The organism is Billgrantia hypersalina (genome assembly GCF_052584175.1).
In genome coordinates this window covers 392,046-447,133 of sequence record NZ_JBMIQI010000011.1, presented here as the reverse complement: position 1 = coordinate 447,133, position 55,088 = coordinate 392,046, and the positions used below count along the sequence as shown (strand labels likewise).

Genomic DNA, 55,088 nt, shown 5'->3' with positions numbered 1-55,088 from the left:
CGCAGCCCGCCGCGGCCGTAGTGGGCCTGGCCGGCGCACTTGCCGCGCAGGTCGCACCAGACATTGGGCCGCGGCAGCGCGGGGTGGTAGCGGCGGCACAGCAGCCAGGCAGCTTCCACCCGTTCCAGCAGAGCCCGATGAAGCGCTGCTTCGTCCAGGCTCGCCAGCCCTTCGGGACAGAGGTCGGGGAGTGCGGGTTGTCTCATGGGACTTTCAGACCGGCGTTGGCTTCGACAGGCTGCTAAAATGACGCCTCGCCACGGTGGCGTCCAGCCCCCGTTGGCCGCTTTCCGCCCAGACGTCATGCGAGAGACCCGATGTCAGACACCCCCTTGCCCCAGCCCCTGCTCGAGGATGACGAGCTCGAACGCCTCGACGACTTCCTCGACTCCGAGCACGTCGACCCCGATGCCCTGGACCTCATCTCGGCTCATGGCTTCCTGGTAGCGTTGGCCGTGGCCCCGCGCGAGGTCGAGAGCGCCACCTGGGTAGCCGAACTGTTTCACGGCGAGCCGGAATTCGCCGACGCCGACGAACGCAGCGAGATTCTCGGTCTGCTGGAGAAGCTGCGCCGCAACGCCATCGAGACCCTGGAGCAGGGAGGGCTGCCCGAGCTGCCTTTCGAGCCGACCCTGGACGGCCTGCCGCCGGAAGAGACCCCCATCGGCGACTGGTGCGCGGGTTTCATGGAGGGCGTGTTCCTCGACGAGGCGGCCTGGTTCGAGCAGGACGAGGAGAGCGTGGCTACCCTGCTGCTTCCCTTCATGGCGCTATCCGGACTATTCGACGACGAGCCGGACATGGCCGAGATGGTCAAGGATACCTCCCGCCTGGAGTCGCTGGTGGGCCAGCTGCCGGACCTGGTGCTGGACCTCTACCTGCACTACCGCGTGCCGCCGGAAACCCCCAAGCCCGTACCGCGCAAGAAGAAGCCCGCCGGACGCGGCCCTGGCCAGGGCAAGCACGGCGGCAAGCGTTAGATGGCCTTCCCTGACGCGATTAAACTCATGCGGCTCCCCGGGGCCGCTCGCCATCGCCGTATCGTGGCGTGACCAAGACACGTCATACCTAGACGTTTTTAGCGCAGCCGCGTCAGCCAGGCATCGAAACTGCCGAAGATCCACTCCTTGAAACGCTGCCAGCGCGGACGCTGTAGCCACCCCTGATAGGTGATCTCTCGGCTGGCGGTGAAGTTGCGCTCGAACAGCGCCGCCACCTCACCCGCAAAGCGGGCGTCATCCACTTCCTGATTGGCCTCCAGGTTCCAGTGCAGGCTCCAGTGATCGAAATTGCACGAGCCCAGGCTCGACCACTGGTCGACCAGCGAGAACTTGGCATGAATGAAGGTGGGCTGAAACTCGAAGATGCGGACACCGGCGCGCAAAAGGCGTCGGTAGAACCGCTGGCCGGCATAGCGTACCCAGGGGTGGTCGTGATCGCGGCCGGGCAGCAGAAGGCGCACGTCGACGCCGCGGCGAGCGGCACGTGCCAGGCGCCTGCGCAGGCTGCGAGTCGGCACGAAGTAGGGGGTGCACAGCCAGATGCGGCGCTGGGCCGTCGACACTCGCCCATACAGTGAGTGGCGAATGGCTTGGTAGCGATAGCCCTGACCCCACACCACACGACCACGCATGCCATGATAGTCCTCGTGGGGTTTGACCTCGAGTTGCAGATGTCGCACCAGGGCCGTCTCGCCTTTTCCACGCGTCAGCGGCGAATCCCACAACCGCGAGAACAGCCGCACCCAATCGGCGACGACCGGCCCCTCGATGCGTACCGCCACTTCGTACCAGGCCTCGAGGAACTCGTCGACCGCGCCGAAGCCGCCAGTGAAGGCGACGCGCCCGTCGATTACCACTAGCTTGCGGTGATCGCGGGTCAGGTTGCGCGTCAGCGAACGCAGCCCCAGCGGGTTGAACAGGCGCAACGCCACGCCGGCCTGCTCCAGGCGGCGCCGATCCTCGCCGCCAAGCCCCATGGCGCCGTAGGCATCGAGCATCAGCGCAACCGCCACACCGCGCTCAGCGGCCCGGCACAGCGCATCGATCAGCGCTGTGGCCAAGCGACCCGACTCCATCAGGTAGAGCTCGATGAGGATCGAGCGGCGGGCCTCCTCGATGGCCGTGAACATCGCCGGCAGGAAGCACGACGACTCCGCCAATAGCTCGAACCGATTGCCATCCCGCCACACGCCATGCATGAAACGCCTCCCGTCGCCTTCCTTGAATGATTGACGCACGTTTACACAATAAGGGAAAGCACCTGACCGTCGCCGGGCGCATGGCTATACTGGCCCCTTGGTTCGACGTCGAGACAACCGGATGGCACTAGCCCACACACTGCTCGCTACGCTTCGCTCTCCTCTGAAGGGATTCATCAAGGCCTGGGTCGAGCCCCGCCTCATCGAGCCCGACCCCAGCGACCTGGCCATCGATACGAAACGACCGACGCTCTACGTGCTGCCTCATCCGGCGCTCTCCGACGCCCTGCTGCTCGAGGTGCTTTGCCAACGACATGGGCTGCCCCCGGCCCGGGGAAGAATCCAGCTGGATGGCCTTGCACTGCCCGCCAGCGTCGCGCTTCCCGTCAGGCAACGCCGCCTGTGGCGGCGCAACCGCGCGCTCGAGGCTCCCTTTCGCCAGGCCCTGGAGCAGCTGGCCACCCATCCCGAGGCCGATATCCAGCTGGTGCCCGTGAGTGTGTTCTGGGGACGCGCGCCGGGCAAGCGCTTCGGCTTCTGGCGCCTGCTGGCGGCCGACAGCTGGCAGCTAACCGGACGGCTGCGCCGGGCGCTGTCGATCGTGATCAACGGCAAGAGCGTTGAAGTGCACTTCGGTGCACCGCTGCTGTTGCGCGACCTGCTCGACGAGCGCGGCCCGGCCGTTGCCAACCGCAAGAGTGCGCGCCTGCTCCGGATCCACTTCCGGCGCATGCGCACACGCGTGCTCGGCCCCGACCTCTCTCACCGCCGTACCCTGATCGAAGGCGTGGCCACCAGCCCCGAAGTGCGTCGCGTCATCGGCGAGCTGGCACCGGCAGAAAGACGCTCACCCAACAGACTCCAGCGACGTGCCCTGCGCTACGGACGCGAGATCGCCTCGAACATGACCTACCCGGTGCTGCGCTTCATGGACGGCCTGCTGCGCCGACTGTGGAACCGGCTGTACGATGGCGTCGAGGTCCGCGGCCTCGACCGGGTCAAGGCGCTGGCCGGCGACCATACGCTGGTCTACGTCCCCTGCCACCGCAGTCACATCGATTACCTGCTGCTCTCGTACGTGCTCTATCGCGACGGCCTGATGCCGCCGCATATCGCCGCCGGGCGCAACCTGAACATGCCGCTGATCGGACCGCTGCTGCGTCGCGGCGGCGCTTTCTTCATGCGCCGCAGCTTTCGCGACAAGCCGCTCTACGCGGCGGTCTTCAACGAGTATCTGCACCGACTGCTCGAGCGTGGCCACCCCCTGGAGTATTTCATCGAAGGCGGTCGCTCACGCAGCGGACGCATGCTCCCCCCACGACCCGGCATGCTGTCGATGACGCTGCGCTCCTTTCGTCGCAGTGCGCAGGGAACCAGCCCCCCGCGGCTCGCGTTCATTCCCGTCTATGTGGGCTACGAGCGCATCATCGAGAACGCCAGTTACCAGCGTGAGATGCGCGGCGGCAAGAAGCGCAAGGAGTCGCCATTGGCGCTACTGCGCGTTCTCGGCAAGCTGCGCCAGCCGTTCGGCAAGGTGACGGTCAACGTCGGCGAGCCGCTGCCCCTCGGCGCCTGGCTCGACAACACCGCACCGGGCTGGCGTGACGACGCCGACCAGGCGAAGCCGACCTGGCTCAACCGGGTCGTGCCTGCCCTCGCCGACGAGCTGGTTCGGCGCATCAATGCCGCCGCGGCGCTCAATCCGGTCAACCTGGTGGCGCTGGTGCTGCTGGCAACGCCTCACCATGCCCTCGAGGCAAGCTTGATGTCGCGCCAGCTTGCCCTGCTGGCTGCCCTGCAGCGCCGTTGCCCCGGTGGCCGCCACGTCAGCCTGCCCCAGGGTGAGCCCGACGACTGGATCGCCGAGGTCGTCTCCCTGGGAATGATCGAACGACGCCCGCATGCGCTGGGCGATATTCTGGTGGCAACGGCGGAGCAGTCCAGCCTGCTGGTCTGGTATCGCAACAACGTCTTGCATCTCTTCGCCCAGGCGGGTCTGATCGCCTTTGCCTTTCGCCATGCCCCACACCATGACCTCGCGAGCCTGGAGGCGAAACTCGGCCCCCCCTGGCCGATACTGGCGCGAGAACTTTTCCTCGATCCTGGTGCCTTGCCAAACACCCTGCCCACGATGCTGGAAGCGCTGAGCGAGGAAGGCTTGCTGGCGCCCAAGGCGGATGGCTGGGAACGTTCCGCGACGCTGGAAGCGGGTGAGCAGCTCCATCTGCTGGGCCGTCTGATGCAGCCCTCGCTGGAGCGCGGCTACCTGCTGCTGGCGATTCTGCTCGATCAGGCTCCCGGCAGTCTGGGGCGCGACGCCCTGGCGGAACGCAGCCAGCAGTTGGCCGAGCGCCTCGCACTCCTGTCGGGACGCGATGCGCCCGAATTCTTCGACCGCAAGCTGTTTGCCAGCCTGATCGAGAGCCTGGAGGCCGAAGGGTGGATCCGGGAGGAGCAGGAGCGACTGTGGTACGACGACCGGCTGCGCCGCGCCGCACAGCGGACCGGCGAGCTGTACGATCCGGCGTTGCGGCACCGTCTCCAGCTCGTCAGCCACGGGTAGGAAAACACTGAATCAATGCCTGCGCGAGCGAATCGCTGCGTTGCGCGGTGCTGGTGCGCCAGCCCGGTCGGAATCCTCACATATACCCCATATGCTCCGGTTCCTGTGCTCCGTGCGCCTAGCGCTTCATCTCGCTCGGCGATTGCTCAGCGCTTCCCAGTAACGCTGAAAACACTTTCCTGATTGGGAATAGTTTTAAGCCTTGAGCGAGCGGTGGACGTAGAGGTCGTAGCGGCTGGTCTTGCCCTCAATGACGTGCTGCGGCATCGGCCCCTCGATGGGTGGCGCCTTGCGCGGCCGCTTGACCACCACGCGATGCGTGGCCACGTCCAACGCTGCCTCAAGCAACCGCGGGGCATCGATGTCGTCGCCGGCAAGCTCGCGAAACAGCCGCATCTCCTTCTTTACCAGCGCCGACTTCTCGCGGTGGGGAAACATGGGGTCGAGGTGAACTACCTGGTGAGGTACGCCCGCCGACGCCACCAGTGCGCCGAGTTCATGTATGGCGTCCCCCTGGGCCAGGTGCATGCGAGCGACGATGGGGGCAAGCTCAGGGTCCCCGGCGGCACGCGCCAGGCCGTCATCCAGCAGCGCATGGATCGCCGCCACGCGCTCGATCAAAAGTACCTCGGCACCGAGGCTCGCCAACACGAAGGCGTCGCGCCCCAGTCCGGCGGTGGCATCGATCACACCGGGCGTAACGCCGGCGGCAAGACCGCAGGCGCGCGCGACGAGCTGACCGCGGCCGCCGCCGAAGCGGCGCCGATGCGCAGCGCGCCCTTCGGCGAAGTCCACCCGCAGCGGCTTGCCGTAACGGGCCGGGTCGCCGGCCAGCACCAGAGCACCGTCCTCGCGCCGTAGCGTCAGCTCATCGCCGCCACTCTCCCGTGGCGAGGTGCCATGACTCATGGGCTCTTCTGCCATGCCACCTGGTCGCGCAGGTAGATCGGCTGGCTCTCATGGGCGTCGGGACGTCGTCCCGCCGCGTAGTCGCGCGCCGCCAGCAGCACCATGTCTTCGGCAGCCGGCTCGGTCTCGACGTCTCGCTGCGCAACGGCCGCCTTTACCTCCGCCGGCATCGCTTCCCACAATGCCCAGCCGGAACCGATGCCGTACCAGCCGTCTTCGCCTGCCCATCGCGGCAGCTTCAGGGCCGGCGGCGGCACCACCGCTTCCTCGAGCAGCGCCTCGGTTGCCCCGTCTCGGCAGTGCCAGGCGGCCACATAGATTTCACCCATGCGCGCATCCATGGCCGTGACGACATATTCGACGCCATGTCGTCGATGCGCTCCCAAGGCCAGCGCTTCCAGGGTCGATACACCCAACAACGGCCGGTCCAGGCCGTAGGCCAGCCCCTGGGCCGCGCCGGCGGCGATGCGTAACCCGGTGAAGGAGCCCGGGCCACGGCCGTAGGCCACGGCATCCAGTTCGGCAGGCGCGACCCCTGCCTCGGCCAGTACCTCGTCGACCATAGGCAGCAGGCGCCGGGTATGTTCCCGGGGCGTCAGGGCGAAGCGGGACAGGAGCCGGGGCTCATCGTCGCCACGCTGAATCAGCAAGGCGGCGGAGCAGGCACTGGAGGAGGCATCGAGGGCCAGCAGAATCGGCATAGTAACGTCGCGTGTCGGAGCATGGGCGACCATTATACGCCGCAGCGCAAGGCGGGACGATGGCCCGAAACGACGATGGCCCGCCGAGGCGGGCCATCAACAAGGCGTCGAAAGGAGGTCTCAGCCCTCCAGCGCCTCGATCACCTTCCGCGTAATCTCATCGACGCCGCCGACGCCTTCCACGCGGTGGTAGGCGGGCGCCGCCGCCGGCTCCTCCTGGGCCCACTGCCGGTAGTAGTCGACCAGCGGCGCGGTCTGCTCATGATAGACCGCCAGGCGGTTACGCACGGTGGACTCGCGATCGTCGTCGCGCTGGATCAGCGGTTCGCCGGTCACGTCATCCTTGCCTTCCTGCTTGGGGGGGTTGTACTCGACGTGGTACACGCGACCGGAGCCGGGGTGCACACGACGGCCCGCCAGACGCTTGACGATCTCCTCGTCGGCCACGGCGATTTCCAGCACATGGTCGATCTTGACCCCCGCTTCCTTCATGGCGTCGGCCTGGGGAATGGTGCGCGGAAATCCGTCGAACAAAAAGCCGTTCTCGCAATCGGGCTGGGCGATACGCTCCTTGACCAGCGAAATGATGAGATCGTCGGACACGAGGCCGCCGCTGGTCATGATCTCCTTGACCTTCAGGCCCAGCTCGCTGCCCTCCTTGACCGCCGCACGCAGCATGTCACCGGTGGAGATCTGCGGAATCTTGTAGCGCTCGCAGATGAACTGGGCCTGGGTGCCCTTGCCGGCACCCGGGGCGCCCAACAGGATCAAACGCATCTAGCTGCTCCTAAGAGAGTGGGAATTCTTGTGGTAAACGGAATGACATGAACGATAACCGCGGCGGCGGCGGCAGACAACCGCAAGCTGCCGGAAAGCGCCACATAACGGCCTAAAGGAGTAGTCTTTTCAGCCCATTATGGACAGATTGCACTTTGGTATCCCAACCAAAAGAGGAGTCCAAACAGCGGCGGCGCCCCGCAGGGCGCCGCCGGTACCACGTCAAGCAACGTTTACATCAGCAGGCGCCGGATATCGCTGAGCGCCGCCGCCAGGAAGGCGGTGAAGCGCGCGGCATCGGCGCCGTTCACGGCCCGGTGGTCGTAGGAGAGCGATAGCGGCATCATCAGCCTCGGCTCGAAGTCGGAACCGTTCCACACCGGTTTCATCTGCGCCTTGGAGACCCCGAGGATGGCGACCTCCGGGGCGTTGACGATCGGTGTGAAGGCGGTGCCGCCAATGGAGCCCAGGCTCGAGATGGTGAAGCAACCGCCGGTCATCTCCTCGCGCTTGAGCTTCTTCGACTGCGCCTTGCCCGCCAGTTCCACGCTCTCCTTGGCCAGCTCGATCAGCGACTTCTTGTCGGCGTCGCGGATCACCGGCACCATCAGGCCGTCCGGCGTGTCCACGGCCACACCGATATGGACGTACTTCTTCCATACCAGGGTCTCGCCGTCGCTCTTCAGGCTCACGTTGAACTGCGGGAACTTGCGCAGGGCGAAGGCGCACGCCTTGATCATGAACGGCAGCGGCGTAAGCTTGGCGCCCTGGGCCTCGGCCTCGGCCTTCATCGACTTGCGGAAAGCCTCCAGCTCGGTGATATCGGCCTCGTCGAACTGGGTGACGTGGGGCACATTGAGCCAACTGCGGTGCAGGTTGGTGGCACCCATCTTGAGCAGGCGCCCCATCGGCTTCTCTTCCACTTCACCGAACTGGCTGAAGTCCTGGTCCGGCACCGGCGGGATGCCGGCACCGCCCGCGGCGGCGGGCGCAGCGGCAGGCGCCTGAGCCTTGCCCGCCATCACCTGCTTGACGTAGGCGTGGACATCCTCCTTCAACACGCGATCCTTGGGCCCGCTCGGCTTGACCAGCCCCAGGTCGACGCCCAGCTCGCGCGCCAGCATGCGCACCGCGGGGCCGGCATGAACCAGCTTGCCATCGCGCGGCTTGTGGGCCGCCATCTGCGCCTCGGGGCTCGGCGTGCCGGCCGGTGTCGGCTTGGCCTGGGTGGGCGAGGCCGGCTTCTCGCTCGGCTCGCTCGGCGCCTTGCTGGCCTTCGGCGTCGCCGCCCTGGGCTTGGCCCCGGCGACCTCGATATAGCCGATCAGGTCGCCCTCCGAAACGGTGTCACCCTCCTTGACCGTCAGCTCGACCAGCTTGCCCTTGTAGGGACTCGGCACGTCCATGGAGGCCTTGTCGGACTCGAGCGTGATCAGCGGGTCCTCCTCCTCGACCTCGTCGCCTTCGCTGACGGCAATTTCGATCACCGGCACATCGCTCGAGCCGGAGAGATCGGGCACGCGAACCTCCCTGCGCTCGGGCTCGCCGCTCGTCGCCTCTTCCTCGGCCGGTGCCTCGGCCTGTTCGGCGGGCTCGGCTGTGGTCTCGTCGGCTTCGGGTTCGGTCTCGTCAGGTTCGTCGCCACTCTCCCCGGCAATCTCCATGGTACCGATCACGTCGCCCTCGGAGACGGTGTCGCCCTCCTTGATGGAGAGCTTCACCAGCTTGCCGCTGTAGGGGCTCGGCACATCCATGGAGGCCTTGTCCGACTCCAGGGTGATCAAGGGATCTTCCTCGTTCACCTCGTCGCCTTCGGAAACCGTCACCTCGATGACCTCGACGTCTTCCGAGCCACCCAGGTCGGGCACCTTGACCTCGACGGTGCGCTTGCCGCCGCCGCTGGCCTTCTTGGCGGCCGGCTTCTCTTCGTCAGCCTCTGGCCGTGGCCCGGTCGATGACTCCTCGCGCTTGGGCTCGGATTTGTCTGCCTTCGCCTCTTGGCCCGCGTCGTCGCTGCCGCCGCCCTCCACCTCGAGCTCGACGATGTCGTCGCCCTCGGAGACGGTGTCGCCTTCCTTCACCAGCACCCGGACGACCTTGCCGCCCTTGGGCGACGGCACGTCCATGCTGGCCTTGTCCGACTCCAGCGTGATCAGGGTGTCTTCGGGCTCGATGACGTCCCCTTCGGACACGGCGATTTCGATGATCTCGACGTCTTCGCTGCCGCCGATGTCTGGAACTTTTATGATTTCGCTACTCAAGGTCGCGCTCCTTCCAAATCGTGCCTGGAACAGGCGGGCCGGGGCCCGCCTGGCCACCGGATCAGCTCGTCAGCGGGTTGGGCTTGTTGGGATCGATGCCGTACTTCTTGATCGCCTCGGCGACGACCTTGCGATCCAGCTCACCGCGGTCGGCCAGCGCCTTGAGCGAGGCCACGGTCACGAAGTAGCGATCGACCTCGAAGAAGTGGCGCAGCTTCTCGCGGGTGTCGGAGCGGCCATAGCCGTCGGTCCCCAATACATGGTAGTCGGTCGGCACCCAGGCACGAACCTGGTCGGCGAACAGGCGCATGTAGTCGGTGGATGCGATGGCCGGCCCCTTGCGCCCTTCCAGGCAGCGGGTCACGTGCGGCTTGACCGGCTCGTCGGCAGCGTTGATGAACGCTTCGCGCTCGAGCAGCAGCGCCTCGCGACGCAGCTCGTTGAAGCTGGTCACGCTCCATATGTCGGACCCCACGCCCCACTCGTCGGCCAGTATCTGCGCCGCCGCTTCCACCTCGCGCAGGATGGTACCGGAGCCGAGCAGCTGGACGTGGCCCTTGTCGCCCTGGTGCTCGCGCATCAGGTACATGCCCTTGATGATGTCGTCGACCGGCACGTTCTCGAGCTCGGGATGCTCGTAGTTCTCGTTCATTACCGTCAGGTAGTAGAAGCAGTTCTCCTTGTCGGCGAACATGCGCTTCATACCATCCTGGACGATCACGGCGACCTCATGGGCGTAGGTGGGATCGTAGCTGCGGCAGTTGGGGATGGTCGCCGCCTGCAGGTGGCTGTGGCCGTCCTGGTGCTGCAGGCCCTCGCCGTTGAGCGTGGTGCGCCCGGCGGTGCCGCCCACGAGGAAGCCGCGCGCCTGCAGGTCGCCGGCCGCCCAGGCCAGGTCGCCGATGCGCTGGAAGCCGAACATCGAGTAGTAGATGTAGAACGGCAGCAGCGGCAGGTTGTGGTTGCTGTAGGAAGTCGCCGCGGCGATCCACGCCGACATCGCGCCCGCCTCGGTGATGCCCTCCTCGAGGATCTGGCCTTTCTTGTCCTCGCGGTAGAACATGATCTGGCCCTTGTCGACGGGCTCGTATTTCTGGCCTTCCGAGGTATAGATACCGAGCTGGCGGAACATGCCCTCCATGCCGAAGGTGCGCGCCTCGTCAGGTACGATGGGCACGACCTGCTTGCCGATCTTCTTGTCCTTCACCAGGCCGTTGAGGATGCGCACGAAGGCCATGGTGGTGGATATCTCGCGCCCCTTGGAACCGGCCAGCTGTGTGGCGAAGGTCTTGTCCTCGAGGGTGGGGATGGTCAGCGCCTGGAAGTCGCTGCGGCGCTGAGGCAGGTAGCCGCCCAGGCGCTCGCGCTGCAGGTGCATGTACTTGAGCTCGGGCGAGTCGTCCTCGGGCTTGTAGTACGGCACCTCCTTGAGCTGCTCGTCGGTCAGCGGAATGCCGAAGCGGTCGCGGAACTTGCGCAGTGCCTCGTACTCCATGGTCTTGACCTGGTGGGCTTCCATGGAAGCCTCGCCCTCGCCGCTGCCCATGCCGTACCCCTTGACGGTATGCGCCAGGATCACGGTGGGGCGTCCGTTGGCGTTGTTCACCGCCTCGTGATAGGCCGCGTAGACCTTGAACGGGTCGTGGCCGCCGCGGTTCAGGCGCCAGATGTCCTCGTCGGACATGTCCTTGACCATCTCGGCGGTTTCGGGGTACTTGCCGAAGAAGTGCTCCCGAGTGTAGCCGCCGTCAATGGCCTTGTAGTTCTGGTACTCACCGTCGACCGCCTCGTCCATACGCTTCTGCAGGACACCCTTCTTGTCCTTCTCGAACAGCGGGTCCCACAGCCGCCCCCAGACCACCTTGAGCACGTTCCAGCCGGCACCGCGGAAGACGCCCTCAAGCTCGTCCATGATGCGGCCATTACCGCGCACCGGCCCGTCGAGACGCTGCAGGTTGCAGTTGACGACGAAGATCAGGTTGTCGAGCTTCTCGCGGCTGGCCAGGTGGATGGCGCCCAGCGATTCCGGCTCGTCGCACTCGCCGTCGCCCATGAAGCACCAGATCTTGCGATCGTGCATCGCTCTGAGCTCGCGCGAGTCGAGGTACTTCATCACGTGGGCCTGGTAGATCGCCTGGATCGGACCCAGACCCATGGAAACGGTGGGGAACTGCCAGAAGTCCGGCATCAGCCAGGGGTGCGGGTAGGACGACAGGCCGTCGCCATCGACTTCCTGGCGGTACTTGTCCATCTGCGCTTCGGTGAGACGCCCTTCCAGGTAGGCTCGGGCATAGACGCCCGGTGCCACGTGACCCTGGATGTAGACCAGGTCGCCCTCGAAGTCGCCGTTGGGGGCGCGGAAGAAGTGGTTGAAGCCGACGTCATAGAGCGTGGCGGCGGACATGAAGCTGGCGATATGGCCGCCCAGGCCCGGGTTGGCGCGATTGTTGCGGATGACCTGGGCGATGGCGTTGTAGCGAATCAGCGAGCGGATGCGCCGCTCCATGAACAGGTCACCCGGCATCGGGGCTTCACGATGCACCGGAATGGTGTTGCGGTGCGGCGTCGTTACCGAGAAGGGCGCCTGCATGCCGTCACGGCGCAGCCGGTCAGCCAGGCGTGACAGCAGGAACCGGGCGCGTTCCTCGCCCTCACGATCCAGGACCGACTCCAGGGAATCCAGCCATTCCGTGGTTTCGACCGGATCGAAATCTTCTCTTGCCTCCAGACTCATAGACGTCTCTCCGAGTGACAATGTGATGTCAGATGGCCCCAGGCGGGTTACCGCTGGGGCAAGTAGCACGACTGACGATCAGGGGAATGCCAGGCCGCGACGCGGCTCTTGTAGTGATTTTACCGAAGCGTATACAACGAATGGCGTAGAACATACCGTAAAGCGGCCTCCCTGCCAATCGGAATGGAATGGAATTTTTTTCCACAGTCGCATTATTGCATTGCAACACAAGATGTTACGACAACCGTCTCACTCGCCACGGTGATGGGCGGAAAATGTAATAAAACTACCGTTTGATTAATATTCGTCCCTTGTCCTCGCTTCAGTCTCTCTGTCCAACGCACTGAGGCACTGGCGAAAATAGGCCCAATCGAAGGCCGGCCCCGGGTCGCTCTTGCGCAGCGGCGCCACCCTTGCGTGGCTGGTGATCCGCGCGGCGTTTATCTCAGGATAGCTCGTCATGAGTGTCTGGAAGACCGCGGCCAGCGCACGATACTGCGCGTCACGATAGGCGTGGATCTCATCGCCTTCCAGTTCGATGCCGATGGTGAAGTCATTGAGGGCACGGCGTGGGCGCCCTCCGTCGATCCAGCACGAGCGTCCGGCATGCCAGGCCCGTCGCTCGAACGGCACGAACTGCACGCACTCGCCGTCGCGGCGAATCAACAGGTGCGCCGAGACGCGGAGATGCGCAATGCCCGGAAAGAAGGGGTGTGCCGCCGCGTCGAGCGAGTTGGTGAACAGACGCTCGATATGGGCGCCACCGAACTCGCCGGGCGGCAAGCTGATCGAGTGCAGCACCACCGCTGAGATCTCGCCTGCGGCACGCCTGTCCTGATTGGGTGACGGCACCTGTCGCGCCTCTGCCAGCCAGCCAGCCTCGATTCTCATCTCGCTCCCCTGACGTGGTGGACCTGGATTCCCTATAATGACCATTTTGATGCTCCCTGAACATGAAAAGGCCCGCCATGCACTATCAGGACGCCCTTGTCGAAGCCATTCGCGAAGCCGCCGCTCACCTGCTGGCCGAGGACGTCGGGCCCGGTGACATCACCGCGCAGTTGATCCCCGAGTCGCAGTGGGCCGTCGCTCGGGTCATCACGCGCGAAACCGCCATCCTGTGCGGGGTGGCGTGGGTCGAGGAGATCTTCCGACGCCTCGATCCCAGCGTGCGCCTGACGTGGAGCGCCGCCGACGGCGACTGCCTGGAAGTCGATCAGTGCTTCCTCGAACTCGAGGGGCCCGCCCGCATCCTGCTCACCGGCGAGCGTGCTGCCCTCAACCTGCTGCAGACGCTGTCCGCTACTGCCACCCGCACGCGGCGCTACGTCGACCTGCTCGAGGGCACCGGGGTGCGGCTGCTCGACACTCGCAAGACCCTCCCCGGGCTTCGCCTGGCACAAAAGTACGCCGTCACCTGCGGCGGCGGGCACAATCATCGCATCGGTCTCTTTGATGCTTTCCTGATCAAGGAGAACCACATCGCCGCCTGCGGCAGTATCAAAGCCGCCGTCAAGGAGGCCCGCAGCATCGCCCGCGACCTGCCGGTGGAGGTGGAAGTCGAGAATTTCGACGAACTCGACCAGGCACTCGCCGCCGGGGCCGACATCGTCATGCTGGACAACTTCAGCCTGGACGCGATGCGCGAAGCGGTGAAGCGCAATGCAGGGCGGGCAACACTGGAAGCCTCAGGCAACGTCGACGAGACCACCCTGCGCCAGATCGCTGAGACCGGCGTCGATTGCATCTCCAGTGGCGCCCTGACCAAGGACATCAAGGCGATCGACCTGTCGATGCGCATTACCCAGCGACGCGACGCCTGATACGCGCCGCTGCACTACCAGGGAAGGGGCGCCTGGTTTCTAGGTCTCGACGGCGGAGAGGCGCCTCTCCAGCCGCCGCCTCTCGAGCCTGACGCCGTCACGCCTGAGCCATTCGACGCCCAGGTCGTGCCAGCCACGCTGCAGCAGACTCTCGGCGAGCATGCGGCTGGCATCGAGGGTCACGCGGCCGTGGCCATGCTCCAGCAGCAACCGCTCGGCATGCACCAGCAGCGTCGTCCCGATACCGCGCCGCGCCAGCGAGGGCCAGACGTAAAGCGTATGGACGTGGCCCACGGGGATGTCGAGTTCCAGAAAACCCACGCAGCGCCCGTCGCAGGTGGCCACCAGCGTGGTGTAAAGCGCCTGGCGTGCCGCCCATACGCTACCTTCACGCGGCATTGTCGAGGCCCACGCGTCGCGCTCCTCCACGCTGTAATGGGCGGCGGCTCCCTGCATCACGGCGTGATGAAAAACCTCGGCCTGATCGGCGCCGTCGCGTGGTTTGGCCTGGCGGTAGAGGATCCGCGGCGAGCGGGCCGTCTGACACGGCGAATCGTTCGTCGTCTTCGTTTCCATCTGCTTGCTCGCGTCTCGCGTGACATGTCTCCGCGTGCAGGTTACACAAGCTCGCCGCCCTGGCCAATGGCAGGCATAATCCGCAGCATGACCAGACCCGCGGATACCCCCAGCAGCTACGCGATGCAACCCATCGGCTATATCGCGAGCGATTTTCCCGACAAGTTCGGCATCCCGCGCCAGCCCGGCCTGGCACCCGCGGCTCATGCCACGCTGGACCTCGTTCCGCCCTATGACGATCCGTTGTCGGTACGTGGCCTCGATGCCTTCAGCCACCTGTGGCTGACCTTCGTCTTCCATCACAGCCCCGAGCGCTGGACACCGCTGGTGCGCCCTCCCCGGCTCGGCGGCAACGCCAAGGTCGGCGTGTTCGCCAGCCGCAGTACGCACCGCCCCAATCGGCTGGGGCTGTCGCTGGTGGAGCTCCGCGACATCGACACCCGCCACGGTCTGCGCCTGGTGTTGGCCGGCTGCGATCTGGTCAGCGGTACGCCGGTGCTGGACATCAAGCCCTACCTGCCCTGGGCGGAAGCCCGCCCCGACGCACGGGCCGGGTTCGCCCCCGAGGCGCCATCGCTACTGAGTGTGCGTTTCACGGACAGTGCCGAGGCGACGCTGAATGAACGGCACGACGGCGACTCGCTGCGCGAACTGATTCGTCAGGTGCTGGCCCAGGATCCGCGCCCTGCCTATCACCGGCGCACCCTCGGTGGCAATGACGGCCGGGTCTATGGCGTGCGGCTGCGCGACGTCGACGTGCGCTTTCAAGCCATGGAAGATGCCTCGGGAAATATCGTGCTACGGGTGGTCGACATCGTCTCTGCCCCGCCCGAGGCATGACCGGCTGGCTGCCTTGACCTACGCTGAGCGATACGAGTCCGTTCGCCATGACAAGAGAGGATAGGGACATGCCTTTGTCAGGGGAGGGCTACGTCGGCCTGAGGATCAACGACGGCAGCAGGGAGAATCTTCGCGTGGATGCAGCGGATTTCGTCTAAAAGGAGGGCGGGATGCGAGTTCTCTGGGACCAATGCATCCAGCACGAATTTCTCTATACCTACGAGGACGACCCCCGCTTCGAGTTGGCGCTCACTGCGACGGCACTGAACGGCGAGATCGAGGCCAGCAGCCTCGTCATCGACGCCGGAGGGGACGTCAAGGTCGAAGAGGAGGAGAATTCACTGGTACTCAGGTTCGAGCACGACCCGGACCAGGACGACGAACCGCTGACGCCGGTTTCAAGCAACTGAGACGGGGCTTCGCCGCCGCCCCTCGCCCCGCACGCCCCTGCAGCGCTGTGATGAATGCCGCCCGCGGGAGAGGGCGGCGTCTACCGCCCTTCCCTGGCCTGTCGGACGCCTTGCGGCTATCAGTCGAACCGTACCCCGATGCGGCGACCGACCTCCTCGTAGGCCTCGATGACCCCGCCCAGGCCCTGGCGGAAACGATCCTTGTCCATCTTGTTGCGGGTCTTGGCGTCCCACAGACGGCAGCCGTCCGGCGAGAATTCATCGCCCAGCACGACCTGGCCCTTGAACAGGCCGAACTCCAGCTTGTAGTCCACCAGCAGCAGGTCACCGTCGGCGAACAGCCGCTTGAGCACTTCGTTGACCTTGAAGGTCAGGACCTTCATCTCGGCGAGCTGCTCGGGCGTGGCCCAGCCGAAGGTCTCGGCCAGCGACTCGTTGATCATCGGGTCGTGCAGCGCATCGTTCTTGAGGAAGAGCTCGAAGGTGGGCGGAGTGAGTTCGCGCCCTTCCTCCACGCCGAGGCGCTTGACCAGGCCACCCGCGGCGAGGTTGCGCACCACGCACTCCACCGGAATCATCTCCAGCTTCTTGACCAGGCTCTCGCTGTCGGAAAGGCGCTTCTCGAAGTGGGTGGGAATGCCTGCCCCCGCCAGTTTCTCCATGATGAAGGCATTGAAGCGATTATTGACCATGCCCTTGCGAGCCAGCGACTCCATGCGCTCGCCGTCGAAGGCGCTGGTATCGTCACGAAAATGCAGTACGAGCAGGTCGGGATCGTCGGTGGCGTACACCGATTTCGCCTTGCCGGCATAGAGTTCTTGGCGCTTTTCCATGGAAATCTCCCGAAGGGTGAAGGCATGACCTGAGGATGGCAATTCAGCTGATCGCCTGCCACTGGAGACCGCTGTCCTGGGCGGCGATCATCAAGCGTGAGGCGTCGCCGTCGAGCAGCGGCGTCAGCGCCTCGAGGACCAGCTCGGGGCGGTTGTTGTGTTCCGAAAGGTGCGAACAGACGATGCGCTGCAGCCGGTCGAGCCCCAGCCGCTCGAGAAGCGCCGCCGCCTGCACGTTGGCCAGGTGTCCCCAGTTGCCGCCCACGCGACGCTTGAGCCGCGGCGGATAGGGCCCCACCTGGAGCATGCCGCGATCGTGGTTGCACTCGAGGATGAGCGCGTCACAGCCGCGAAAGGCCTCGATGACATGGTCGGTGGGATGGCCCAGGTCCGTCAGCACGCCCAGATGGCAGCCACGCGACTCGAAGCGAAACTGAACCGGCTCGCGGGCGTCGTGGGGTACCGTGAACGGGTCGATCGATAGGCTCTTTACCATGAAGCGTGACTGCGGCGTGATCCAGTGGCGCTGGGGCACCTCGCCGAGACGCCCGGAGAGCCAGCTGCCCGGCGTGATGTAGACCGGCACCGCGTGTCGCCGTGCCAGCGGCCCCACACCGCGGAGGTGGTCGCCATGCTCATGGGTGACCAGCACGGCGTCGAGCTGGCGCGGATGCAGGCCGACACGCGCCAGCCTGCGCTCGGTCTCGCGCAGGCCGAAACCGCAGTCCACCAGTATCGTGGTTTCGCCATCGCTGACCAGCGTGGCGTTACCCTTGCTGCCGCTGCCGAGCGAAGCAAAGCGAAGCTTGCCTGTATTCGACAGCGGCGCGTTGGCCTGCCCCGGCGGCATCAGCGCAGCAGGCCCGACACCCGCTCGAGCAGCTCGCGGGCATCCTCTTCGGTGAACCGCCGCTCGCTCTCGTTGATGGCCCGTAGCGTGGTGCGCTCGGGGCCTTCGGATTCGAGTGCCAAGCGGATCTGCTGGGGCATCTGACGCACGTCCGGGCTCATGATGATCTGGAGCATGCCACGGCCGCGCTCGGAGACGGTCATGTAGTTGACCAGGAAGTCGTGCTGTTCGGGGTTCTGCTCGAGCAGCTCGCGGCGATTCTCCACGCTGAAGTCGGCTTCCAGCTGATGGCTCAGCTCGGCCCAGACGCGGTCGATGTCGAGCGGTATCCGCACGACCCACTCGCCGCTATCACGCTGCTCGAGCCTCAGGCGATCTTCGCGGGCGATCTGCTGACCGGCCAGAGAAGCGGAGCTGGCGGTGGCGCTGCGTGCGCTGAAGTGCTGCCCCAGTGCATCGAGGCAGGCCGCCACGGGGCGCCCGTTCTGGTCGCATCGAACCTCGCTGTCACCGGCACGCAGCCCCTGGCGCACGCTCAGGCTACCCTGGGACGTTTCCAGCACACCGCGGGAATCGTCGCTGGCGTTCACCTGCAACCCCCGGGCGCGGGCAAAATCCTGCAGCTGTGGCCAGACCGTGCCGGGGTCGGCGCCTACCACCAGCCATTGATCGCTACCGACTTCACGCCGCTCGACGAAATCGCGCTCCACGGCGCCGCCGGATGCCAGGCGTGCCGGGCTGGGGGCGCTGAAGCGTTCGTTGCCGTTACGCAGGCTGCCTTGTGCCTCGGGCACCGGCATGGCATCCCGATAGCGCTGCTCGTTGCGTCCCTCCGGTAACACCAGGGGCGCACTGCGCTGGGCCTTCACATAATCGATGTTGCGGTCGTCATAGAAGCCTTCGCGGGCGCAGCCAGCAGTAGCCAGGGCGGCGAGAGCCACCAGCGGCATCCATTTCAGCGCAGAGTTCATGCATCCACCTTGCAGTCAGGTTATCGGGGCAGCGGGAGTCGTTCCGCAAAGCCCTTAATCTTCAATCACGCCGGCCAGTTGCAGGGCCTCGTCCACCGTCGCATGGTACTTGCTGGACAGCCAGGTGAGCGGCAGGCGAATGCCCTGCTCGATCATGCCCATGCGATGCAATGCCCACTTGACCGGAATCGGGTTGGATTCGATGCCCAGGTTGGTATGCAGCGGCATCAGTCGTGTATTGATCTGGTGGGCCCGGTCGGCGTCGCCGGCGACAGCGGCGGCACACAGCTCGTGCATGGCGGCCGGGGCCACGTTGGCGGTGACCGAAATATCGCCATTGCCACCCATCAGCATGAATTCACAAGCGGTACCGTCGTCGCCGGAATAGAGCATGAAGCCGCTGCCCTTGAGCCGCGCAATCAGGTCCTCGGCCCGCTCCAGGTTGCCGGTGGCATCCTTGAGCCCAATGATGTTGTCGACCTCGGCCAGGCGCATCACGGTCTCGTTGTAAAGGTCCGAACAGGTACGGCCGGGCACGTTGTAGAGGATCACCGGCAGGCGGCTGCCTTCCGCCACCGCCTTGAAGTGGCGATAGAGCCCTTCCTGGGTGGGTTTGTTGTAGTAGGGGCATACCGACAGGCAGTAGTCGGCCCCGACTTCGCTGGCATAGCGCGCCAGTTCCACCGCCTCGGAGGTGGCATTGGCCCCGGTACCGGCAATGACCGGGATGCGGCCATTGACCTCTTCCACCACGGCACGAATCACGTCGAAGTGTTCGGCAAAGGACATGGTGGTGGGTTCACCCGTGGTGCCGGCCGCCACAATACCGTCGGTGCCGTTCTCCAGGTGAAAGTTCACCAAGCGGCGCAACGCCTCCCAGTCGATATCGCCATTGGCCTTCATCGGCGTCGCCAGGGCGACGATACTGCCAGTGATCATCTCTCTTCCTCTACGCAATACTGCACTCGGGTGTCGAACGCCGACGAGGCCTCGAGCAAAGGGTAAATGGTACTCAGGCGACACAAGCCTGTACAGCACGGCCGATGCGCTCTTTGACAGCGCCTGGCGGCGTGCGTGTAATGAAGCGCTTCCCACCCACCAAGGAGCTTCGCATGACGCTTGCCATCGGCCAACCGGTACCCGATTTTTCCGCTACCGCCACCGGCGACACCACCATCTCCCTGTCCGCGCTTCGGGGACGCCAGGTGGTGATCTTCTTCTATCCCAAGGCCAGCACTCCCGGGTGCACGACCGAAGGCGGCGACTTTCGCGACCGCAAGGTCGACTTCGACGCGGTCAATACCGTTATCCTTGGCGTCTCGCGCGACGGGATCCGCGCCCAGGAGAACTTCAAGGCCAAGCAGGGCTTCGACTTCGCGCTGATTTCCGACAAGGAGGAGGACGTCTGTCGGCGGTTCGATGTCATCAAGCTCAAGAAATTGTACGGCAAGGAACATCTCGGCATCGAGCGCAGCACCTTCCTGATCGACGCCGAAGGCAAGCTCGCCCGCGAGTGGCGCGGGGTCAAGGTCAAGGGGCACGCCCAAGAGGTACTTGAAGCCGCCCAGGCGCTTCATGCCGGCAATTGAGGCCTAGTTCAAGCACGCTCCGCCCGGCCTGCCGGGCGGACATCACTCATTTTTCCCCCTGTTGTTCCAGCTCGACGGGCTGCTGCGAAGCCTGATACCGCCTGATGCCTCGCGGCCAGGCATAGACCAGGGCCTTGAGCAGCGTCGCCAAAGGAATGGCAAAGAAGATACCCCAGAAGCCCCAGACCCCACCGAAGAACAGCACTGCCAGGATGATGGAAACCGGGTGCAGGTTGACCGCTTCGGAGAACAGGATCGGCACCAGCACATTGCCGTCCAGCGCCTGGATCACGCCATAGGCGATGAGCACATAGAGAAACTGTTCGCTCATGCCGAAATGAAAACCGGCCACGGCGGCAACCGGCAGGGTCGCCACGGCGGCGCCGATATAGGGAACCAGCACCGAGAAGCCCACCAACACGGCGAGCAGTGCCGAATAGGGCAAGCCGAAGAAGGCAAAGGTGAAGAACGATACGGTGCCGACAATAATGATCTCGATGAACTTGCCGCGTACGTAGTTGGCGATCTGGGCATCCATCTCCTGCCAGACCCGGGTCATCAACGAACGCTGCTGGGGCAGCAGTGAAAGGATGAAGTTCACCAGTTGGTCGCGATCCTTGAGCAGGAAAAATACCAGGATCGGCACCAGCACCAGGTAGATGATCAGCGCCAGCATGTTGCCCAGGGACGCCAGCGAGAGCGTCAGCGCACGCTGACCGAACTGGGTCAGCTCGCGGCCGGCGACGGCGATCCACTCCTGAACCTGGTCCGGCGTGACGAAATTGGGATAGCGCTCCTGCAGTTCGTCCAGCCAGCGCTGACCGCTAGCCACGATGCGAGGCGTTTCCTGGACCAGCCCCACGAGCTGGTTCCAGATCAACGGCATCAGGATGAAGGCCAGCGCCAGCAGCACGCCGATGAACGCGAGGAAAATCAATATCACCGCCAGCAGGTGGGGAACACCCCGCTGCGTCAGGGCATTGACGCCGCCCTGCAGCAGAAAGGCAATGACCAGTGCCGTAAGGAAGGGGGCGAGCATGCGACCGAACAGGATCACCGCGGCGAAGCCCAGCACCAGCAGTACCAGCAGAATGACCGCTTCTTCATCGGAAAAGTAGTGTTCGACCCAGCCCTTGAAGACCTGACGCAGGGTCATGGGGCGGACTCCTCGCCCTTGCGCAGCCAGTAGTGATAGACCTCGCCGCGCTCCTCACGCTCGATCAATTCATGGATGCTGTTCTCGGAGAAGGTTTCGAAATCGCGCCAGGAGCCGGCATCGGTCGCCATGATCTCGAGTACCTGGCCTGACTTCAGCCTGGCCAGGGCCTGCTTCGCCTTGAGCAATGGCAGCGGACAGGGCAAGCCGCAGGCATCGAGTACATCGTCTGGTTGCACAGCCATGTTGTCTCCCGGGAAAATAGCGAACGCTCACGCCGCATGGCACAGTGCCTTGCAGGAATGCGCAAAACCCCTGAGATTTAAAGGCACTTTGCGGACCGAATCAATGTCGGAGAGAGAACCGACCGCCGCTTCGAACGAGACTGGCACATGCTGCTCAAGACCCGAACCTGCCTGACCACGGCCGCTACGGCACTGATCCTGGTTTTTGGCGCGCCAGCACCGGCGAGCGCCACGGAAGATTACGGGCTACCCAGCCTGACCGGCAGCAGCCAGGCCATGACCGGCGAAGAATACCGTCTCGGTCGCGCCTGGCTACGCCAGTTTCGGGCCCGGGCGCCGAGCTGGCAGGATTCCATCGCTCAGGATTACGTGGAATCGCTGGTGTCGCGCCTGCTCCCCCATAGCGGCCTCTCCGATATGCGTACCGTGGTGACCCTGGTGGATAGCCGCACGCTCAATGCCTTTGCCGTGCCGGGAGGCGTCATCGGCCTCAATGCCGGCCTGTTCGCCTTCGCCGACGAAGAAGACGCAGCCGCCTCGGTGCTGGCCCACGAGCTCGGCCACCTCTCGCAGCGCCATTACTCGCGCGGCCAGGCGCGGGCCGAGCAGACCCAACTGCCGGCCATGGCGGCCATGCTGGCCGGCATGCTGATCGCAGCGAGCGGTGGCGGCGACGCCGGCATTGCCGCCGCCATGGGTTCCCAGGCCGCTTTCATCCAGGACCAGCTGGCCTACTCGAGACGCTTCGAGCAAGAGGCCGACCGTCTAGGCCTGCAGACCATGGCCCAGGCAGGCTACGACCCAGGCGCCATGGTCAGAATGTTCCGCGCCATGCAGCGCCAGGTGAGCCTGCAAGGCGGCAACCCGCCGGAGTTCCTGCTCACCCACCCGCTGACCGAGTCACGCATCAGCGATGCCGAATCGCGGGCTTCCCAGCTCGAGGCGCGACGCACTCGCGAGGAGGACCCGAGTTATCATCTGGTTCGCGCCCGGGCGCTGCTGGCAGTGAACCAACGCGACCCGCAACAGGCGGCAACGCGGCTGGGCCAAGGCGACACCCCGGCAGCCGCTAGGCGCTATCTCGATGCGCTGATCGCCGCCCATCACGGGCAGACCGACACCGCCCTGAGCCAGCTCGACAGCCTGGCGAACGAGCTGCCCGACCTGGCCCTGCTGCCGGCCAGTGCCGCCGAGGTGGCGTTCGAGGCAGGCCGCTACGACGAGGCCATCGAGCGCAGCCGGCGCCTGCTACGGCTGATGCCGGGCAACATTCCGGCCACGAGTATCCTGGGCGAAGCCCTGCTGCAACGCGACCCCGACGAGGCCTATCGCATCCTGCGCGAGCTGGCTGACCGCCGCCCCGAGGACCCACAGGTCTTCACCCTGCTTGCCGAAGCCGCCGGCCGCAGCGGCCGCGAGGCCTGGGGCCACCTGGCCCGGGCCGAGCAGATGCAGCTCACCGGCGACATCCAGCGGGCGATTCGCCAGCTCGACGTGGCCCGCCAGGTGGCGGAGCGCAGCGGGGACAACAACGCCCTGGCGCGCATCGAACAGCGGCGCGAGGATTTCGTCGGTTACCGGGAGACGATGGAGAAGTTCTGACCTCCGCTCCGGCCTGCCCGGCGCCGCTTCCTCAGCGGTCGCCGTGTCCGGGAAAGTTACTTCTGAAAGTTGAGCATGCGTTCCAGCGGTTTGAGCGCCTTCAGGCGCAGCTCGGCATCGACGACGATCTCGCCGCTGCCCTCGCGCAGGGCCCCCGCCAGGTTGTCCAGTGCGTTCATCGCCATCCACGGGCAGTGCGCGCAACTGCGGCAGGTGGCGCCGTTGCCGGCGGTCGGCGCCTCGAACAGGGTCTTCTCCGGCACCCACTGCTGCATCTTGAAGAAGATACCGCGATCGGTGGCGACGATCAGCTTGTCGTTCGGCAGCTCCTTGGCCGCCTTGATCAGCTGCGAGGTGGAGCCGGCCACATCGGCCAGCGCCACCACCGACGCCGGCGACTCCGGGTGTACCAGCACGGCGGCATCGGGATAGAGTCCTTTCAGGTCCTCGATGCCCTTGGCCTTGAACTCCTCGTGCACGATGCAGGCGCCGTCCCACAACAGCATGTCAGCCCCGGTCTTCTGCTGGATGTAGCCGCCCAGGTGTTTGTCAGGGGCCCACAGGATCTTCTCGCCGCGCGCCTGCAGGTGTTCGATGACGTCCACCGCGATGGAAGAGGTCACCACCCAGTCGGCGCGCGCCTTCACCGCCGCCGAGGTGTTGGCATAAACCACTACGGTGCGGTCGGGATGCTGGTCGCAGAAGGCACTGAACTCGTCGGCGGGACAGCCGACGTCGAGCGAGCAGGTCGCTTCCAGCGTCGGCATCAGCACACGCTTCTCGGGCGACAGGATCTTGGCCGTCTCGCCCATGAAGCGCACGCCGGCCACCACCAGGGTATCGGCTTCGTGACGTGCGCCGAAACGCGCCATTTCCAACGAGTCGGCGACGCAGCCACCGGTCTCCTCGGCCAGCTGCTGAATGGCATCGTCAGTGTAATAGTGCGCCACGAGCACGGCATTGTGCTGCTCGAGCAGGCGCTTGATCTCGTCGATGCGAGCCGTGTCCTCTGCCGGAATGCGGGTCGGGCAGTAAGCGCGGGCGAGGTGTTCACGCACCTCGATGCGGGAAGTCATGATCGTCATCGTGTCTACCACTGTGACTGGCAGGGGCTCCCCCTGCATGTACGGGTGCATCGCCAACCGTACGCTCCGTACGGACGATACGCCTGGGGTCGGTAACGGCGTCTTTCGCCAAACCGGCCCATCACGCCATTCTACCGCATCGCGGTGGCTCCGGCGCAATACCTACTTGGGGGCTCGCCCTACGCTTGTCAACAGGCTGAAAACACAGCGCCCCCGCCTCGAGTGAGACGGGGGCGCCAAATCTGGTGGGTCGTGTAGGATTCGAACCTACGACCAATTGGTTAAAAGCCAACTGCTCTACCAACTGAGCTAACGACCCGGCACTTGCGAACAAGCGTACAGGCCCGGAATGGTGGGTCGTGTAGGATTCGAACCTACGACCAATTGGTTAAAAGCCAACTGCTCTACCAACTGAGCTAACGACCCTTCCGAACGGGTGCAGATATTACTGATCGCCCCCCTGGCTGGCAAGGACTTTTTTGACCTTAGGCTTATCCTGGGTTCTCAACGCCCCTTGGAATTCTTAGGCTTGCGCATCGCCTGCACCGGGCGCCGCTTGTTCTTGTCGCGGCTCCAGCGGTTCTTCTCGTCCGGTGTGAGCTCAGGCACCTTGCGCGGTGCCAGGCCGGCAGAGAGCGCCAGATCGTCGATCTCGTCCTGCGACAGTTCCACCCACTCCCCCGCCTTGGCCCGCTTGTCGAGGAAGATGTTGCCGTAGCGCACACGCTTGAGGCGGCTCACCGTGAGCCCCTGGGATTCCCACAGGCGACGCACCTCGCGGTTACGCCCCTCCATGATCACCACATGGAACCAGGTATTGATCCCCTCACCGCCGAACTCCTGCACGTCGGTGAAGCGGGCCGGGCCATCTTCGAGCATCACGCCCTCGACCATCGCCACCACATGCTCCTTGCGCACCTCGCCCATCACGCGCACGGCGTATTCGCGCTCGATCTGGGTTGAGGGATGCATCAGGCGGTTGGCCAGCTCGCCGTCGGTGGTGAAGAGCAACAGGCCGCTGGTATTGATGTCCAGACGGCCGATCGCGATCCAGCGCTCACCCTTGAGGCGCGGCAAACGATCGAACACGGTACGCCGCCCTTCCGGGTCCTTGCGCGTGCACAGCTCGCCTTCCGGCTTGTTGTACATGATCACCCGCCGCGGCGTCTCCTCGGCGCCTCGCAGCGTTACCGGACGGTCATCGAAGGCGACGCGGTCGCGCATCTCGATGCGGTCGCCAAGCGTGGCGACCTTGCCGTTGACCTTGACGCGGCCGGCCTCGATGGCCGCCTCCATCTCGCGGCGCGAACCCAGTCCGGCGCGGGCCAGGACCTTCTGCAGTTTTTCGGTGTTGCTAGTCATGTGTCGTCTGACTTCTCGTCTTCGGTGGATTCCGCCCCCGCTCCGCCGTCATCGTCGACGCTGGTGCGGGCACGTTCGGCCAGGCGGGCCTCGAGATCAGCGAAGCTCAGCCCTGGCCTGTCGGACGCCTTCCCGGCGTGTGGTGCGTCGGCCGTCCCGGCCGCCGCTTCGGCATGCTCGGCATGCCCGTTTTCCTGCCCTGGCTCGGCTTCGAGCCCATCCTCGTCGCCGGCTTCCTCCGCATCGCCCGGCGTGTCCCCGTCGGCCTGTGCCAGCAAGGGGCTGGGCGGCGGCGGGGTCTCGTCCTCGAAGACCGGCTCCGCCATGCCCTTGAGCTCATGCATGGGCGGCAGCTCGTCCAATGTCTTCAGACCAAAGTCGTCGAGGAACTGTCGCGTGGTGGCATAGACCGCGGGGCGCCCCGGCACGTCACGGTGTCCGACCACACGAATCCAGCCGCGTTCGGCCAGGGTCCGCATGATCGAGCTGCTCACCGCCACGCCGCGCACCTCCTCGATATCGCCGCGTGTCACCGGCTGACGATAGGCGATCAGCGCCAACGTCTCCAACAGGGCCCGCGAGTAGCGCTGCGGCCGCTCGTCCCAGAGCCGCGAGACCCATGGTGAAAGGCGGGGACGAATGCGCAACTGATAGCCCGAGGCGGTCTCGATCAGTTCCATGGCGCCGCGCTCGTGACGCGCCCCCACTCGCTCCAGCGCCTCGCGCAGGCGGCGCCGCGGGGGCCGCTCGTGGTCATCGAACAGAGCCTCGAGACGCTCCAGCGACAGTGGCTCGGCCGCTGCCAGCAGCGCCGCCTCGAGGATTTCGTCGAGGCTATCGGGCAGCTCCATGGCGGTCATGCACTGTCACTCCCCGGGGTCATGCGCTTCTCCTCTTCGGCCAGGGGCTCTTCGGCAAAGGGGCTCTCGACGTCGGCACCCTCATCCTCGAAGGCCTCCTCGCCGGCCGCTTCACGCGGGGCACGGGCACGCACATGAATCGGCGACAGCGGCGCGTTCTGCACAATCTCGATCATTGCTTCCTTGGCCAGTTCGAGTATCGCCATGAACGTGACGATAACGCCGGCGCGTCCCTCCTCAAGGGTAAACAGTGCCTCGAACGGCGTGAAGTGCTCGTGGCCGAGCCGCTCCATGATCGCCAGCATGCGTTCGCGGGTCGAGAGCACCTCGCGCCCCACCTGGTGAGCCTGGTTGAGCTCGGCGCGACGCAGGATGCCGGCCAGTGCGCCGAGCAGTTCATCGAGTTCCACATCGGGGTGGATCACTCGCGCCTGCAGCGGCGGCAGCGCCGCCCGTGCCGGAAACCAGTCGCGCCCCACCCGTGGCAGCTCGGCCAGCGCCTCGGCGGCACTCTTGAGCTGTTCGTACTCCTGCAGGCGACGAATCAGCTCCGCCCGCGGGTCCTCTTCCTCGTCGTCACTGCCCTCCCTCGGCGGGCGCGGCAGCAGGGTACGCGACTTGATCTCGGCCAGCATGGCCGCCATCAGCAGGTACTCGCCGGCCAGCTCGATCTCCATCGCCTTCATCAATTCCACGTACTCGATGTACTGGCGGGTGATGGCGGCCACGTCGATGGCCAGAATGTCGAGGTTCTGACGGCGGATCAGATAAAGCAGCAGATCGAGAGGCCCCTCGAATGCCTCGAGGAATATCCTGAGCGCCTCCGGGGGTATGTAGAGATCCTCGGGGAGTTCCGTGATCGGCTCGTCGAACAGCCGTGCCAACACCGCCGACTGGGTCTCGGCGTCGCTCGCGACCGGCGGCTCGGCATCGGCCATGGGGGGCGTCTCGCTCACGCGGGGCTGGCCTCTCGGGAAAGTCTCGATCAACGCGCCAGTCTAGCAAGATGGTGGTACGAGAGACAGCGTCGAAGCGGCTATTCCGCCGCTTCGGCCTTGCGATAACGCCCCGTATAGTCGAACAGCTTCTCGCGTACCTGCCAGTGACGCCCTACCTTGCGTCCCACCACGAAATCGGGATGGCGCAGACGCCGACGCTCGGCGACGACCTCGTCGGGGCTCGTGGGCTGCCAGCGCATCCCCGGGGCGCGCAGGTGGTCGCACAGGAACACGGCGGCAAAGGCGGCGCGCTGGGCCGACGTTTCCAGGGCGAACCATTCCGCCAACGTGGCACCGTCCTCGTCGTGATAGACGACCTTGAGCCGCGGCAGGCCGCGTCCGTTGACGGCGGCCTCGAGCTGCATGCCGGCGACACGCAGCACGCGGGCGTCCTTCAGTCGCAATGCTTCCTTGAGCTTGTCGTCGGCATCGACCAGCAGGGTCTCGCAGCCGTGGCAGCGCCGTGCGGCGATGTCGTTTTCGGCGCCGCACTCGCCGCAGGTCTTGAAGCGGAAACGAAACTCGCACTGGCTGCGCTTGCCCGATGCGCCCTCGACCAGCCCCTGGCAGCGCCGACCGAAGTGTTCGATGACGATCTCGCCCTCCTTGCGCCCCCAGAACAGGTTGGCGTGGCCGCAGGCGGGGCATTCGACCTGCACCGGTTCGCTGTCCGATGCCGGGCGCGGGTTGCCCACCTCGGGCGCGTAGAGATCCCACGGATTGCCGGCGTAGTCGAGGATCAGGCAGTCGCGCTTGCCCGGAGCGAGGCGCAGGCCACGGCCGACGATCTGCTGGAAGAGGCTCACCGACTCGGTAGGCCTCAGGATCGCGATCAGGTCGACGTGGGGCGCATCGAAGCCGGTGGTGAGCACCGCCACGTTGACCAGGTACTTGAGTTCGCGCGCCTTGAAGGCGGCGATGATCCGCTCGCGTTCGCGCGACGGCGTCTCGCCGGTGATCAATGCCGCCTCGGCGGCAGGCAGGTAGCCCAGTACCTCCTCGGCATGGGCCACCGTGGCGGCGAACAGCATCACGCCCTGGCGGTGACGGGCGCGCTCGACGATCTCGGCAACGATGCCCGGCGTGGCGCGGCTGCCCGCGACGACCCGGTTGAGCTCCTCCTCGCGAAACAGCCCGCTCGAAGCCGGCTGAAGCAATGAGAAGTCGTAGCGCGCCACCGCCGCATCCACGCGCCTTGGCTCGGCCAGGTAGCCCTGCTTGACCATCAGCCGCAGCGGCTGCTCGAACACGCAGTCGCGAAAGAAGCAATCGTCCTCGCCGCGCACCATGCCGTGGTGATGGCGGTGGTAGATGAAGCCCTGCCCCAGGCGGTAGGGCGTGGCGGTCAGCCCCAGCACCTTCAGCCGGGGATTGGCTCGATGCAGGCGTTCGATCACGCGACGGTAGCTGGCGTCCTCGTCCGGCGAGACCCGATGGCATTCGTCGATGACCAACAGCGAGAATCGGCTGTCGTCGAAGCGGTCGACGTTGCGCACTACCGACTGCACCGAGCCGAAGACCACTTGGCGTGCACTCTCCTTGCGCCCCAGCCCGGCGCTGAAGATGTCGGCTTCGAGGCCATAGGCCAGGTACTTGGCGTGGTTCTGCTCCACCAGTTCGCGCACATGGGCCAGTACCAACACCCTCCCACGGGCCAGGCGTGCCAGCTCGGCGATCACCAGCGACTTGCCGCTGCCGGTGGGCAGCACCACCACTGCCGGCTCGTCGCTGGCGCGAAAGTGCGCTACCACGCGGCGCACGGCCTCCTGCTGGTAGGGTCGCAGCGCAGGAGCCGTGGATGCAGGCATGACAGAAACAGCGTCAGGGCTCATGGCGACCATAGGCAAGCGACAAGGCCCGTCATGTTAACCGGACTCGCGCTCACCGTCAGGCTTCACTCGTGGAAATTCGCCGTGCGCCTGTGCGGGGCGGCCTCGCGATATGAAGCTGAAAGGCAAGTGTCATGCCCTGCTGCCCCATGCGATGCCGCGCGGCAGCCTGGCGCGACAGTCCCGGGTAAAAATTCGTTTCATTTTGCTTCGCTGATTTCACCGTCAATTCGTCTATAGTAAAAATTCAGTGCCGTGCCGTGTCAGACGAAGCCCGCTGCAGGCAACGGGAAGTGTGGCTTTCGTCATGCCGAAGAATGGAATCACTGACTCATCAGACTTAAACGTCGCGATACCTGATGAAGTTCATGCAAACCGGGGGCATTCTCCGGGCATCATCAACATCGCTTCATGCGAGGATGCGGCCGATGCCCGGCCTCCGACAAGAGGACACTGCCATGCCAGAAAAAACAACAACGATCTCCAGGCTGGCCCTGGTGCTGGATGAGCTGTTGACACTCGCCGAGGCGCACGAACGCGCCGAGGTCACGCGGTACCGACGACTTGCCTTCAGTTTCCTGCCCTTCGATACCGCCGTGAGCCGGCTCATGGCCTCGCTGGGCATACAGTGCGAGATGCGTGTCGAGGAGCTGCGCCGCCTTTCGCAGCAACTGGGTCGATCGGAATCTGCAAACCAACCGCTACGAAATGCCCTGCATTCGCCCTTCTTCATCGATACGCCGTTGCTGGCCCTCGATACCCTGCAACAGGCGGTGAACGACGCCGAATACTCGCTGCACTTCCACAAGCATCTGCGTGAAGCCAGCAGCGCTCAGGCCCTATATCCCGCCCTGACGGCAATCATCAAGCAGAAGCAGGCGGAGCATGTCGTGCTGAAGGGATTTCTTGCCTCACGCCACGACATGGGACAGAGGGAACAGCGTGCCTGAACCTGCTGCGCTCATGAAACCGGAGTTACGACGGCAGGGACGAGCCCGAACAGCATCAAAACGAGGAGGCGGCCGGCAGGCCGCCTCTCTCATTGCCGGACAGTGACTCAGCCCAGCCATGCCCGAGCATTGCGGAACAGCCGCATCCAGGCTCCATCGCGGGTCCAGTCCGCCGGACGCCAGGAGTTGCTTACGGCCCGTACCACCCGCTCCGGATGGGGCATCATGATGGTGACGCGCCCATCCGGGGTGGTCAGCCCGGTGATGCCGGAAGGCGAACCGTTGGGATTGGCCGGGTAGTGCGTGGTGACCTGCCCGTAGTTGTCGATGTAGCGCAGGGCCACCTGGGCATTGCCCTGCATGCTGCGCAGGTGGGCACTGTCGCGGAACTCGGCGCGCCCTTCACCGTGGGCCACAGCGATCGGTAGCCGTGAGCCTTGCATGCCGGCGAGCAGGATCGAGGGACTCTCCTCCACCTGGACCATGGCCACCCGGGCCTCGAACTGCTCGGATTCGTTGCGCACGAAACGCGGCCAATTCTCGGCACCGGGAATCAACTCCTTGAGCTGAGCGAACATCTGGCAGCCGTTGCACACGCCAAGGCCGAAACTGTCGTCGCGCGCGAAGAAGGCCGCGAACTGCTCCCGGGCACGCGGATTGAACAGCACCGACTTGGCCCAGCCACCGCCGGCCCCCAGCACGTCACCGTAGGAAAAGCCACCGCAGGCCACCAGCCCCTTGAAGTTGGCGAGATCGACGCACCCTTCGAGGATATCGCTCATGTGGACGTCCACCGACTCGAAGCCGGCATGATCGAATGCCCAGGCCATCTCCAGTTGGCCGTTGACGCCCTGTTCCCGCAGGATGGCCACCGCCGGCCGTGCCGTATTGACGAACGGCGCGGCGATGTCCTCGTTCACGTCGAAGCTCGGACTGGCCGAGAGCCCAGGGTCGCGGCCGTCCAGCAAGCCGTCGAACTCGCTCTTGGCGCAGTCGGGGTTGTCGCGCAGCGCCTGCATGCGATAGCTGGTTTCCGTCCAGGTACGCTGGGCCAGCAACCGGGTGGTCTCGAGCAGCGGCTCCTCAAACAGCGTCACGCGCACCTGGTCGTCGTAACGCGGCCGAGCGATGACACCGCAGGTCTCGATGCCGGCGGCAGCAAACTGGGTCAGCACCTCCTCGGTATAGTGGCGATTGACCTGGATCACCGCGCCGAGCTCTTCGGCGAATAGCGCATCCACCGCCTGGGTCGGCTCGTCGATCAGCCAATCGAGCTTGATCTCGAGGCCGGCATGCGCGGCGAAGGCCATTTCCAGCAGCGTGACCAGCAGGCCGCCGTCGCTGCGGTCGTGGTAGGCCAACAGCTTGCCGTCGGCATTGAGCCCCTGGATCACGGCGAAGAACGCCTTGAGATCTTCCGGGTCATCGAGGTCGGGACATTCGTTGCCAAGCTGGCCGTAGACCTGCGCCAGGGCCGAGCCACCCAGGCGATTCCTGCCGCCCCCCAGGTCGATCAGGATCAGATCGCTCTCATCCTGCTCCAGGTTGATCTGCGGCGTCAGGGTCTTCATGGCATCGGTGACCGGAGCGAAACCGGTCACTGCCAGCGTGAGCGGCGCGGTGACGCTCTTCTCCTCTGCCTCCTCGCCGTCGCCGACCTGCCAGGCCGTGCGCATCGACATGGAGTCCTTGCCCACCGGTATGGCAATGCCGAGCTGCGGACAAAGCTCCATGCCCACCGCGTGGACGGCGTCGAATAGCGCCTGGCTCTCGCCCGCGTGGTCGGCGGCGCTCATCCAATTGGCGGAGAGCTTGATGTCACCGAGCTTGGCGATGGGTGCCGCGGCCAGGTTGGTGACGGTCTCGGCTACCGCCAGGCGAGCGCTGGCGGCCGGATCGATCAGCGCCACCGGGGGGCGCTCGCCCATGGCCACGGCCTCGCCGGCAAGGGTGTCGTAGCTCGCGGTAGTGACCGCGACATCGGCCACCGGCACCTGCCAAGGGCCGACCATCTGGTCGCGGGCCACCATGCCGGTGATGGAACGGTCGCCGATGGTAATCAGGAAACTCTTGGAGGCCACCGTGGGCAGGCGCAGCACACGCTCCATGGCTTCGCGCAGGTCGAGGTTGTCGAGCATTACGCCGGGAAGTTCCAGGTTCTTGCGCTCGAATTCACGCTGCATCTTCGGCGGCTTGCCGAACAGCACGCTCATCGGGAGGTCGACCGGCTTGCTCTCGAAGTGGCCGTCGCGCACCTCCAGATGATGCGCCTCGGTCGCCTCGCCCACCACGGCGTAGGGGCAGCGCTCGCGGGCGCACAGCGCATCGAAGGTAGCGAGATCCTCCGGCGCCACGGCCAGCACATAGCGCTCCTGAGCCTCGTTGCACCAGATCTCCAACGGGCTCATGCCGGGTTCGGCGTTGGGTACCGCGCGTAATTCGAAGCGGCCGCCGCGGCCGCCGTCCTTGACCAGCTCAGGCAGGGCATTGGAGAGCCCGCCGGCGCCCACGTCATGAAAGAAGCGGATGGGGTTAGCCTCGCCCAGCGCCCAGCAGCGGTCGATCACCTCTTGGGCACGGCGTTCCATTTCAGGGTTCTCGCGCTGCACCGAAGCGAAGTCGAGGTCGGCGCTGGAGGCGCCGGAGGCCATCGACGAGGCCGCGCCGCCGCCCAGGCCGATCAGCATGGCCGGCCCGCCCATCACGATCAGCTTGCCGCCGACCGGGATCTCGCCCTTCTTGACGTGCCCGTCACGAATGTTGCCGTAGCCGCCGGCGATCATGATCGGCTTGTGGTAGCCACGCCGCTCGATGCCGCCGGCTCCGAGCACGTCCTGCTCGTAGGTGCGAAAATAGCCCGCCAGGTTGGGGCGGCCGAACTCGTTGTTGAACGATGCCCCGCCGATCGGCCCCTCGAGCATGATGTCGAGGGCCGATTGCATGCGCTCAGGCTTGCCGTACTCGAAGGCCTCCCAGGGCTGCACGAATTCCGGAATGCGCAGGTTGGAGACGGCGAAGCCGGTGAGGCCCGCCTTGGGCTTGCCGCCGATCCCCGTCGCCCCTTCATCGCGGATCTCGCCACCGGCGCCGGTGGCCGCTCCGGGATAGGGTGCGATGGCCGTGGGATGGTTGTGGGTCTCCACCTTCATCAGGATATGGATCGGCTCGCGATGCGTGCCATACACCGCTCGCTCAGCCGCCTTGCCGGTCAGCGGTGCGGCGAAGAAGCGCCCCGCTTCGCTGCCCCGGATCACCGCGGCGTTGTCGCTGTAGGCCGAGAGGATGTCGTCGGGCGAGGCCTGGTAGGTGTTCTTGATCATCTTGAACAGCGAGTGGCTCTGGGCCTCGCCGTCGATCAGCCAGTCGGCGTTGAAGATCTTGTGCCGGCAGTGCTCGGAATTGGCCTGGGCGAACATCATCAATTCGACGTCGGTGGGGTTGCGCTGCAGCTCGCGGAACGCATCGCCAAGGTAATCGATTTCGTCCTCGGCCAGCGCCAGGCCCAGAGCGATGTTGGCCTGTTCAAGGGCCGCCCGCCCACCTTCCAGTACGTTCACCTGCCCCAACGGTGCCGGCTCGTGGTGAGCGAATAGCTGTGCGGCGTCGGACGCATCGGTCAGCACGGTTTCGGTCATGCGGTCGTGCAGGGTCTCGACCATCGCCACGAAGGCCGCTTCGGACATGGGTGCGCTGAGCACGACACGGTAGGCGAGGCCTCGCTCGATTCGATGCACCCGACGCAGGCCGCAGTTATGTGCGATGTCGGTGGCCTTGGACGACCAGGGCGACTGGGTGCCGATGCGCGGTACCACCAGGAACAGCTGGCCTTCGGCATGCTCCCCGCCCTGTGAATCGTCGCTAGCGCTGCGGATGCCGTAGTCGAGAAGCTGACTGAGAAGGTTCCGCTCTTCTTCGGTAAATTCGTCGTCGTGATCCACGAAGTGCACGTACTCGGCGTGCAGGGACTCGACCTCGGGAACCCGTGCGCGCAGAGAAGCCAGCAGCTTGTCGTGACGGAAAGCGGAAAGGGCAGGCGCGCCTCGAAGTTCGAGCATGTCTTGAAGCCTCTGAAGCAAGCGGAGGAAGGGCCGCACGGCGGCGAAGAAAGGCGCCATGATACTGGAAAGCGGGGGCGGGACGAAATGCAACGGATGACAGGTGTGCCTCGTGCCGTTATCGTGAAGCTCTCATCGCCACCCGTCGCCTGAATGCCCGAGCCCGATCGTCGTTTCCTGCTGAGCCGCTTGCGCCTGGCCGCCCTGTTGCTGCTGGGCATTACCCTGTGCCTGTTTCCCTATCGCCATTTCACGCCGGAAAGCGGTCTGCTGGAAGCGGTACTTGAGCGCGACTTCATCAGCATCCACACGCGCAACACGCCCACCACCTATTATGAAGGGCGCCATGGCCCGACCGGGTTCGAGTATGAGCTGATGCGTCGCTTCGCCGAGTATCTGGACGTGAGCCTGACACTTGACTCCCGTCACCATATCCAAAGCGCACTGGACGCGGTGCTTGAGGAAGGCGACCTGGCCGCCGCCGCCCTGCCACTGGACCTGACCCAGTCAGATCTCATCTATAGCCGCCCGATCCTCGACCTGCAACCGCTGCTGGTCTATCGTCGCGGCCTGCCGCCGGTCGATGCTCCCGAGGATCTCGTCAGTCTCGCCATCGGCACCATTCGCGGCTCGGGTACCGATCGCGTCCTTCGCGAGCTGCAGGCTGAGTATCCGGCGCTGAGCTGGCAAGAATCGCCAGATATGGAAGTCGCCGAGCTGCTCAGCCGCGTGGAGAGCGGCAGCCTCGACGCGGCCGTGGTCTTCGAGCATCAGTTCCGCATCAACCGCATTTTCTTCCCTGGCGTCGAGCGAGGCTTCCGGCTGGGCAAGCCACTCTCCATGGCCTGGGCCTTTCCTGCCCGCGGTGGACTGGCCCTGCAGCAGGAGGCCAATCGATTCCTCGCCGATTTGCTGCAGGAAGGCCAACTCGACGAGCTGGTGGCCCATCACTTCGGCCATGACGACTATCTCGAGTATGTCGGCGCGCGGGTCTTCATTGCGCAACTCAACGAACACTTATCCACGTATGCCGAACTGTTTCGCGAGGCAGCACGCAACACCGGCTTCGACTGGAAGCTGCTGGCGGCGCTGGCCTATCAGGAGTCGCACTGGGATCCCGAGGCAACCTCGCCCACCGGCGTGCGCGGGATGATGATGCTGACCCAGCCCACCGCGACGGAGATGGGCGTGAGCGACCGTCTCGATCCGGCTCAGAGCGTCGATGGCGGGGCGCGCTACCTTCGCCAGATCATGGACCGCCTGCCCGGGTCGATCCAGGGCGACGACCGGCTCTACATGGCCATGGCCGCCTACAACGTGGGGCTCGGCCACTTGTATGACGCACGTCTGATCGCCGAAGAGCTCGGCGGCGATCCCGACAGCTGGGCGGATGTGCGCGAGGCCTTGCCACTGCTGCAAGAGAAGGAGTGGCACAGCAAGACTCGCCACGGCTATGCTCGGGGCAGCGAGCCGGTCATCTACGTCCGCAACGTACGCCGCTACTATGAAATCCTGAGTTACGTCGATCGCTCCCAGCAGCAGTACCTGCAGCTCAGCGAAGCCCCCGCCGAAGAGGACGATGGCCGGCCGCCGTTCGACATCATTTCACCGCGACTCTAGAAGAGGCGTGGATCGCAGGTGCCTGAAGGGGCAGTGCAGGACTCACGCCGGGCCTCGAAGAAGCCCTTGAGCAGCCGGGAGGCACGCGCGGCGAGCAACCCGCCCTCCACCGAGACGCGATGATTGTGCCAGGGCTGGGCAAACAGGTTGGCCTTCGACTCCACCATTCCCGTACGTGGCTCGGCGGCCCCATAGACCAGCCGGGCGATGCGGGCGTGGATGATGGCCCCGGCGCACATCATGCAGGGCTCCAGCGTGACGAAGAGGGTACAGCCTTCCAGGCGGTAATTGCCCAGCTGCTGCGCGGCAGTACGCAGCGCGCGGATCTCGGCATGGCCGCTGGGATCGTGCCCCGAGATCGGTGCGTTGTAGCCGGCACCGACAATCTCGCCGCTTGCATCCACCACCACGGCCCCCACCGGCACTTCGCCGGCGGCCAATCCCTCACGGGCCTGATCCAGTGCTCGGTGCATGTAGAATTCGTCACTGCGCATCGGCCTGGACTCCGTTATGCTGATGCCTTAAACAATCGTATGACACGCCCTGAGGAAGCCTCATGACCGACGCCCTGACAGAGCTCGTCAACCTGCTCGGCCTGGAAGAGATCGAGGAGAACCTGTTCCGCGGCCGTAGCCAGGATCTCGGCCTGCCGCAGCTGTTCGGCGGCCAGGTTCTCGGCCAGGCACTCTCGGCTGCCACCCACACCGTTGACCCCAGCCGCCAGGCGCATTCGCTGCACGGCTACTTCCTGCGCCCCGGCGACCCCCACCGCCCGGTAGTCTATCAGGTCGACGCCGTACGCGACGGCGGCAGCTTTACCACCCGGCGCGTCACCGCCATCCAGAAGGGACGCCCCATCTTCTTCTGCAGCGCCTCCTTTCACGGCCGCGAAGCGAGCATGGCCCACCAGATGGCGATGCCGGAGATCGCCCAGCCCGATGCGCTGGCCGAGGATCCGAGTGCACGGCTGGAGCGCTTTCCCGGCCATCCCATCGAGTTCCTGCACTTGGGCGACGAAGCCGAACCGGGCCAGCCCTCACGCAAGCGGCTGTGGTTCCGCCTTACCGGCGATATGCCCGACGATCCTGCGCTGCATCGCTACCTGCTGGCCTACAGCTCCGACTTCAATCTCTTGACGACCGCGCTGGTGCCGCATGGCATCAACTTTCGCGATCCCAGGCTGCAGATCGCCAGTCTCGACCACGCGCTGTGGTTCCACCACGACGTGAAGGTCAACGACTGGCTGCTCTACGACATGGACAGCCCCTGGGCCGGCGGCGCCCGCGGTTTCGCCCGCGGCAGCATCTATGATCGCAGCGGTCGGCTGGTCGCCTCCACCGCCCAGGAGGGTCTGACCCGGCTGCGCGACGCCCCCTGAGACAGCCGCATGCCAACTGGCATGCGGCTAATGTCTTAGTCAGCGAAGCCCTCGGGAGCCTCAAGGAAGCAGGAAATCGGCCGAAGTTAGTGAGTGCTTGCATCTGCTAAGCAAACTTACTTCCTCCCGAGGTTTCGCTATGAAAGCATCGGCTCCCAAAGCCTCATTCTCTCTGAGCCTTCAGGCTCGTCTCCTTCTCCTGGTCCTGCTGCCCCTGCTGATCACCACGCTCTGCCTGGTGGTCATCGATGCCTATACCCGCATCCAGGACAGCCGGGCCAACCTGGAGCAGCAACGTCAACTGCTCATCGACACCCGCAAGACCGGCGTGCGCGACGTGGTCGACAGCGCCCACACCGCCATCGAGCCCGTGCTGCAGGCGTCGGGCCTCAGCGACGCCGAGCGGCGTGAGCGAGCCGCCGAGATCCTGCGCGCCATCAAGTTCGAGGGCGGCAACTACGTCTTCGCCTACCGGTACGACGGGCTCAACATGGTCACCGCGCCGATGCCCGAGCGCGAAGGCACCAACATGTGGGACCTGCAGGCCCCGGATGGCTCCTACATCCTCCGCGATCTGATCGACGCAGCGCAGCGGGGCGGCGATTTCTATGAATACCCGTGGGAGCATCCCGGCTCCGGGACCATCGAGCCCAAGTACTCCTACGCGGCCAACGTGCCCGAACTGGGCTGGATGATCGGCGCCGGCGTCTATGCCACCGAGATCGACGCCGCCATGGCCGAAGCCGAGACCCAGGCAGCCGCCGAGCTGCGCCGCTCCATCCTGACGGCGGCATTGTTGGGGCTGGGGCTCTTCATCGGTGTGGCGATCGTGTCGACCTGGCTGGTACGCCGCACCGTGCGTCCGATTCGCCGCACCGCCGACGCCATGCGCGACATCGCCAAGGGCGAGGGCGACCTGACCCGCCGCCTGACGGTAGAGAGCCGCGACGAGATCGGCGAGCTGGCCACCCAGTTCAATGCCTTTGTCTCGCGTATGCAGGAGACCCTGCTCGACGTTCGCCGCAGCACCGCCAGCGTCAACCAGGCTGCCGAGGAAATCGCCCAGGGCAGCGACGAGCTGGCCACCCGCACCGAGCAGGCCGCAGCCAACCTGCAGGAAACTTCGGCCTCGATGGAGGAGATCACCGCCACGGTGAACCACAGCGCGGAATCGGCGGAGCAGGCCAACCAGCTGGTCGTCTCTACCTCCCAGGTGGCACGCGAAGGGGAAGCGGCCATGCAGCGGGTCGAGCGCACCATGGCCGACATCGACGCCTCCTCCAGTCGTATCGCTGAGATCGTCGGCCTGATCGACGGCATCGCCTTCCAGACCAACATCCTGGCGCTCAACGCCTCGGTCGAGGCGGCTCGTGCCGGCGAGCACGGCCGCGGTTTCGCCGTGGTAGCCCAGGAAGTGCGCACCCTGGCCAGCCGCTCCGGCGAGGCTGCGAAGGAAATCCGCGCCCTGATCAACACCTCCGTCGCCCACGCCCGCGACGGCAGCGAGATCGTTCAGCGTGCCGGCGCCACCATGCAGGAGATCGTCTCCAGCGTGGCGCGGGTCAGCGACGTGATTGCCGAGATCAGCGCCGGCGCCCGCGAGCAGAACGCCGGCATCGGCCAGATCAATGTCGCCGTGGCCGAGATGGATACCATGACCCAGCAAAACGCCGCCATGGTGCAGCAGACCTCCACCGCGGCCGACGAGATGCGTCGTCACGCCCAACACCTCAGCAACATGATCAATACGTTCGTGCTCGGCGAGGATGGCCACGCCCGGCCTGCCCGTTCGCAGACGCCACGCAGCACCGCAAGCGCACGCCCTGCCGCCCTGCCCAAGCCCGCCGTGGACCCCAAGCCACGCAAGGCCCGTGCCGCCGAGGAGGAGTGGGAAACCTTCTGAGCCTCCTCATACAACAAGCGGTCAGCCCGGGAGGGCTGACCGCGACGTAGCATTTCTCAACTGCGTATGCCGGGCACGTCCTCCTGCAGCTTCGGCATGGGCTGTCGCGGCGGCACGTCGGTGGTGACTTGAAGCTCCTGCTCCGCGCCATCCTGCCAATAGCGCAGCCTGACATCCTCATCCACCGCCGTGTCACGCACCAGCTCAAGGTACTGCAGGGGCGTTTCGGGTGTTTCGCCATTCACTTCGAGCAGCAGCGCACCGGGCCGCAGCCCGGCCTCGGCGGCCGGTCCGTGCACGTCATTCACCAGCACCCCGGGGCGATCGGGCAGGTCCAGCGCCTCGCGCAGATCATCGGTTACCGGCGCGACGGTGATACCCAGCGCCACCACGACCTGATCATCCAATCCTTCGTACTCGATGTTCCGGGCTGCCTCCAGCACCTTGGGTGCCACGAGAATGCTCGCTCCCGCATGGATGGCCAGCGCGATGGCGTCGCTGGGCCGGCTGTCGATACGCAGAGGCTCGTCGCGCCCCGGGAGGCTCAATTCCAACATGCCAAAAAAGGCATCGTTGACGATGGCATCGACATAAACCCGCTCCAGGGTGGCCTCGATTTCGCCAAGCACATCGCTCAGCAGATCATGCGTCATCGGCCGCGCCGCGCGCTCGCCGGAAAGCGCCCTCAAGATGGCGCCGGCTTCGTTGGCACCGATGAAGATCGGGATCACCTCGCGTGCGCCCGGCTCGCGCAGCAATACCACCGGCGGCCCTACGGGTCCGGCCAGTCCCAGCGTGGCGACTTCCACCTCGACCATGTCGTCGGCTTCGGCAGCGAGCTCACGCGCACCCGCCTCCATCGAAACGACCAACAGCACGGCACTGAACAACCGCCATAGCTGGCAGTGCCAGCTCAATGAAATAGGCATGGCCCCCCTCCCTCTGCGTCCAGGTAGTGAACCTTCAGCATGACATCCACGGGTCAGGGCTGCCATTTCGCACCGGCAACGGCCGGTTAGCCGGCGCTCGCACTCGGTAGTGGGGCCCTAGCCTGCCTTGACCTTCACCAATTCATCCCAGCAGGTGGTGTAGCGCTGGGTGCGGCGTTGGCAGCGCAACGCCCAGGCATTGTCCTTATGCGGCAGGCCGAAGCGCACGGTATCTCGCCCCATCTCGCGGTTGAGACGGTCGAGGGTGGCCATCAGCCGGCGACTGCGATCGCGTCTCCCCCCATCGGCAGGCGCATCCAGCAAGGAAAGCTGGCAACGCTCGGCATCCACCAGGTCCAGCAGCATCACATCGCATTTCTGGTAGCGGTGCCCTTCGAGAAAGACCGCCGTCAGCGCCTGGCGCGCCGCGGCGATCAGGGTCGATGTATCGCTGCTGGGCTCAGGCAGCGACACGACGTGGCTGTTGGCATACTGGGCATCTTGAAGCCGGTGCGGGTTGGTGCGTAGAAACACCAGCACTGCACGTGCCAGGCTGCCCTGACGGCGAAGTTTCTCGGCGGCCCTGGCGGCGTGCTGGCGAGTGGCGGCCTGCAAGTCGGTCAACTCGCCGCTCAGCCGCCCGAAGGAGCGCGACACGAGGATGCGCTTTCGCGGTTGGGCGATGTCCTCGAGCTCGATGGCCGAGTGACCGCGCAGCTCCCAGACGATGCGTTCGAGCACCACCGAGAAGGCGAGGCGAATCTCCTTGGGATCGGCCTGGCGCAGCTGCCAGGCGGTCTCGATGCCCATCAGCGCGAGTCGCTCGCCCGTGCGCCGGGCCCCCCCCCAGAGGTCCGTGACCGGCAGCTGCTCCAGCACCCGACGGGTCACGGCACTGTCGGCGTCGAGTCGACAAACGCCTTCGTAGGCGGGCTCCTGCTTGGTCAGGCGATTGGCCAGCTTGGCCAATACCCGGGTGGGGGCCACTCCCACACCGGCAGGGATGCCGGTCCAGCGACGCACCGTTTGCCGCAGCCGATGGCAGTGGGCCTCCAGCGCTTCCGGTTCGAAGCCGGTAAAGTGCACGAAGCTCTCGTCGATGGAGTAGAGTTCCACGACGGGAGAGAACTCGGCGAGCACCTGATTCACTCGGCGCGAGACATCTCCGTAGAGGGCATAATTGCTGGAGAGCAGCACGGCCTGGCGGCGAATGGCCGGGGGCAACTGGTGCAGGGGTGCCCCCATGGCCACCCCCAGCGTCTTGAGTTCCCGGGAGCGCGCCACCACGCAGCCGTCGTTATTGGAGAGCACCCCCACCGGCAGCCCCTCCAGGCGGGGATCGAAAGCCCTTTCGCAGCTGACGTAGAAGCTGTCGCCGTCGACCAGGGCAATCATGCCGGCGCCCCCGGCAGGGCATGGATCACGTGGGTCACCACGCCCCACACATGGCAATCCCGCCCCTCCAGCGGAATCGGTGCAAAGTGCGGGTTGCTGGCCAGCAGCAAGGTGCGTCCCCGTTCGTGCGAGAGCCGCTTGACGGTGAGTTCGCCGTCCACGGCGATCACCACAATCCGCCCCGGGAGCGGTTCCAGGCTGCGATCCACCACCAGCAGGTCGCCATGATGGATACCATCGCCCTGCATCGAATCTCCTTCGGCGCGCACGAAGTAGGTGGAGGCCGGCCGACGCACCACATGCTCGTGCAAGTTGAGAACGCCATCCAGGTGATCGTCAGCCGGGCTGGGGAAACCGGCCCGCACCCGGCAGCCTAAAAGGGGCTGGGTCCGCTCTGCGGGCCATAGACCGGCTCTGCCGAGCATGCGCAGCGAAGGAAAAGGGGTGACGGACATGGGGCCTCCAGAAATACCTGTAATAAAATACAGTATTCGACAGTTGCTCGCCGGAGGCAACCGGTACGCGGATCGACGACACCAGTTGAAGGAAGCCGCTGCGCCTTCCACGCTGAGACTGACGCTTTCCAGGACGGAGACGCAATGGAAGAGGCGACCCGTGAGTTTCTTTTCACTAACAGGTTTTTCATCGAACTCGGCGTGGCACTGCTGCTGGGTGCGCTGATCGGCATCGAGCGCGGCTGGGCTGCACGCGGGCGAGAATGGGGGGAACGGGTCGCAGGCGTACGCACCCATGCCTTGGTGGGGTTGCTTGGCGGCATTGCAGCCCTGCTGGGGGAGAGTCTGACGCGCTGGGCCTTCCCGCTGATATTTCTGGCGGTGGCCATCATCGCATTGGTGGCCTATCGGGCGCGCATGGAACAAAGCCAGGACTACAGCATTACCGGGCTGATCGGGCTGCTTCTAACCTTGTGCTTCGGCGCCTTGGCAGTGGCGGTGGACATTGGACTGGCGACCACCTGTGCCGTAATCACGGCATTGATCCTCGACAACAAGCGCGAGATACACGGCCTGCTCCACAAGCTGGAAGCCAACGAGCTCGATGCCGGTCTTAAGTTGCTGCTGATCAGCGTGGTGGTGCTGCCGCTGCTCCCTAACGAAGACATGGGGCCCGGCGGCGTACTCAACCCCCGTGAGATCTGGTGGTTGGTGGTGCTGATCGCCTCGATCTCCTTCATCGGTTATTTTGCCGTGCGCATTGGCGGCACCGAGAAAGGCATCCTGTTCACCGGCCTGTTCGCCGGCCTGACCTCCTCCACCGCCCTGACCCTGCAATACGCTCACCAGGCGCGGCGCGAACCGCAGTTCGCTCCGATGCTCGCCGCCGGAATACTGTTGGCCTGCGGCACCATGCTGCCGCGACTATTGCTCTATGCAGCCCTGCTCGGCCCTGCCCTGCTGCCTCGGTTGCTGGTCCCGGTCGCGGCCATGGGGGTGACGCTCTACCTCCCGGCGCTGTGGCTATGGCACCGGCATCGCCAAGGCCTCGCTGCCGACCGGCCGATGACCCAGAACCCGCTGGAGTTGCGCGCCGCACTGTTGCTCGGCGGCCTGCTGGTGGTCGTCATGCTGATGGGCGAGTGGCTGCGGGCATGGCTCGGCAATGCCGGTGTCTACCTGCTGGCAGGCGTCTCCGGCATCGCCGACGTGCATGCCGTTGCCCTGTCGCTGAGCCGCATGGCGAAGACCACCCTCGACCTTGATACCGCCATGATGGGGATCGTGCTGGCGGCCTCGGTGAACAACCTCTTCAAGGTGGTATTGACCCTGACGAAGGGAACCGGCCGCCTGACCCGCCACATCGTCGGCCCGATGCTGGCCTCGGCCACGGTCGGATTGCTTGCGGCCTGGCTTTCCTAGGCTCGCCGACTTTCCAGACAGAGCCTAGCGCCTCAAGCAAGCCTCAGTGCCTCGCGAAAGCCGCCCCAGAACATGCGCTTTCCGTCGAAGGGATGATTGGCCGGGTCCATCATGTCCGCCATGCGTGGATCCTCCATCACCCTGGCGTTGATGCGATCGCGCTCCTCGCGCGAGGCATAGCGAATCCAGGAGAAGATCACCGTCTCTCCCGGCGCCAGCTTGACGCTCTGGGGAAAGGAGGTGTGCTCTCCCGGCTGGACGTCATCGGCCACGCATTCGACATACTCCAGCGCGCCATGATCCCGCCAGATCTCCCCGGCCCGTCGGGCCATGTCCAGATACGCCTCGAGATTCCCCTCGGGCACCGGCAGTACGAAACCATCGACGTAACTCATGGTAATGCCTCCTGTATCGGGTAGCTGAGTCACCCCGAAAGGGGGGCTCATGGTTCTATCGAACCGGCAGGCAGGGATTCGACAGCCGACGTTCGCAACGCTACCTCCGTCAGGCGACGTTCGAGGAAGCGGCGTTCGGCGGCGTGGGTCACCAGCGTAAGCGCCTCGCGGTAATGCTCGGCGGCCTCTGCGTGACAGCCCAACCGACGCAGCAGGTCGGCGCGCGTCGCCGGCAGCAGGTGATAGCCGGGCAAATGAATCTTCTCGAGCAGCTCCAGCCCCACCTCCAGCCCATCGGCCATGGCGATGGCGACGGCGCGGTTCAGCGCCACCACGTCCGTGGGCTGGATGGCATACAGCAGGCTGTAGAGGGCGGCGATGCGCCGCCAGTCGGTTTCCTGCGGCGTTTGCGCCTGGGCGTGCAGCGCCGCGATGGCAGCCTGCACCGCATAGCTGCCAAGCGCGCCGCCACGCAGCGCTATCGGGACATGAGCGCCTCCCTCCTCGATCTCATCGGCGCGCCAGCGCGTGCGGTCCTGATCCTCCAGCAGCACGATGTCGCCCGCCTCGTCGGTCCGCGCTTCGCGCCGGGCGTGGTGTAGCAGCATCAAGGCCAACAAGCCGCGAGCCTCAGGCTCGGCCGGCAGCAATCTCACCAGCATTCGCCCCAGACGGATCGCCTCGTCGCAAAGTTCGGTACGCACCCAGTCATCGCCGAAGCTGGCCGCATAACCTTCGTTGAAAATCAGGTAGATGACCGCCAGCACCGGCTCCAGGCGCTCGCTCAGGGCCGAGTCGTCCGGTACCTCGAAGGGAATGCCGGCATCGCGGATCTTGGCCTTGGCGCGCACCAGCCGCTGGGCCAGGGTCGGCACCGGCACCATGAAGGCACGTGCAATCTCCTCGGTGCGCAGCCCGCCCAGGGTATGCAGCGTCAACGCCACCTGGGCGGGGCGCGCCAGGGCCGGATGGCAGCAGGCGAAGATCAGGCGCAAGCTGTCCAGCGGTTCGGCCTCGAGGTCGCTCGCCAGCGACAGTTCAAGATGCTGGCGCAGCTCATCGTTCTTGCGCTCGCGCATCTGCTGGTGGCGCAGCTGATCGACCACCTTGTGGCGTGCGGTGGCGATCAGCCACGAGGTCGGATTCGGTGGCCAGCCCTGCGCCGGCCACTGCACCATCGCCGCCTCGAAGGCCGCCTGCACGGCATCTTCGGCCAGCTCGAAATGCCCGAAGCGGCGGATCAGGCTGGCCAGCACGCGGCCATACTCACGGCGATAGAGGTTATCCAGCGACACGGCACTCCCTCACAGGCGGTAGGCAGGGTCCACCGGCCGCACCTCGACCGAGCCACCGACACGCAGCGGCGGGATGCGCCGAGCGAATGCCAAGGCTTCGTCCAGATCGCGGCACTCCACGACGTGAAACCCGCCCAGTTGCTCGCGGCTTTCGGCGAAGGGGCCGTCCAGCATCACCGTCCTGCCGTTCTGCTCGCGCAGGGTGGTGGCGGCCGCGACCGACTGCAGGCGGGCGCCACCACGGTAGTGCCCGCTGGTGACCATCTCCTGGATCAGGGCGTTGTAGTCGTTCATCACCGCATCACGTTCGGCATCGGGCAGTCCCTCCCACAGCGCCTCGTCGATACAGCACATCAGCATGTATTGCATGATCTTTCCTCCTGATAAGCACAGCCTCATGGCTGCCTGATGAGTGATCGAACGGGCGCGCGATGAATCGACAGGCCTGACAGGGAAGATAGCCGAGAGTTAAGAATTATCGCTATTGTTGCGTTTCGGCCCGCTTCCTGTGTGGCTTGCAGAAGAACGGGTCTAATCGAATGATCGTCAGGTTCGCCCCATGGCGAGACTCAACGCAGAGGACCATTGAAATGGAAATCACCCGCAGCCGGGATTTCACCGCCGAACGCGCCTGGGGCGCCAAGGACATCGCCAATATGAACGGCATCACCACCCGTCTGCACTGGACCGACCAGCCCTACCGCTGGCACGTCAACGACGGCGAGGAAGTTTTCGTGGTGCTCGATGGCCGCGTCGAGATGCGCTACCGCAGCGAAGGTGTCGAACAGGCGCAGTTATTGGAAGTGGGCGACATCTTCTACGCCTCGGTAGGCACCGAACATGTCGCCTGCCCCATCGGCGAGGCCCGTGTTCTGGTGATCGAGAAGGAAGGCAGCGTCTAGTACAAACGCGGCTACCCGCTCACCGGGGCCGTCAGGCCCCATCCCACTCCATCACGAACCGCGCCCTGGGCCAGCGCACCTTGGCCACCCCAGCCAGTCGGTCCTGCTCGCTATCGCGATAGCCAAGCGCCAGCAGCACTACGCTACGTAGCCCCTGCTTCTCGAGACCCAGCAGGACATCCAGCGCAGAGGGATCGAACCCTTCCATGGGCGAGGCATCGATCCGCTCTGCGGCGGCAGCGGCCAACGCCATACCCAAGGCGATATAGGCCTGTCGAGCCGCCCATTGATGGCGCATCTCCGGCGTGGCGAGCCCGGCAACGGCAGCGTGGAGCGACTGCCGATATCCTTCCAGCTCGGCTGGGTCGAGATGGCGGGTGGTGGCCGTCAGTTCGATCAAATCGTCGACATGGCGTCCATCCACCTCATCCCAAGCGGCGAAATTAGTAGATGCGAGCATTCGCTGACCTGTGGCTGATCGCAGGCGGCTCGTCGAATCCGCTCACGCAGCGCAGCGTCTTCCACTACCAACACGCTATAGGGTTGCAGGCCGTAGGACGACGGTGCCAGGCGCGCGGCCTCGAGAATCCCACTCAGCGTGTCGTGGGGCACTTTCTCTCCGTTCATGCGCTTGGCGGCATAGCGCCAGCGCAGGGCTTCCATCAGAGTCATGGCTCGTCACTCTTCAGTCAGGGTTTCGCCGTGGTAGGCGAGATCGTGGCACCGCGATGGAAAAGGACCGCGCCGAGGCCCACCAACACCCCCGCCAGGCCCAGGTAGGGCGGTACGGCTTCACCCAGCAGCGAGACCGCAATCAACGTGCCGACCAGGGCCGCCACCATGCCGATCTGGCTGAGATAGACGGGCCCGGCGATCTTCTGCAACACGAAGTAGAAGACGTAGAGCACGGTGAAGACCACAGCCTCGGCCAGCAGTAGCCGGAACACTTCCGGGCCAAGCAACTGCGAGGCCTGCCGCATCTCGAACGCGAGCACGAAGGGCGCAAGCGACAGCGCACCGCCCAGCAGCATCAGCGCGGCGAGGTAGACCGGCCCGGCCTCTTGCGGCCAGCGCAGGGTGCGATAGACGTTGCCCAGCGCAATGATCAATGGAATCGCCAGCACCAATGCGATCCAGCCCTGAGCACCCTGCATGCCACCCGCCTTGGCCCAGGCCAGCAGCACCCCACCGGCCAGACCCAGCAATACGCCCAGCAGGCGCAACGCATTGACACGCTCCATGCCGATCCCAACGGCCAGCACCCAGGTTACGAGGATCGGGAAGGCGAAGCTGAGCGAGACAAAGCCGGCCCCCACATGACGCACCGCCAGGAAGCCCAGCGCATTGGGTAGGGCGAACAGCGCGCCAGAGACCAGCGCATATTCGACGATGCGGCGGTCGAGTCGCATCGGTTGTCGCTGCAGGCCGGCCAGTGCCAGCAACAGCAGGCCGGCACCGCTCACCGCCACCATCAGGAAACCCAGGCGCGGAGCGCCGGCGCCGTCAGCCAGCTTGGCCAAGGCCAGTGACAGGGCCAGCAGGCTGCCGACCAGCAGCAGGCAGCCCAGGGCGTACCAACCGGCGTGGTTGCGTGGCGTCTTCGAGTTGGTCATGATCGCCTCCTCTCTGCTGGCAAAAGAATCTTGCCAGAAAGTATTTTGTCAGAAAGTATCTTTATGGAAAGATAAACACGCCTATGAACCGTGTCAAGCAAGCCATTGCCCAATGGCAACGCGAAATGCCTGAGCTCGACCTGCTGCCAATGGAAGTGGTCGGTTATATGAAGACGACTCACGTGCTCGCTCAGGAGCGACTGCAGTCCTTCTTCAAGGAGCACGGTCTGCAATTGGGAGAGTTCGACGTGCTGGCCACGCTGCGCCGCTCGGGAGCCCCCTATCGTCTGGGACCGACCCAGCTTTTCGAGACGCTGATGGTCTCGTCGGGGGGCATGACCAGTCGGCTGGATCGCCTGGAGCGGGCAGGTCTGATCGTGCGCTCGCCGAATCCCGAAGATCGGCGCGGCACGCTGGTCTCGCTGACAGAGAAAGGTCTGGCCCTGATGAACCGCGTCGTGCCTCTTCATGTGGAGAACGAGGCCAGAATGCTCGCCGCTCTCAGCCGTGAGGAGCAGCAGGCCTTGGGAGAACTCTTGAGCAAGCTGCTGGATGGGCTCGCCGATCAGGCCTGAACTGGCCTACGTTCGCTACGCCTGGAAGAACAGATCTCCCTGTCGCTGGCGCCGCTCATGCTCTACCAGCCAGCGCTTGCGCGGCAGTCCACCGCCATAGCCGGTGAGGGTGCCATTGGCGCCGATGACCCGATGACACGGCACGACGATGGCTACCGGGTTGGCCCCGTTGGCCAGGCCCACGGCGCGGCTGGCGCCGGGGCGACCGATCTTCGCGGCCAGCTCGCCATAGCTGATCGTGGTGCCTGCCGGAATCTGGCGCAGTGCTTGCCACACCCGGCGCTGAAACTCGCTACCGCCGGTGGCCACCGGCACGTCACCGAGATAGGAAGGATCCCCGGCAAAGTAGGCCTCCAGCGCCTGACGGATCGACGCCGGTGCGACACCCTCGATGAGCGCGTAGTGGCGATAATGGCGTGCCAGCAGGCGATGCAACCGCTCATCGTGACCCTCGAACTCCAGGGCCCGCAGCGCTCCCTGATCATCACCGACCAGGCGCAGCTCGCCCACCGGGGAGGGCAGTCGCTCAAGCCAGAGTCGCATCGCGCTGCTCCTGTTGCGGATTCGCTGACGTGGTAGCCGCATCGGCATGCCATAGGTGCATCACGGCGTAGGCGCGCCACGGCCGCCAGGCCTCGGCGCGCGCAAGCAGTTCACGCGGCGTGGGGCGCCGGCCCTGCTCTGTCAATGCCCGTTGCAGCGCCACGTCGGTGGGCAGGAAGGCATCGTGCTCCTGCAGCCCACGCATGGCGATGTAGTGCGCCGTCCATTCACCGATGCCGGGCAGTTCACACAGCTGAATCACGGTCTCGTCGAGGTTCCGGTGGCGAGCAAAGAGCCGTGGTCGCTCACGGTAGGCAGCCGCCAGCGCCACCAGGGCAGCGGCCCGCGCGGTGGGCATGCCGAGCGCCTTGATGTCATCGAAGGAAAAGCGCTCGGGGAGAGGAAATAGCCGCACTAGGCCGGTTTCATCTCGATTCGCCAAGGGTTCGCCCAGGCGTTCGACGAGTCGACCGGCCAGCCGCGTGGCGGCATCGACGCTGACCTGCTGGCCGAGAATGGCCCGCACGGCGATCTCGAAAGGATCCCACCCTCCCGGAACGCGCAACCCCGGCCGCTGCTCTATCAATGGCGCCAGTGCCGGGTCGCGAACGAGCCCCCGGCGTATCGCCTCGGAGTCGGCCTGTAGGTCGAAGAGCTGCCGCAGCCGGGCAATAACGTCCGGCAAGGCCGCAAGTTCGGACAGCCGGATCGAAGCCTCCAAGGCGTTGTCAGCCGGAACATGCCTCACGCTGACGCTGCCGACCGCACCGTCTGTGCGGAAGACCCGGTGGTAGCCCTCCCCGTCGATGCGCTCGAGCCCGGGTATCGTCCGCCGGGCCAGGAAGGCCAGGATCGCCTGCCAGTCATAGGGTGGCCGGTACGACAGGTGCCGCGTCACCACGAACATGGGAACGTCTCCGCAGCAGTGGGTTTCGGGCGAGTGGTTCATGGCTCCATTCTAGCCGGAACAGAAGCGCTGTTCGGGGTTTTTCGCGCCCGCTTCTCAACGCCATAGTGGCTCCCCGAAACTTCGTCGTACTGGCCCTTAGCAATGGGCCAGTCAGCCCGCACACTTGGCAGGACCATCAATACGGAAACGACAAGGAGAAGACCGATGACCGTACGCCCCGCGACCCCGAACGATCTCGATCCGCTCAGCGAACTGCTTGATGGCTATCGCCGCTTCTACCGGCAGGCGCCGGACGTGCAGGCTGCCAGGCGCTTCCTCGAGGCACGCCTGGAACAGGGCGACTCCTACCTCCTGGTACACGAAGGGCCGAAGGGAGAGCTACAAGGCTTCGTGCAGCTCTACCCGCTACTCTCCACCGTCCGCCTGGCGCCGCTGTGGCTGCTCAACGACCTGTTCGTCGCGCCCGAGGCGCGCCGCGGCGGCGTGGGGCGCGCCCTGATGTCGGCCGCCCGGGAGCTGGCCGAAGCACATGGCGTCGGCCACCTCAAGCTCGCCACCGAAATAGATAACCGCACCGCCCAGGCGCTCTACGAATCGCTCGGCTGGCAACGTGATACCACCTTTTATCACTATGGCTTGCTGTTCGACGCGACGACGAGGCAGCGCTGACAGGAGGCACCATGTACATTCCTCAAGCGATGCGCCTGGAGCGCGAGCAGGCCTGGGAGCTGATCGAACAGTATGACTTTGCCGCCCTGGTCGGTTCCGACCTGCAGGCCACTCACCTACCCCTCCTGCTCGACCGCAGCGAAGGCGAGCTGGGCACACTCTATGGCCACTTCGCCCGCGCCAACCCGCACTGGCGAACACTCGGCGGCAACCGGGCGTTGGCGATCTTCAGCGGCCCGCATGCCTATGTCTCGCCGACCTGGTACGCCACTCGCCCCGCCGTGCCCACCTGGAACTATCTGGCCGTGCACGCCACGGGCACCCTCGAACTGTTGGAGACAGACGCCACGCAGGCTCTGCTCGACCGCAGCCTGGCGCACTACGAGCCCGCCCTGCTCGAGTCGTTGTCACGCGAACGCGCCTACCTGGAGAAAATGCAGGCCGGCGTGGTCGGCTTTCGCCTTCGCATCGAGACGCTACAGGGCAAGGCCAAGCTCGGCCGCCAGCGCTCCCAGGCCGACCAGGCGGGCGTCGAGGTGGCCTTGTCCGAGAGCCGCGACCCGCAGGCCCGCCAATTGTGGCGCTACATGCAACGGCTGGCCGGCGAGGATAACGGAACATGACGCCTACCGATGTGAACCGCAACGAATACGGCCAACCGGTCGGCTTCACCCTGCCCGCCTGGCGGCCGGCCCGTCGGCCTGGCCGGACCCCGCTGACGGGCCGACTGGCCCACCTCGAACCACTTGCCATCGAGCGCCATGCCGATTCGCTGCATGCTGCTTTCCTGTTGCCCGGCGAGGGCCCGCACGACGCCCCCGCGGCGCGCTGGACCTACGTCGGCGGCATGCCATTCGCCGATGCCGGGCAGTGCCGTACCTGGCTGGCGGCCAGGGCGGAAAGTGACGACCCGCTGTTCTTCGCTATCGTCGAACCGGCTTCCGGTCGGGCCCTGGGCCTGGCCAGCTATCTCAATATCGTGCCCGAACACGGCAGCATCGAAGTCGGCCACCTGCATTTCTCCCCGATGCTAAGACGTACGCCGGCAGCCACCGAGGCCATGCTGCTGCTGATGCGCCACGCCTTCGAACTGGGCTACCGGCGCTACGAGTGGAAGTGCGATGCGTTCAACGCCGCCTCGCGCCGTGCCGCAGAGCGCCTGGGTTTTCGCTTCGAAGGTATCTTCCGGCAGCACCGCGTGGCGAACGGCCGCAATCGCGACACCGCCTGGTTCTCCCTGCTGGATAGCGAGTGGCCAACCATCGAGGCGCGCCTGGAACGCTGGCTCGCACCGGAGAACTTCGACGCCCAGGGCCGACAACGACGTTCGCTGTCGTCGCTGCAGAAGGGCCGCTAAGCCGGTTGGTTCTTCTCCAGGGCGCCCCAGGCCTGGGCCAGCCACCCGCCGGCCCGTTCGATCTCGGCCTCCACGGTGCCGGCGTAACCCAACACCAGGCCAGGGCGCCCCGGAGAGGCGAGATAATAGCTCGATAGCGGCGACAGCGAGATGCCTTCCTGTCGGGCCCGCTCGACCAGGCTGCGCTCGTGGCCGGGATCGTCGAGCCAGGCCACCAGATGCATGCCGGCCTGCCCTTCGGATAGCCGCAGGCCACGCGCCACCGCCGGTGCCAGCGCCTTGCGCAGCAGGGCTTGGCGCCTGCGGTAACAGTCGCGCATGCGCCGAATGTGGCGCGAGAAATGCCCCCGCACGATGAAGTCGGCCAGCGCGGCCTGGACGGCATACTGCCCCTCGCGATGAAGCCGGGCATTGGCCTGGCGAAACGGCTCGACCAACAGCTCCGGCAGCACCAGGTAGCCCAGGCGGAGGCCGGGATACATCACCTTGCTGAAGGTGCCGACATAGATGACCCGTGCGTGCTCCACCAGCCCCTGCAGGGCCGCGATGGGTCGCTGGCCGTAGCGAAACTCGCTGTCGTAGTCGTCCTCCACGATCCAGGCACCGTGCCGCTCGGCAGCGTCGAGCAGCGACAGCCGCCGCGCCAGGCTCATGGTCGTCCCGCTGGGGTACTGGTGCGAAGGCGTGACGTAGATCAGGCGCGGATGTCCCGGCTCGGAAAGCGCCTCCACGTTCATGCCTTGGTCGTCTACCGGTACCGGCGTCACGCGGAGCCCGGCTGCCGCGAAACAGGCCTGGGCACCGTGGTAGCCGGGCTCCTCGAGCCATACCTCATCGCCGCTGTCGCTAAGCAGTCGCACGATCAGCTCGAAGCCCTGCTGGGCTCCCTGCACGATCAGGATCTGGTCGGGGCGGCATCTCACCGAGCGGGAAAGCTGGAGGTAGTCGGCCAACGCCTGGCGCAATGCCGGCACGCCGCCCTGAGCCTGGTAGGCGAGCCAGTCCATCGGCATGCGATGCAGATGTCGGCGCACCGCCTCTGCCATTGGTCGTGGGGGAAGCGATCCAGCGCGGGCACACCGGGAACGAAGGCGGGAAAACGATCCTGACGGGCATGACAGAAGCCAAGCAGTGCCGTGCCACGCGAAGAGAGCCGCATCTCGCCAGCCTGTGCCGGCAGCGGAGTAGCCACGTCGGCCATTGTCGCAGGCAGGAACGGCAGGTCGGCAACGAACGTCCCTGAACCATGGCGGGTCACCAGGAAGCCTTCAGCCAGCAGCTGGTCGAAGACGGCAAGCAGCGTATTGCGGCCCAGACCCAGTTCGCGGGCCAGCTGACGGGTAGAAGGAAGCCGCTGGCCGCTGGCAAGATGCCCCGCCTGGATCCACTCGCGCAGGGCGTGATAGAGACGCGAGGTCAAGGGCTGGGGCGACGGCTCGCCCAGCATCAGGCCCAACGCCTCGACGAGCCCGTCGGCGCGCTCCAGGGGCGCCGTGGCACGTTTCGGCATGAACTCAGCGAGCCGGCTCATCCGCCACGACCCGATTGCGACCCGCCCGCTTGCCTTGGTAGAGATTCTGGTCGGCGCGGTGAAGAATGGCTTCCACCGTCTCTTCCGTGTCACGGAAGGCGGAGACGCCGCAGGTGATGGAAACGCCGAAGCCTCTCCCCGCCTCCAAGGTGAATTCCTGCTCCTGTACCAGCTGGCGCACCTTCTCCGCCACCCGGGTCGCCTCCTCGAGCTCAGTGTCCGGCAGCAGGAGAGCGAATTCCTCGCCGCCAAGGCGTGCCGGAGTGTCGCTGGTCCTCAGCCTCTCGCGCAGCAGCTTGCCCACGCACACCAAGGTCTGGTCGCCGGCCGGGTGGCCATGGGTATCGTTGATTCGCTTGAAGTGGTCGAAGTCGAACAGCACCACCGAGGCCGTCCTGCCATGCCGGCGATAGCGGGCCAGCTCCTGAACCAGACGCTGCATGAAATAGCGACGGTTGAACAGCCCCGTGAGTTCGTCGGTGCGCGACAGCTGTCTCAAGCGCAGCTCCAGGCGCTTCTGCTCAGTGATGTCGCGCACCGTGCCGATCAGGATCTGCTCGTCCCCCTCGGGAACGTAATCGGCCAGCTCATGTACCCAGCGCACCTCGCCATCGGGACGCACGATTCGATGCTCTACGTCGTGGATGCCACTTTCTTGGGCGCGCCACATGCTGGCTTCGACACTTTCGAGGTCGTCGGGATGTACCATGGCCTTGAAGGCACGAATGCTGGGAGTGAACGTGCTGAGACTGACGCCGAAGATGTCATAGATGACATCGGACCAGTAGAGTTCGTTTCTCTTGAGACTGGCGCGCCAGTAGCCCAGCCGGGCAATCTGCTGAATGCGATGCAGGGTGCGGTTGAGACGCACAATCTCCTCGCGCGCCTTCTCGAGTTCATGCCGTACCCGTTGGCAGTCGTCAACGGAAGAATCGCCGCCACGCGCCTCTCCGGTTGAGCGCTCCTGTTCGTTGCTGTTGTTCGAGCCCTTCATGACATCTCTGCGGCGACTTCGAGACAAGATGGGATGCAGCATACCTCTTGCGCTACGGGACGACCAACGCTGCTTGGACGATGCGCTTTCCACGGCTCGTTCGGCTGGCTCCGGTATGTGCCGCAGATGTTTCGAAAGCCCCCTGGCGCCTGCCTGCATCATGGCGCGATGGTTCCATAACACCAAAGGGCGGGCCACTTGCGATAACAGGTTCAGCCAGGGCCGTACCGTGCAAACCCGCCACAGGTAGCGAACCCGAGTGCCGGCGTTAGTCTCGTGCAGTAGCCATGTGCCGGTACCGATCACGTCGCCGCTCGCCAAGCCTTCGATCAGGCAGGGCTTTTGAACATGGGTGATGCGAATGTCGAAGCGCAGGTAATAGCCCAACCGGCTTTTCCAGATGAAACGCTGGGTGCGCCCAATGCCCCCGTCGTCACCGGCCTCGAGCAGCTGGACATCGACCAGCCCGGGCCACCAGTCGGGCCAGTGAAGCGAATCGGTCAGGGTGTCGAAAACGTCACCGAGCGGCGCTGCGATATGCCAGGTAGTGTCGAAATGGAAGCGTGCCATGAACACTCCTCACCGCGAGCTTCAAGGCGAAAAATGCTCAGCAGGCAAATCAGGATCGAGGGTCACGTCTTCCAGGTGCACGCTTTCGAGCCGCTCCCCTCGCCGGTCGTAGCTCATCACTCTGAGCGGGAAGAGTGTCTCGTCATCGAGCCAGAGATCGTAGCGCGCCACCTCATGCATCGCCCGACCGGGTTCGGCCTCCACCACCACATGCTGCACCGGACGCCCGTCGAGGTCCGTCGACTCCAGGCGGCGCGCACTGCCATGTTGCTGCAACTGCTGCACGTTGCGTAGCAGCGTACCCACGTCCGACTGGTCCACGCGATGCCCGCGCGAACTACGCACCATGCGGTTGGTGGGGCGCAGGGAGAGCCCCGGCCGCCTGCCCGGCGAGCCAAAGGGCCACAGCTGCACCTTGCCGGTATCGGGGCGGTAGATCAGCACCGCTCCGCG

General features: G+C 65.4%; 52 protein-coding genes, 2 tRNA genes and 1 pseudogene (2 of these 55 cut by a window edge). 17 read left to right on the top strand and 38 right to left on the bottom strand.

Annotation, left to right across the window (positions count from 1 at the left end):
* Positions 1-206: the beginning of a SprT family zinc-dependent metalloprotease gene (locus ACOJCM_RS09205; protein ID WP_445211760.1), read on the bottom strand. The gene continues 346 nt to the left of window position 1, outside the view; 206 of the gene's 552 nt are visible here — the first part of the coding sequence; its start codon is at positions 204-206; its stop codon lies beyond the left edge, outside the window.
* 111 nt (positions 207-317) lie between these two features.
* Here ACOJCM_RS09205 and ACOJCM_RS09200 point away from each other — a divergent pair, with 111 nt between their 5' ends.
* Complete coding sequence (locus tag ACOJCM_RS09200; RefSeq protein ID WP_445211759.1) at positions 318-980, top strand: YecA/YgfB family protein; 663 nt, start codon at positions 318-320, stop codon at positions 978-980.
* Positions 981-1,078: 98 nt separating this feature from the next.
* Here the strand turns inward: ACOJCM_RS09200 and ACOJCM_RS09195 are convergent, their stop codons facing one another.
* Entirely contained in the window at positions 1,079-2,200 is a 1,122-nt protein-coding gene (locus ACOJCM_RS09195; protein WP_445211758.1) for a phospholipase D-like domain-containing protein, read from the bottom strand.
* A gap of 121 nt (positions 2,201-2,321) precedes the next feature.
* Between ACOJCM_RS09195 and plsB the strand changes: the two genes are divergently transcribed.
* Entirely contained in the window at positions 2,322-4,763 is a 2,442-nt protein-coding gene (gene plsB, locus ACOJCM_RS09190; protein ID WP_445211757.1) for a glycerol-3-phosphate 1-O-acyltransferase PlsB, read from the top strand.
* A 195-nt stretch (positions 4,764-4,958) separates the two neighbouring features.
* On the opposite strand, the gene ACOJCM_RS09185 is transcribed toward plsB, so the two are convergent.
* From ACOJCM_RS09185 to ampD, 6 genes are all read right to left on the bottom strand, one after another.
* Positions 4,959-5,672: a class I SAM-dependent methyltransferase gene (locus tag ACOJCM_RS09185; RefSeq protein WP_445211756.1), complete on the bottom strand. Its 714-nt coding sequence runs from the start codon at positions 5,670-5,672 to the stop codon at positions 4,959-4,961.
* Positions 5,669-6,373, bottom strand: a complete 705-nt coding sequence (tsaB, locus tag ACOJCM_RS09180) for a tRNA (adenosine(37)-N6)-threonylcarbamoyltransferase complex dimerization subunit type 1 TsaB (RefSeq protein ID WP_445211755.1) — start codon at positions 6,371-6,373, stop codon at positions 5,669-5,671. The genes ACOJCM_RS09185 and tsaB overlap by 4 nt, the downstream gene beginning before the upstream one ends.
* 120 nt (positions 6,374-6,493) lie before the next feature.
* Positions 6,494-7,150: an adenylate kinase gene (gene adk / locus ACOJCM_RS09175; RefSeq protein WP_445211754.1), complete on the bottom strand. Its 657-nt coding sequence runs from the start codon at positions 7,148-7,150 to the stop codon at positions 6,494-6,496.
* 233 nt (positions 7,151-7,383) lie between these two features.
* Positions 7,384-9,411, bottom strand: coding sequence for a pyruvate dehydrogenase complex dihydrolipoyllysine-residue acetyltransferase (gene aceF / locus ACOJCM_RS09170; protein WP_445211753.1), 2,028 nt, complete (start codon positions 9,409-9,411; stop codon positions 7,384-7,386).
* 61 nt (positions 9,412-9,472) lie between these two features.
* On the bottom strand, positions 9,473-12,145 hold the full coding sequence (aceE, locus tag ACOJCM_RS09165) for a pyruvate dehydrogenase (acetyl-transferring), homodimeric type (protein ID WP_445211752.1): 2,673 nt from the start codon (positions 12,143-12,145) through the stop codon (positions 9,473-9,475).
* Positions 12,146-12,442: 297 nt separating this feature from the next.
* On the bottom strand, positions 12,443-13,036 hold the full coding sequence (gene ampD, locus ACOJCM_RS09160) for a 1,6-anhydro-N-acetylmuramyl-L-alanine amidase AmpD (protein WP_445211751.1): 594 nt from the start codon (positions 13,034-13,036) through the stop codon (positions 12,443-12,445).
* 77 nt (positions 13,037-13,113) lie between these two features.
* Here ampD and nadC point away from each other — a divergent pair, with 77 nt between their 5' ends.
* Positions 13,114-13,968, top strand: coding sequence for a carboxylating nicotinate-nucleotide diphosphorylase (gene nadC / locus ACOJCM_RS09155; RefSeq protein WP_445211750.1), 855 nt, complete (start codon positions 13,114-13,116; stop codon positions 13,966-13,968).
* A gap of 39 nt (positions 13,969-14,007) precedes the next feature.
* Here the strand turns inward: nadC and ACOJCM_RS09150 are convergent, their stop codons facing one another.
* Complete coding sequence (locus ACOJCM_RS09150) at positions 14,008-14,544, bottom strand: GNAT family N-acetyltransferase (RefSeq protein WP_445211749.1); 537 nt, start codon at positions 14,542-14,544, stop codon at positions 14,008-14,010.
* An 87-nt stretch (positions 14,545-14,631) separates the two neighbouring features.
* Here ACOJCM_RS09150 and tsaA point away from each other — a divergent pair, with 87 nt between their 5' ends.
* Entirely contained in the window at positions 14,632-15,384 is a 753-nt protein-coding gene (tsaA, locus tag ACOJCM_RS09145; RefSeq protein WP_445211748.1) for a tRNA (N6-threonylcarbamoyladenosine(37)-N6)-methyltransferase TrmO, read from the top strand.
* Between the two features lie 170 nt (positions 15,385-15,554).
* Positions 15,555-15,794, top strand: a complete 240-nt coding sequence (locus ACOJCM_RS09140) for a hypothetical protein (RefSeq protein ID WP_445211747.1) — start codon at positions 15,555-15,557, stop codon at positions 15,792-15,794.
* A 119-nt stretch (positions 15,795-15,913) separates the two neighbouring features.
* Here ACOJCM_RS09140 and purC read toward each other — a convergent pair whose 3' ends face one another.
* Genes purC through dapA form a run of 4 tightly spaced genes read right to left on the bottom strand, consistent with a single transcriptional unit; the run spans position 15,914 to position 19,387 of the window.
* The gene (gene purC, locus ACOJCM_RS09135; protein ID WP_445211746.1) at positions 15,914-16,627 is read right to left on the bottom strand and encodes a phosphoribosylaminoimidazolesuccinocarboxamide synthase; all 714 of its coding nucleotides are present in this window, start codon (positions 16,625-16,627) and stop codon (positions 15,914-15,916) included.
* Between the two features lie 43 nt (positions 16,628-16,670).
* Complete coding sequence (locus ACOJCM_RS09130) at positions 16,671-17,477, bottom strand: MBL fold metallo-hydrolase (protein ID WP_445211745.1); 807 nt, start codon at positions 17,475-17,477, stop codon at positions 16,671-16,673.
* On the bottom strand, positions 17,477-18,448 hold the full coding sequence (locus ACOJCM_RS09125) for a lipoprotein, NlpB (RefSeq protein ID WP_445211744.1): 972 nt from the start codon (positions 18,446-18,448) through the stop codon (positions 17,477-17,479). Before ACOJCM_RS09125 ends, ACOJCM_RS09130 begins: the two co-directional genes overlap by 1 nt.
* 54 nt (positions 18,449-18,502) lie before the next feature.
* The gene (gene dapA / locus ACOJCM_RS09120; protein WP_445211743.1) at positions 18,503-19,387 is read right to left on the bottom strand and encodes a 4-hydroxy-tetrahydrodipicolinate synthase; all 885 of its coding nucleotides are present in this window, start codon (positions 19,385-19,387) and stop codon (positions 18,503-18,505) included.
* 173 nt (positions 19,388-19,560) lie between these two features.
* On the opposite strand from dapA, the gene ACOJCM_RS09115 reads away from it, so the two are divergent.
* Positions 19,561-20,037, top strand: a complete 477-nt coding sequence (locus ACOJCM_RS09115; RefSeq protein ID WP_445211742.1) for a peroxiredoxin — start codon at positions 19,561-19,563, stop codon at positions 20,035-20,037.
* Between the two features lie 46 nt (positions 20,038-20,083).
* Here the strand turns inward: ACOJCM_RS09115 and ACOJCM_RS09110 are convergent, their stop codons facing one another.
* Entirely contained in the window at positions 20,084-21,193 is a 1,110-nt protein-coding gene (locus ACOJCM_RS09110; RefSeq protein WP_445211741.1) for an AI-2E family transporter, read from the bottom strand.
* Positions 21,190-21,438, bottom strand: coding sequence for a sulfurtransferase TusA family protein (locus tag ACOJCM_RS09105; RefSeq protein ID WP_445211740.1), 249 nt, complete (start codon positions 21,436-21,438; stop codon positions 21,190-21,192). Before ACOJCM_RS09105 ends, ACOJCM_RS09110 begins: the two co-directional genes overlap by 4 nt.
* Before the next feature lie 147 nt (positions 21,439-21,585).
* Here ACOJCM_RS09105 and ACOJCM_RS09100 point away from each other — a divergent pair, with 147 nt between their 5' ends.
* On the top strand, positions 21,586-23,040 hold the full coding sequence (locus tag ACOJCM_RS09100; RefSeq protein ID WP_445211739.1) for a M48 family metalloprotease: 1,455 nt from the start codon (positions 21,586-21,588) through the stop codon (positions 23,038-23,040).
* A 56-nt stretch (positions 23,041-23,096) separates the two neighbouring features.
* On the opposite strand, the gene nadA is transcribed toward ACOJCM_RS09100, so the two are convergent.
* From nadA to ACOJCM_RS09065, 7 genes are all read right to left on the bottom strand, one after another.
* Positions 23,097-24,125: a quinolinate synthase NadA gene (gene nadA / locus ACOJCM_RS09095; RefSeq protein WP_445211738.1), complete on the bottom strand. Its 1,029-nt coding sequence runs from the start codon at positions 24,123-24,125 to the stop codon at positions 23,097-23,099.
* Positions 24,126-24,368: 243 nt separating this feature from the next.
* A tRNA-Lys gene (locus ACOJCM_RS09090) sits at positions 24,369-24,444 on the bottom strand.
* 31 nt (positions 24,445-24,475) lie between these two features.
* Positions 24,476-24,551, bottom strand: a tRNA-Lys gene (locus ACOJCM_RS09085).
* 78 nt (positions 24,552-24,629) lie between these two features.
* A complete protein-coding gene (rluB, locus tag ACOJCM_RS09080) occupies positions 24,630-25,487 on the bottom strand; it encodes a 23S rRNA pseudouridine(2605) synthase RluB (RefSeq protein ID WP_445211737.1) in 858 nt (285 codons plus the stop codon).
* The gene (scpB, locus tag ACOJCM_RS09075) at positions 25,484-26,347 is read right to left on the bottom strand and encodes an SMC-Scp complex subunit ScpB (protein WP_445211736.1); all 864 of its coding nucleotides are present in this window, start codon (positions 26,345-26,347) and stop codon (positions 25,484-25,486) included. Before scpB ends, rluB begins: the two co-directional genes overlap by 4 nt.
* Complete coding sequence (locus ACOJCM_RS09070) at positions 26,344-27,303, bottom strand: segregation and condensation protein A (RefSeq protein WP_445211735.1); 960 nt, start codon at positions 27,301-27,303, stop codon at positions 26,344-26,346. Before ACOJCM_RS09070 ends, scpB begins: the two co-directional genes overlap by 4 nt.
* 80 nt (positions 27,304-27,383) lie before the next feature.
* The gene (locus ACOJCM_RS09065) at positions 27,384-29,153 is read right to left on the bottom strand and encodes a DEAD/DEAH box helicase (RefSeq protein ID WP_445211734.1); all 1,770 of its coding nucleotides are present in this window, start codon (positions 29,151-29,153) and stop codon (positions 27,384-27,386) included.
* Positions 29,154-29,632: 479 nt separating this feature from the next.
* Here ACOJCM_RS09065 and ACOJCM_RS09060 point away from each other — a divergent pair, with 479 nt between their 5' ends.
* Positions 29,633-30,124, top strand: coding sequence for a hypothetical protein (locus ACOJCM_RS09060; protein ID WP_445211733.1), 492 nt, complete (start codon positions 29,633-29,635; stop codon positions 30,122-30,124).
* A gap of 107 nt (positions 30,125-30,231) precedes the next feature.
* On the opposite strand, the gene purL is transcribed toward ACOJCM_RS09060, so the two are convergent.
* Positions 30,232-34,179, bottom strand: coding sequence for a phosphoribosylformylglycinamidine synthase (purL, locus tag ACOJCM_RS09055; protein WP_445211732.1), 3,948 nt, complete (start codon positions 34,177-34,179; stop codon positions 30,232-30,234).
* A gap of 153 nt (positions 34,180-34,332) precedes the next feature.
* Between purL and mltF the strand changes: the two genes are divergently transcribed.
* Positions 34,333-35,799 carry a membrane-bound lytic murein transglycosylase MltF gene (gene mltF / locus ACOJCM_RS09050; RefSeq protein WP_445211731.1) on the top strand — a complete coding sequence of 489 codons (1,467 nt, stop codon included), beginning with the start codon at positions 34,333-34,335 and terminating at the stop codon, positions 35,797-35,799.
* Here mltF and tadA read toward each other — a convergent pair.
* Entirely contained in the window at positions 35,796-36,293 is a 498-nt protein-coding gene (gene tadA / locus ACOJCM_RS09045; protein ID WP_445211730.1) for a tRNA adenosine(34) deaminase TadA, read from the bottom strand. The genes mltF and tadA overlap by 4 nt on opposite strands.
* Before the next feature lie 62 nt (positions 36,294-36,355).
* On the opposite strand from tadA, the gene ACOJCM_RS09040 reads away from it, so the two are divergent.
* Both ACOJCM_RS09040 and ACOJCM_RS09035 read left to right on the top strand, forming a co-directional pair.
* A complete protein-coding gene (locus tag ACOJCM_RS09040; protein ID WP_445211729.1) occupies positions 36,356-37,177 on the top strand; it encodes an acyl-CoA thioesterase in 822 nt (273 codons plus the stop codon).
* A gap of 139 nt (positions 37,178-37,316) precedes the next feature.
* Complete coding sequence (locus ACOJCM_RS09035; RefSeq protein ID WP_445211728.1) at positions 37,317-39,080, top strand: methyl-accepting chemotaxis protein; 1,764 nt, start codon at positions 37,317-37,319, stop codon at positions 39,078-39,080.
* A gap of 56 nt (positions 39,081-39,136) precedes the next feature.
* On the opposite strand, the gene ACOJCM_RS09030 is transcribed toward ACOJCM_RS09035, so the two are convergent.
* From ACOJCM_RS09030 to ACOJCM_RS09020, 3 genes are all read right to left on the bottom strand, one after another.
* Positions 39,137-40,009: a bifunctional nuclease domain-containing protein gene (locus ACOJCM_RS09030; RefSeq protein ID WP_445211727.1), complete on the bottom strand. Its 873-nt coding sequence runs from the start codon at positions 40,007-40,009 to the stop codon at positions 39,137-39,139.
* Between the two features lie 117 nt (positions 40,010-40,126).
* Positions 40,127-41,404 (bottom strand): Y-family DNA polymerase, encoded by a 1,278-nt coding sequence (locus ACOJCM_RS09025; protein ID WP_445211726.1) that lies wholly within the window; start codon positions 41,402-41,404, stop codon positions 40,127-40,129.
* A complete protein-coding gene (locus ACOJCM_RS09020; protein WP_445211725.1) occupies positions 41,401-41,859 on the bottom strand; it encodes a LexA family protein in 459 nt (152 codons plus the stop codon). The genes ACOJCM_RS09025 and ACOJCM_RS09020 overlap by 4 nt, the downstream gene beginning before the upstream one ends.
* A 144-nt stretch (positions 41,860-42,003) precedes the next feature.
* Here ACOJCM_RS09020 and ACOJCM_RS09015 point away from each other — a divergent pair, with 144 nt between their 5' ends.
* A complete protein-coding gene (locus tag ACOJCM_RS09015; RefSeq protein WP_445211724.1) occupies positions 42,004-43,281 on the top strand; it encodes an MgtC/SapB family protein in 1,278 nt (425 codons plus the stop codon).
* Between the two features lie 32 nt (positions 43,282-43,313).
* On the opposite strand, the gene ACOJCM_RS09010 is transcribed toward ACOJCM_RS09015, so the two are convergent.
* Genes ACOJCM_RS09010 through ACOJCM_RS09000 form a run of 3 tightly spaced genes read right to left on the bottom strand, consistent with a single transcriptional unit; the run spans position 43,314 to position 45,340 of the window.
* Positions 43,314-43,676 carry a DUF1428 domain-containing protein gene (locus tag ACOJCM_RS09010; protein WP_445211723.1) on the bottom strand — a complete coding sequence of 121 codons (363 nt, stop codon included), beginning with the start codon at positions 43,674-43,676 and terminating at the stop codon, positions 43,314-43,316.
* 47 nt (positions 43,677-43,723) lie between these two features.
* Entirely contained in the window at positions 43,724-44,971 is a 1,248-nt protein-coding gene (locus ACOJCM_RS09005) for an RNA polymerase sigma factor (RefSeq protein WP_445211722.1), read from the bottom strand.
* Between the two features lie 9 nt (positions 44,972-44,980).
* Positions 44,981-45,340, bottom strand: coding sequence for a YciI family protein (locus tag ACOJCM_RS09000; RefSeq protein WP_445211721.1), 360 nt, complete (start codon positions 45,338-45,340; stop codon positions 44,981-44,983).
* A 221-nt stretch (positions 45,341-45,561) separates the two neighbouring features.
* Between ACOJCM_RS09000 and ACOJCM_RS08995 the strand changes: the two genes are divergently transcribed.
* On the top strand, positions 45,562-45,873 hold the full coding sequence (locus ACOJCM_RS08995) for a cupin (RefSeq protein WP_445211720.1): 312 nt from the start codon (positions 45,562-45,564) through the stop codon (positions 45,871-45,873).
* 31 nt (positions 45,874-45,904) lie between these two features.
* On the opposite strand, the gene ACOJCM_RS08990 is transcribed toward ACOJCM_RS08995, so the two are convergent.
* From ACOJCM_RS08990 to ACOJCM_RS08980, 3 genes are read right to left on the bottom strand one after another with little or no spacing between them, the layout of a single operon-like run.
* Entirely contained in the window at positions 45,905-46,333 is a 429-nt protein-coding gene (locus ACOJCM_RS08990) for a nitroreductase family protein (RefSeq protein ID WP_445211719.1), read from the bottom strand.
* The gene (locus ACOJCM_RS08985) at positions 46,270-46,545 is read right to left on the bottom strand and encodes a nitroreductase family protein (RefSeq protein ID WP_445211718.1); all 276 of its coding nucleotides are present in this window, start codon (positions 46,543-46,545) and stop codon (positions 46,270-46,272) included. The genes ACOJCM_RS08990 and ACOJCM_RS08985 overlap by 64 nt, the downstream gene beginning before the upstream one ends.
* A 17-nt stretch (positions 46,546-46,562) precedes the next feature.
* Positions 46,563-47,486, bottom strand: coding sequence for an EamA/RhaT family transporter (locus tag ACOJCM_RS08980; protein WP_445211717.1), 924 nt, complete (start codon positions 47,484-47,486; stop codon positions 46,563-46,565).
* An 83-nt stretch (positions 47,487-47,569) separates the two neighbouring features.
* Here ACOJCM_RS08980 and ACOJCM_RS08975 point away from each other — a divergent pair, with 83 nt between their 5' ends.
* Positions 47,570-48,061: a MarR family winged helix-turn-helix transcriptional regulator gene (locus ACOJCM_RS08975; protein WP_445211716.1), complete on the top strand. Its 492-nt coding sequence runs from the start codon at positions 47,570-47,572 to the stop codon at positions 48,059-48,061.
* A 15-nt stretch (positions 48,062-48,076) separates the two neighbouring features.
* On the opposite strand, the gene ogt is transcribed toward ACOJCM_RS08975, so the two are convergent.
* Together ogt and ACOJCM_RS08965 are read right to left on the bottom strand one after the other, a co-directional pair.
* Complete coding sequence (gene ogt, locus ACOJCM_RS08970; protein ID WP_445211715.1) at positions 48,077-48,604, bottom strand: methylated-DNA--[protein]-cysteine S-methyltransferase; 528 nt, start codon at positions 48,602-48,604, stop codon at positions 48,077-48,079.
* Positions 48,588-49,553 (bottom strand): DNA-3-methyladenine glycosylase family protein, encoded by a 966-nt coding sequence (locus tag ACOJCM_RS08965; RefSeq protein ID WP_445211714.1) that lies wholly within the window; start codon positions 49,551-49,553, stop codon positions 48,588-48,590. Before ACOJCM_RS08965 ends, ogt begins: the two co-directional genes overlap by 17 nt.
* 165 nt (positions 49,554-49,718) lie before the next feature.
* Here ACOJCM_RS08965 and ACOJCM_RS08960 point away from each other — a divergent pair, with 165 nt between their 5' ends.
* The 3 genes from ACOJCM_RS08960 to ACOJCM_RS08950 are packed head-to-tail and all read left to right on the top strand — an operon-like array spanning position 49,719 to position 51,540.
* On the top strand, positions 49,719-50,183 hold the full coding sequence (locus ACOJCM_RS08960) for a GNAT family N-acetyltransferase (protein WP_445211713.1): 465 nt from the start codon (positions 49,719-49,721) through the stop codon (positions 50,181-50,183).
* 11 nt (positions 50,184-50,194) lie between these two features.
* Positions 50,195-50,806: an FMN-binding negative transcriptional regulator gene (locus tag ACOJCM_RS08955; protein WP_445211712.1), complete on the top strand. Its 612-nt coding sequence runs from the start codon at positions 50,195-50,197 to the stop codon at positions 50,804-50,806.
* Positions 50,803-51,540, top strand: coding sequence for a GNAT family N-acetyltransferase (locus ACOJCM_RS08950; protein WP_445211711.1), 738 nt, complete (start codon positions 50,803-50,805; stop codon positions 51,538-51,540). Before ACOJCM_RS08955 ends, ACOJCM_RS08950 begins: the two co-directional genes overlap by 4 nt.
* On the opposite strand, the pseudogene pdxR reads toward ACOJCM_RS08950, so the two are convergent.
* The 3 genes and pseudogenes from pdxR to ACOJCM_RS08935 form a co-directional block, all read right to left on the bottom strand.
* A pseudogene (pdxR, locus tag ACOJCM_RS08945) lies at positions 51,537-53,050 on the bottom strand (MocR-like pyridoxine biosynthesis transcription factor PdxR). The gene ACOJCM_RS08950 and the pseudogene pdxR overlap by 4 nt on opposite strands.
* A gap of 4 nt (positions 53,051-53,054) precedes the next feature.
* Positions 53,055-54,635: a diguanylate cyclase gene (locus ACOJCM_RS08940; protein ID WP_445211710.1), complete on the bottom strand. Its 1,581-nt coding sequence runs from the start codon at positions 54,633-54,635 to the stop codon at positions 53,055-53,057.
* Between the two features lie 21 nt (positions 54,636-54,656).
* Positions 54,657-55,088, bottom strand: partial view of a LolA family protein gene (locus tag ACOJCM_RS08935; RefSeq protein WP_445211709.1) — the 3' portion only. Its footprint extends 192 nt past the window's final position; only the last 432 of its 624 coding nucleotides appear in the window; the start codon falls outside the window, past its right edge; its stop codon occupies positions 54,657-54,659.

Excerpts from the sequence above, each read along its gene's own strand:
- ACOJCM_RS08955 (WP_445211712.1), top strand. The coding sequence starts at position 50,195 with ATGTACATTCCTCAAGCGATGCGCCTGGAGCGCGAGCAGGCCTGGGAG.
- purL (WP_445211732.1), bottom strand. The coding sequence starts at position 34,179 with ATGCTCGAACTTCGAGGCGCGCCTGCCCTTTCCGCTTTCCGTCACGAC.
- nadA (WP_445211738.1), bottom strand. The coding sequence starts at position 24,125 with ATGACGATCATGACTTCCCGCATCGAGGTGCGTGAACACCTCGCCCGC.
- ACOJCM_RS09010 (WP_445211723.1), bottom strand. The coding sequence starts at position 43,676 with ATGAGTTACGTCGATGGTTTCGTACTGCCGGTGCCCGAGGGGAATCTC.
- adk (WP_445211754.1), bottom strand. The coding sequence starts at position 7,150 with ATGCGTTTGATCCTGTTGGGCGCCCCGGGTGCCGGCAAGGGCACCCAG.
- ogt (WP_445211715.1), bottom strand. The coding sequence starts at position 48,604 with ATGCGACTCTGGCTTGAGCGACTGCCCTCCCCGGTGGGCGAGCTGCGC.
- ACOJCM_RS09100 (WP_445211739.1), top strand. The coding sequence starts at position 21,586 with ATGCTGCTCAAGACCCGAACCTGCCTGACCACGGCCGCTACGGCACTG.
- ACOJCM_RS09150 (WP_445211749.1), bottom strand. The coding sequence starts at position 14,544 with ATGGAAACGAAGACGACGAACGATTCGCCGTGTCAGACGGCCCGCTCG.
- ACOJCM_RS09140 (WP_445211747.1), top strand. The coding sequence starts at position 15,555 with ATGCGAGTTCTCTGGGACCAATGCATCCAGCACGAATTTCTCTATACC.
- ACOJCM_RS09110 (WP_445211741.1), bottom strand. The coding sequence starts at position 21,193 with ATGACCCTGCGTCAGGTCTTCAAGGGCTGGGTCGAACACTACTTTTCC.
- ACOJCM_RS08995 (WP_445211720.1), top strand. The coding sequence starts at position 45,562 with ATGGAAATCACCCGCAGCCGGGATTTCACCGCCGAACGCGCCTGGGGC.
- tsaA (WP_445211748.1), top strand. The coding sequence starts at position 14,632 with ATGACCAGACCCGCGGATACCCCCAGCAGCTACGCGATGCAACCCATC.
- ACOJCM_RS08950 (WP_445211711.1), top strand. The coding sequence starts at position 50,803 with ATGACGCCTACCGATGTGAACCGCAACGAATACGGCCAACCGGTCGGC.
- ACOJCM_RS09020 (WP_445211725.1), bottom strand. The coding sequence starts at position 41,859 with ATGTCCGTCACCCCTTTTCCTTCGCTGCGCATGCTCGGCAGAGCCGGT.
- ACOJCM_RS09200 (WP_445211759.1), top strand. The coding sequence starts at position 318 with ATGTCAGACACCCCCTTGCCCCAGCCCCTGCTCGAGGATGACGAGCTC.
- tsaB (WP_445211755.1), bottom strand. The coding sequence starts at position 6,373 with ATGCCGATTCTGCTGGCCCTCGATGCCTCCTCCAGTGCCTGCTCCGCC.
- ACOJCM_RS09035 (WP_445211728.1), top strand. The coding sequence starts at position 37,317 with ATGAAAGCATCGGCTCCCAAAGCCTCATTCTCTCTGAGCCTTCAGGCT.
- ACOJCM_RS09105 (WP_445211740.1), bottom strand. The coding sequence starts at position 21,438 with ATGGCTGTGCAACCAGACGATGTACTCGATGCCTGCGGCTTGCCCTGT.
- ACOJCM_RS09115 (WP_445211742.1), top strand. The coding sequence starts at position 19,561 with ATGACGCTTGCCATCGGCCAACCGGTACCCGATTTTTCCGCTACCGCC.
- ACOJCM_RS09130 (WP_445211745.1), bottom strand. The coding sequence starts at position 17,477 with ATGCCGCCGGGGCAGGCCAACGCGCCGCTGTCGAATACAGGCAAGCTT.
- ACOJCM_RS08960 (WP_445211713.1), top strand. The coding sequence starts at position 49,719 with ATGACCGTACGCCCCGCGACCCCGAACGATCTCGATCCGCTCAGCGAA.
- ACOJCM_RS08975 (WP_445211716.1), top strand. The coding sequence starts at position 47,570 with ATGAACCGTGTCAAGCAAGCCATTGCCCAATGGCAACGCGAAATGCCT.
- ACOJCM_RS08990 (WP_445211719.1), bottom strand. The coding sequence starts at position 46,333 with ATGCTCGCATCTACTAATTTCGCCGCTTGGGATGAGGTGGATGGACGC.
- ACOJCM_RS09060 (WP_445211733.1), top strand. The coding sequence starts at position 29,633 with ATGCCAGAAAAAACAACAACGATCTCCAGGCTGGCCCTGGTGCTGGAT.
- tadA (WP_445211730.1), bottom strand. The coding sequence starts at position 36,293 with ATGCGCAGTGACGAATTCTACATGCACCGAGCACTGGATCAGGCCCGT.
- ACOJCM_RS09125 (WP_445211744.1), bottom strand. The coding sequence starts at position 18,448 with ATGAACTCTGCGCTGAAATGGATGCCGCTGGTGGCTCTCGCCGCCCTG.
- ACOJCM_RS08980 (WP_445211717.1), bottom strand. The coding sequence starts at position 47,486 with ATGACCAACTCGAAGACGCCACGCAACCACGCCGGTTGGTACGCCCTG.
- ACOJCM_RS09195 (WP_445211758.1), bottom strand. The coding sequence starts at position 2,200 with ATGCATGGCGTGTGGCGGGATGGCAATCGGTTCGAGCTATTGGCGGAG.
- purC (WP_445211746.1), bottom strand. The coding sequence starts at position 16,627 with ATGGAAAAGCGCCAAGAACTCTATGCCGGCAAGGCGAAATCGGTGTAC.
- ACOJCM_RS09030 (WP_445211727.1), bottom strand. The coding sequence starts at position 40,009 with ATGCCTATTTCATTGAGCTGGCACTGCCAGCTATGGCGGTTGTTCAGT.
- plsB (WP_445211757.1), top strand. The coding sequence starts at position 2,322 with ATGGCACTAGCCCACACACTGCTCGCTACGCTTCGCTCTCCTCTGAAG.
- dapA (WP_445211743.1), bottom strand. The coding sequence starts at position 19,387 with ATGATCACTGGCAGTATCGTCGCCCTGGCGACGCCGATGAAGGCCAAT.
- ACOJCM_RS09040 (WP_445211729.1), top strand. The coding sequence starts at position 36,356 with ATGACCGACGCCCTGACAGAGCTCGTCAACCTGCTCGGCCTGGAAGAG.
- ACOJCM_RS09065 (WP_445211734.1), bottom strand. The coding sequence starts at position 29,153 with ATGCCTGCATCCACGGCTCCTGCGCTGCGACCCTACCAGCAGGAGGCC.
- aceE (WP_445211752.1), bottom strand. The coding sequence starts at position 12,145 with ATGAGTCTGGAGGCAAGAGAAGATTTCGATCCGGTCGAAACCACGGAA.
- scpB (WP_445211736.1), bottom strand. The coding sequence starts at position 26,347 with ATGACCGCCATGGAGCTGCCCGATAGCCTCGACGAAATCCTCGAGGCG.
- ACOJCM_RS09015 (WP_445211724.1), top strand. The coding sequence starts at position 42,004 with ATGGAAGAGGCGACCCGTGAGTTTCTTTTCACTAACAGGTTTTTCATC.
- ACOJCM_RS08985 (WP_445211718.1), bottom strand. The coding sequence starts at position 46,545 with ATGACTCTGATGGAAGCCCTGCGCTGGCGCTATGCCGCCAAGCGCATG.
- ACOJCM_RS09000 (WP_445211721.1), bottom strand. The coding sequence starts at position 45,340 with ATGCAATACATGCTGATGTGCTGTATCGACGAGGCGCTGTGGGAGGGA.
- rluB (WP_445211737.1), bottom strand. The coding sequence starts at position 25,487 with ATGACTAGCAACACCGAAAAACTGCAGAAGGTCCTGGCCCGCGCCGGA.
- ampD (WP_445211751.1), bottom strand. The coding sequence starts at position 13,036 with ATGAGAATCGAGGCTGGCTGGCTGGCAGAGGCGCGACAGGTGCCGTCA.
- ACOJCM_RS08965 (WP_445211714.1), bottom strand. The coding sequence starts at position 49,553 with ATGAACCACTCGCCCGAAACCCACTGCTGCGGAGACGTTCCCATGTTC.
- ACOJCM_RS08940 (WP_445211710.1), bottom strand. The coding sequence starts at position 54,635 with ATGGCACGCTTCCATTTCGACACTACCTGGCATATCGCAGCGCCGCTC.
- mltF (WP_445211731.1), top strand. The coding sequence starts at position 34,333 with ATGCCCGAGCCCGATCGTCGTTTCCTGCTGAGCCGCTTGCGCCTGGCC.
- ACOJCM_RS09025 (WP_445211726.1), bottom strand. The coding sequence starts at position 41,404 with ATGATTGCCCTGGTCGACGGCGACAGCTTCTACGTCAGCTGCGAAAGG.
- ACOJCM_RS09185 (WP_445211756.1), bottom strand. The coding sequence starts at position 5,672 with ATGAGTCATGGCACCTCGCCACGGGAGAGTGGCGGCGATGAGCTGACG.
- nadC (WP_445211750.1), top strand. The coding sequence starts at position 13,114 with ATGCACTATCAGGACGCCCTTGTCGAAGCCATTCGCGAAGCCGCCGCT.